We start from the raw sequence: 55,414 nt of genomic DNA on the forward strand, positions 1-55,414 counted from the left end.
CAGCCTCTTCCCGCCGAAGCGGCAGCGAACCGCAAGATGCTGCTTGCCGCAATGCGCGCCGCGGGCTTCCGCAACTATGCGCGCGAATGGTGGCATTTCACGCTCGCAAAAGAGCCTTTTCCAAAACAGCGTTTCGATTTTCCGGTCACCGCCAATTAGGCGTCCGGACTTGTCCTGACCCCGACCGCTTCTAATTAGGCCGGCTGACGAGGAGCCATGCGGCCGCCAACTGAGGAAGTTATTTCCTCATCCGGCGCAAGCTCGGCGAAAAATTGCTTCAAGGAGGTGAAAAAGGCAACATTCAATGCATCTAAATTCTATAAACTCGGTAGAGTTCGCAGCAGTTCAACGGAGGCGGAAATGACCAAACCTCATTTCAGGAAACTGCTCGGCGCGCTGGTCGCCACATCTGTCCAGTTCGGCACGCTCGGTTTCGCGTTCGCCGACACCACCATTTTGAATGTGTCCTACGATCCGACACGTGAACTCTATAAGGCCTATGACGAGGCCTTCGCCGCGCACTGGAAAGCTGAGACCGGCGAGACGGTCACCATCCAGCAGTCGCATGGCGGATCGGGCGCGCAGGCCCGCGCGGTCATTGATGGCCTCGACGCCGATGTCGTGACGCTGGCGCTCGAAGGCGACATCAACGCCATCGTCTCCAAGTCGAAGAAGATCAATCCCGACTGGCGCACGAAATTCGAAAACAATTCAGCGCCTTACACCTCGACCATCATCTTCCTGGTGCGCAAGGGCAACCCCAAGGGCATTCATGATTGGAGCGATCTGGTGAAGGACGGCGTGCAGGTGATCACGCCGAACCCCAAGACCTCCGGCGGCGCGCGCTGGAACTATCTCGCCGCCTGGGCCTATGCCAACGCTCATGACGGCAATGACGAGGCCAAGACCAAGGAATTCGTCGGCAAGCTCTATGCCAATGCGCCGGTGCTGGACAGCGGCGCCCGCGGCTCGACCGTTACCTTCGCGCAGAAGGGGCTAGGCGACGTCCTGATCGGCTGGGAAAACGACGCCTATCTGGCGCTCGACGAATTCGGCGCCGACAATTTCGACATCGTCTACCCGCCGACCTCGATCCTGGCTGAGCCGCCGGTCGCCGTCGTCGACGCCAATGTCGACGCCAAGGGCACGCGCAAGGTGGCTGAGGCTTACCTTTCCTATCTCTATTCGAAGGAAGGCCAGACCATTATCGCCAGGAACCATTATCGCCCGGCCAAGCCCGACCTCGTGCCGCCGGAAGACCTTGCCAAGCTGCCGGCGATCAAGCTGGTCACCATCGACGATCCTCAATTCGGCGGTTGGAAGAAGGCGCAGCCTTACCATTTCGGCGACGGTGGTATATTCGACCAGATCTACAAGCCGGCCCAGTGAAGGCCATGCCTTCGAAAGGCCGAGTGCAATCTGGTTGAGTTAAGAAGGGACGATCCTGAACAGTATGACCACAGCGCCCGCTCAAGCGGGGTGGCGGTTCAGACAGCCGAGTGTCATTCCGGGTTTCGGACTGACGCTCGGCTTCTCGCTTGCCTACCTCACGCTCATCATCCTCATCCCGCTCTCGGGGCTCATCTGGCGCTCGGCGGCGCTCGGCTGGGCCGATTTCTGGGCGCTTGCCACCGACCCGCGCACCGTCAGGGCCCTGCAGATCAGTTTCGGCACGGCTTTCATCGCCGCGGCGGTCAACGTCTTGTTCGGAACCCTCGTCGCCTGGGTGCTGGTCCGCTATCGTTTCCCCGGCCGCCGCGTCGTCGATGCCATGGTCGACCTGCCTTTCGCGCTGCCCACCGCGGTCGCCGGCATTGCGCTCACCACGCTCTATGCGCCCACCGGCTGGCTCGGCAAATTGCTGATGCCGCTCGGCATCAAGGTCGCCTACACGCCGCTCGGCATAGTCGTGGCGCTGGTCTTCATCGGGCTGCCTTTCGTCGTGCGCACCGTCCAGCCGATCATGGAAGAAATCGACAAGGAGGTCGAGGAAGCCGCCGCCACGCTCGGCGCCAGCCGCTTCCAGATCATCACCCGCGTGCTCCTGCCAGGGCTGGCGCCGGCCATCATCACCGGCTTCTCGCTCGCCTTCGCGCGCGGCGTCGGCGAGTACGGCTCGGTCATCTTCATCGCCGGCAACCTGCCCTACAAATCGGAGATCGCGCCGCTTTTGATCGTCATCCGCCTCGAGGAATACAACTACCCGGCCGCGACCGCGATCGCTGCAATCATGCTCGCATTGTCCTTTGCGATGCTCCTGGTCATCAACCTCGTGCAGACATGGAGCCGCAAGCGCTATGGCTGATCCCGAGATCAAATCCTATGAACCGCTGCACGAGAGCCGGTCGGCGGCGGTCACCGAGAGCGGTCCCGTCCGCGTCACGCTGACGATCGTCACGCTTGTGTTTCTCGGCGTCTTCCTGCTTTTGCCGCTGATCATCGTTTTCAAGGAGGCTTTCGCCAAGGGCGTCGGCGCCTATTTCGAATCCTTGAGCGATGCCGACACGCGCTCCGCCATCCGCCTGACCTTGCTGGTGGCGGCGATCTCGGTGCCGCTCAATCTCGTCTTCGGCCTTTCGGCCGCCTGGGCGATCGCCAAGTTCGAATTCAAGGGCAAGGCATTCCTGACCACGCTGATCGACCTGCCCTTCTCGGTCTCTCCAGTCATCTCCGGCCTGGTCTATGTGCTGCTCTTCGGCGCGCAGGGGCTGCTGGGCGCATGGCTGAAGGCGCATGGCATCCAGATCCTGTTCGCGGTGCCGGGCATCGTCCTGGCAACCGTCTTCGTCACCTTCCCCTTCGTCGCGCGCGAGCTCATCCCGCTGATGCAGGAGCAGGGCAACGGCGACGAGGAGGCGGCGCTCTCGCTCGGCGCCAGCGGCTGGCAGGCCTTCTGGTACGTGACGCTGCCCAACGTCAAATGGGGGCTGCTCTACGGCATGCTGCTGTGCAACGCGCGCGCCATGGGCGAGTTCGGCGCGGTCTCGGTGGTGTCGGGCCACATACGCGGCCTCACCAACACCATGCCGCTGCATGTCGAGATCCTCTATAACGAATACAATGCCGTCGGCGCCTTCGCGGTCGCTTCGCTGCTCGCCGGCCTGGCGCTGGTGACGCTGGTCTTGAAAACGCTGCTCGAGATGCGCTACGGCGCCGAGCTTGCCGCGACGCGCGGGCACTGACGAATAGCAGTCGCCCGAAGGCCTGGCGGTCTCGGGATAACGACGCATCAACGAATTGAGGGATTTGTATGGAAGTTCGCGTCGTCAACGTACGCAAGGAGTTCGAGCGGTTTCCGGCGCTCCACGACGTTTCGCTCGACATCAGGTCCGGCGAGCTCATCGCGCTGCTCGGACCATCTGGTTCCGGCAAGACGACGCTGCTTCGCCTGATCGCCGGCCTAGAGCGGCCGACCAAGGGCGCGATCTTCTTCGGCGACGAGGACGCTTCGCAGAAGTCGATCCAGGAACGCAACGTCGGTTTCGTCTTCCAGCATTACGCGCTGTTCCGTCACATGACGGTCGCCGACAATATCGGCTTCGGCCTGAAGGTCCGGCATAGGGCTGCCCGCCCTTCAGCGCAGGAAATCCGCCGCCGGGCGATGGAACTGCTCGACCTCGTCCAGTTGACCGGGCTGGAAAAGCGCTATCCCGCACAGCTCTCCGGCGGCCAGCGCCAGCGCGTGGCATTGGCTCGCGCCATGGCGATCGAGCCCAAGGTGCTTTTGCTCGACGAGCCGTTCGGCGCGCTCGATGCGCAGGTTCGCCGCGAGCTGCGCCGCTGGCTGCGCGAGATTCATGACCGCACCGGCCACACCACCGTCTTTGTCACGCATGACCAGGAAGAGGCGCTGGAGCTCGCCGATCGCGTCGTGGTCATGAGTCAGGGCCGCATCGAGCAGGTCGGCACCGCCGACGACATCTACGACACGCCGAACTCGCCCTTCGTCTACTCCTTCATCGGCGAGTCGAGCTCGCTGCCGGTCAAGGTCGAGAATGGTGAGGTGTGGATCGCCGACCGGCCGATCGGCCTGCAGGCGCCGCATGCGCCGTCCGGCGAGGCGGTGCTCCACTTCCGCCCGCACGACGTCGATCTGCTCGACGGCTGCAGCGGCTGCATCGCCGGCACGGTAGCCGCCAGCCGCCGCGTCGCCGGCACGCGACGCGTCGAGCTAGAGATCGGCGGCGAGCGCCAGCGCGTCGAGATCGAGCTGCCGGTCGACCATCCCGCCGCGCAGAAGAGCCGCGTCGCCTTCCGGCCGCGGCGCTGGAAGCTCTTTCCGGCGGCTTGATGCGAAGGCGCTGAGCCGGCCTTTTCACACTTTTCTGGATTTGCTCTATTCCAGCCAGTTCTCGACCTTCAGCTTCCTGATCCGGGTGAACTCGGCCATGTTGGCCGTCACCAGTGTCGTGCCTGACGCACAGGCGTGGGCAGCGATAAAGAGGTCGTTGCGGCCTATGGTCTGGCCCATGCCTTCCAGCTCGGCGCGGAGTGCGCCGTATTCGGCATCCACCGGCACATCGAGCGGGAGGACCGGAATTTCGGCCAGCAGTTCCTCGACCTTCCTGAGCAATTTGGCCGATCCCTTCTTGGCGCAGCCGTACCGCAGCTCCGAAGCGACAACGATGCTGGTGCAGACGGCAGCGTCCCCCTCGCGCGCGGCCGCAGCGGCGGCCTTGCCAGCGGGATTTTGGATCATGTCGCTTATGATGTTCGTGTCGAGCATGAACCGCATCAAAAGATGTCCTCGGGTTTGACGGGACTATCGTTGATCTCGGGAAAATCATCTTCTGGACCGAGCGGGGGTTCCTTTGCCCATTGACCGAGCAGCGCAGCGAGACCTGATTTACGCACCGGCTCAATGACTAGGCGATCACCTTCGCGGCTGATCAAGACCTTGTCCCCCGGGAGCTCGAACTCGACGGGGATCCGCACCGCTTGGCTGCGGTTGTTGCGGAACAGCTTTGCCTCCTTCGGCGGCGTCGTTGCGTGGCGACGTGAGGTCATGGCAGGCTCCCTTGTATATGTCAAATGTATATGCCATGACACCGAAATGCAAACCTTTTGCTTCCAAATCCGGCCCAAGCGCGATTCTAGCTGGAAAGAAATCCTAACAACTGACTGTTCCGGCGACGTCTTTTCTCGCCGCGACGCTGTCGAGCCGGCGTGCATATCTCGTCGCGCATCGGGACGACGGCTATCATCCAATTAGCATATTTTCCTCGGAGCCATTTTCATGAAGCGTCTATTGCTCGGCATCGCAACTGTCGCCGGTCTTGTCCTCGCGTCCTCCCAAGCGTGGTCGGCCGACAGGCTTTTGAACGCTTCCTATGACGTCGGCCGCGAGTTGTTCGCGGACATCAACAAAGCCTTCATCGCCAAGCACCCCGGCATCGCCATCGACCAGTCGCATGCTGGCACTTCGGCGCAGGCACGCGCCATCGCCGAGGGTCTTGCCGCCGATGTCGTCACCTTCAACCAGGTCACCGACGTCGACTTCCTGGTCAAGAAGGGCCTCCTCTCCGCCGACTGGCAGAAGGATTTTCCAGACAACGCCTCGCCCTTCTATTCGCTGCCGTCCTTCCTGGTGCGCGCCGGCAATCCCAAGCACATCAAGGATTGGAACGACCTGGTGCGCGACGACGTGCAGGTGATCTTCCCGAACCCGAAGACATCAGGCAATGCGCGCTATACCTATCTCGCCGCCACCGCCTACGCCAAGGAAGCCTTCAAGGGCGACGACGCCAAGGTGAAGGAGTTCATCACCAAGCTCTTCAACAACGTGCCGATCTTCGATACAGGCGGGCGCGCCGCCACAACCACCTTCGTCCAGCGCGAGATCGGCGACGTGCTGATTACCTTCGAGTCGGAGACGCGCGGCATCCGCAAGGAGTATGGCGACGACAAATTCGAGCAGGTCACGCCTTCGGTCAGCCTGCTGGCCGAGTTCCCGGTGGCGATCGTCGACAAAGTCGCCGACGAGCACGGCAGCCGCGATCTCGCCAAGACCTATCTCGACTTCCTCTACACGCCGGAAGGCCAGGATATTGCCGCTGGCAACGGCCTGCGGGTTCGCGACGCAAAGGTCGCCGCCAAATACAAGGCCGACTTCCCGGACGTCCGCCTGCTGACGGTCGAAGAGGTCTTTGGCGGCTGGGACAAGGTGCAGAAAGAGCATTTCGCCAGCGGCGGGCTGCTCGATCAAGCGTACGGCAGCCGCTGAACCGCCGCACAATCAGGAAGCGAAGCAGGCCGGCCTTGCCGGCTTTCTTCATGTCAGCCGGCCGCCAAGGTTCGGCAGGGGAAATCCCGACGCCCAACGTGAAAAACGTTACGAAGAATCAACGCGTTTATGCCTAAATTGCACCGGCAAATTGTTGGGCCAGGCGGCGTTCTACGGTCAAACTGTCATGATTTGCACACAAACAACCGCCAGATGCAGGCGCATTGGGGTTTGATGAACTGAATCGGGCATGCTGACCAAAAAAGGCAAATACGGCCTCAAGGCCCTCGTGCATCTTTCCAGCCTGCCGGCTGGCCAGCTTGCTTTCGTCAACGACATCGCGGTCGCCAACAACATTCCGAAGAAATTCCTGGACGCGATCCTAGGCGAGCTGCGCAATGCCGGTTTTGTCCAGAGCCGCAAGGGCAAGGAAGGCGGTTATCGTCTTGCCCGGCCCGCTTCCGAGATCAAGATCGGCCATGTCGTGCGCGTGCTCGACGGGCCGCTGGCGCCGATCCCTTGCGCCAGCCGCACGCAATATCAGCGCTGCGAGGATTGCGACGAGGCGACATGCCAGGTCCGCCATATGATGCTGGAAGTGCGCCAGGCGATCGCCGAAGTGCTCGACAACCGCAGCCTCGCCGCCATGCGCGACGCCGACAACGACGACTTTCCGGCCGAGCTCACTTCCCAGATCTAACCAATTCCAGGCCAGATCTAAGAAATTCCAGGCCAGATCTAGCAATTCCAGGAAAGCGTGCGGGGCAGGCCCGGCGGCTTCGCCGCTTCGCAATTGCGCGGTTAACGTTAAGCCGCCTGTCCTGCTTGGCGGCCTTGGTTGCCAGTCGGCTGCGGACCCAGTAAAGCGGCTGGAGGATGAAACAGGGCTCTGAACGCATGAGGCTGCCTTGGCTTGGCAATTCCCGCAAGGCCAGCCGGCAGCCATCGTCGAGTGACATCCATCGCACAGAGATCATCGCCGACGTGCCGGTGCCGGGGCGCAATGAGTCCGTTCGCTTCTTCAGCCGCAAGGTCGTCCGCCCGGGCAAATTGCGTCGCTTCTCCAACCGGGACCTGCGCGAGAGCCTGCTGTCCTTGTTCTATCTCGGCGTCGCGGCGATGCTGCCGGTCTCCTGGTGGGGGCCCGTCTGCGGCTGGGTGTCCCGGCTCAGGCGCAAGCGCCACTTTCGCAAGGAGTTTGCCCGTTACGACGTCGCGGTGAAGGCGGTGCTCGGCGATGCGGTCGACACACGAAGCATGTTCGAAGCACAATTGGCCGCCACTCACCGGCGACGGCTGATGCTGGCGGTGCATCTCGTTGCCGGCTGGCGCTGGTCGCCCGCCATCCGGCTGGAAGGCCTCGAAGGTTTGCAAGAGGCCGTGCGTAACGGGCGCGGCGCCATCGTATGGTGCGACCAGTTCACGGCGCAGACCATCATGGGCAAGCGCGCCCTCCATGAGGCCGGTATCGATGCCCATCAGGTGAGTGCGCAATTCCATGGCTTCTCGCCAAGCACGTTTGGCTTGCGCGTCGTCAACCGGCCGCTGGTCAAGGTCGAGAACCGCTTCCTGAAAAGCCGGATCGTCTTCGAGCGTACCGACGCCTATCAGGTCACCACGCGCATCCAAAAGGTTCTGAAAGGCAACGGCGTGGTGTTGATGACCAACACCGTCTACGCCGGCTCGGCCTTCACCGAAGCTGCCATGGGGGAGCGTGGCTGGACCCACCTCGCCTCGGCGCCGGCAAACTTCGCCGCACGCGCCGGCGCGGCGCTGTTTCACATGGCGACCATCGAGACGGTGCCCTTTCGCCGGTACCGGGTGATCATCAGCGAGTTGAGCGCAGCCCCGCAAGCGCCGGCGTCACCGGCAAAGGAAACCACTGCGAAGAATCTCACTGTTCAGGCGGGATATATCCTGTCGAAACGCGACCATATGCTGGAAACGCTCAAACTTTGTCCGGAGCAGATGATGACCTGGTCGAGTGCGGTGCGGCTGACCGAGCGGCCAGCCGAGACCGCGATCGGCAACGACGACGCGTGAATCGCCCCAAGCGTTCTAGCCGATGATCTCTTTCAATATCCCGGCAACGCTTCGCGTTCCGTCGATTGTCACCGCCCGTTCGTCCGCGGCAGGCTCTTCCAGCGTGGCGAACTGGCTGTCGACCAGGCTTGCTGGCATGAAATGGCCCTTGCGATTGGCAACCCGTTGCCAGGCGGTTTCGCGATCGATCTTCAGATACAGGAAGACGATGTCCGGGCAGAAGCGGCTCAGCCGGTCGCGGTAGCCGCGCTTGAGCGCCGAGCACGCGGCCACCGCTTTCCGGTCGCCGGCAACGGAGGTCGCGATACGCTCGCCTATTGCATCGAGCCAGCCCGCGCGCAGCGCATCGGTCAGCGGTTCGCCACTGGCCATGCGCGCCACGTTCTCTGGCGGATGCAGCCGGTCTCCTTCGATGAAGTCGGCGCCCAGCGTCTTGGCGAGCGCTTCGCCGAGGGCCGTCTTGCCGCAACCCGCAACGCCCATCACGACGATGGCCGGCGCCGTACGAAGATCGTTCATGCCAAGCTCCGGGATCTGCGGTCTTGTGCTCGCCTCACCCACGGCTTGCCGGCGCACGCCCGTAGAGCAGGAGCATGGCGACGATGACCGTGCCATAGATGATCTGTCGCCCGGCCTCCGGCATCTGCATGACCGAGAGGATCGACTGCAGGAGCGTGATCAGGATGACACCCGCCACCGTGCCGAGATAGGAGCCGCGTCCGCCGAGGATCGACGTGCCGCCCAGCACGACGGCGGCGATCGAGGGCAGCAGATAGGCATCGCCCATCGACTGCGCGGCCTTCGAGGCGTACCCGGCCAAAAGCACGCCGCCAAAGGCTGAAAGCCCGCCTGAAACCGCGAAGGCGACCATCACCACGCGGCGTGTGTCGATGCCCGAAAGATAGGCGGCGCGCTCCCGGTTGCCGATGCCGTAGACGGCGCGGCCGAAGCCGGTACGGGTCAGCGCAAAGACCATGGCCGCGCCGATCAGCGCCCAGATAATGACGGCGTTAGGCACCGCCGGAATGGCAAAGCCGGTCGCCAGATAGCGCATGGCCGGCGTTGCCGAATCCTGCGGCGAGAAGCCGCCCGTATAAACCACCATCAACCCTTGCGCGACGGCGTTGGTGGCCAGCGTGATGATCATCGAGGGAATGCGCAGGTAAGCGACGCCGATGCCGTTGACGATACCGATTGCCACGCCGCACAGGATGCCGAACGGGATGGCGAGCGCGACGCCAACAGGGCCGTAAGCTGCGGCCGCACTGGCCATCATGGCGCCCGTCGCCACCGACCACGGCACCGACAGGTCGATCTGGCCGAGCAGGATCACCAGCATCATGCCGGTGGCGATGACACCGAGGAACGACGCCACCTTGAGCTGCTGCAGCAGATACTCGGGCGACAGGAAGCTGCGCGAATAAAGGCTGCCGAGGAAAAGCAGCAGCAAGATGCAGGCGAAGGCGGTGACGACGGCCGGATCGGCGCGGCGGAGGAATTTGGGCATGCGGCCGGCTATGCCATTCATGGTCGTCTCGCTCACAGGAACCACTCCAGCCGGTTGCGGACCCTGAACAGGGCGAAGGCGCCGAGGCTGACCGCGATCAGCAGGATAACGCCCTGGAACAGCGGCTGCCAGAGCGGGTCGAGGTCGAAGACGAAGAGCAGGTCGCCGATGGTGCGGAAGGCAAGCGCGCCGAAGATCGCGCCAAGCGCGCTGCCCTTGCCGCCGAACAGCGAGACGCCGCCGAGCACCACGGCGGCGATCGAAAACAGCGTATAGGCGTTGCCGCTGGCATAGGCGGCGTCGCCCGTATAGGTGAAGAAGGTCAGGAACAGGCCACCGATCGCGGCAAGCAGCCCGGCAAGCGCGTAGGCGACGAATTTTCCGCGCCGGATCGGCACGCCCGACATGTAGGCGGCCGTCTCCGAGGAGCCGGCGGCGTAGGCCGCGCGGCCAAGCACCGAGCGGCTGAACGGCACCCACACGATCGCCACCACGACCACCAGCGCGACTAGGCTTGCCGGGACGACGCCGAACAGCCGCCCGGTGAGGGCGTCGGCAAGATCCTCATTGACCGAGCCGCCGGGAAACGGCCGCAGCAGCAGCGCGAGGCCGAAATAGACGGCGCCGGTGGCGATGGTGGCCACGATCGGCTGCAGCCGTCCATAGATGACGATGGCGCCGTTGATCGCGCCGCAGACGAGCCCGGTGCCGAGCACCGCGACGACGCCAAAGGCGGTCTCGAGGCCGGTGCCGATGACCAGCCAGGAAGCCAGGCAATTGGTCAGCGTGAAGATCATGCCGACCGAGAGGTCGATGCCGGCGGTGATCACCACAAGGGTCTGCGCCATGGCGACGAAGGCAAGCAGCACGCCCTTGTTGGCGGCCGTCTGCACGACGTTGGCGGTAAAGCCGGCCGGATGGTTCGCGCTGTAGATCGCGAACATGGCGACGAAGATACCGAGTGCGAGCAGCGTCCCGCGTTGTTCGGCCAGCCAGTATCGCCAATCCTTCACGCTATCATCCCCTTCATGCTCCCTCTCCGTGCATCGGACCGGCGGCCTCGCCGTGGATATTGAGTGCGCTGGCGATCAGCGCATGCTCGGTGATCTCGGCGCCGACCAGCTCGCGCTTTACCGCGCCGTCATAGAGCACCAGCACCCGGTCGCAGCACCCGATCAGCTCGTCATAGTCGGTCGAATAGAACAGGATCGCGGCCCCGGCGTCGGCGAGCTTGCGCATCAGTTGGTAGAGTTCCTGCTTGGTGCCGACATCGATGCCGCGTGTCGGGTCGTTGAGCAGCACGATGCGCGGCTGGCGCATCAGCCATTTGGCGATGACGACCTTTTGCTGGTTGCCGCCCGACAGCGCGCCGACCGGAATGTCGAGACCCGCGGTCTTGATCGCAAGCAGCTCCACCATGTCGTCGATCAGCCGCTGCTCGACCGCGCGGTCGATGACGCCGGCCTTGGACACCCTGTCGAGCGCCGCGAAGGAAAGATTCTCGCGCACCGTCATCGGCAGCATAAGTCCCTCGGTCTTGCGGTCCTCGGGGATGAGCGCCATGCCGATACGGTCGTCGCGCGCGGCTGAAGGACTGGCGATGGCCACCGCCTTGCCGTCGACCAGTATCTCGCCGGTAAGGCCGCGCAGCACGCCGAAGAAGGCAAGCAGCAACTCCCGCTGGCCCTGGCCATCGAGGCCGCCGAGGCCGACAACCTCGCCCGCCCCGACGGTGAGCGAGACATTGTCCAGCCGGTCGGTCCAGGACAGCTTGCGCGCCTCCAGCACCGGGACGGCGGCAGCGTGCCGCGGCGGCTTCGGCGGGAAGATATGGCTGTATTCGCGTCCGATCATCAACTCGACGACTTCGCTGTCGCTCTTCGAGCCGGCCGCGTAGCTGGCGACGTTGCGGCCGTTGCGGAAGACGGTGCACTGGTCGGCAAGCTCGGCGATCTCGTTCATCCGGTGCGAAATGTAGAGCAGCGCCAACCCCTCTTCCCGCAGCCGCCTCAGCACGCCGAAGATCTTGGCGACATCGGTCGCGGTCAGCGCCGAGGTCGCCTCGTCGAGGATCAGGATGCGCGGCTTGCGGGCCAGCGCCTTGGCGATCTCGACCATCTGCCGGCGCGACAGCGGCAGATCCTTGACCAGGGCCAGCGGATGGATGTCGGCCGCGCCGGCGCGAGCGAGCGCTTCTTCGGCGATACGGCGCTGCGCCTTGCGGTCGATCAGGCCGAAACGCTTCGGCGGATCGGAAATGACGATGTTGTCGGCGACGCTGAGTTCGGGGATCAGCGACAGTTCCTGGAAAATGCAGACGATGCCCGCCTGGTTGGCCGCCGCCGGCGAGGCGAAACTCACCTCGCTGCCGTCCAGCGTCATGCGGCCCTCGTCGGGCGCCACGACGCCCGCCATCACCTTGATCAATGTCGACTTGCCGGCGCCGTTTTCGCCGAGGATGGCATGGATGCTGCCCGCCGTGACGGACAGCTCCGCCTTTTCCAGCGCCCGCACGCCGCCATAGCGTTTGGATATGCCTTCCATGCGGAAGAGCGGAACCGCGCCGTCCATCTGCCCTCCGAGGCAATTTGCTGTCGATAGATGGCAAGCAGCCGGAGCCGCGGGAGATCCCCGCCGCTCCGGCCAGTCAGACTACTTGTTTTCCTTGGTCTGGCCCATGATTTCCTGCGCGGTGAAATTGATGCCGCAGGTCGGGAAGGAATTGCCGACGAAGAAATTGTCGGACTGGTCGGGGAAGTAGTCCTGGCCTTCCTTGAAGTTCGGGTCCTCGACGATTGCCAGCGGCAGTTTCACCGATTGCGGCACGACATTGCCCTCGAGCGCGGCAATCGCCGTCTTGATGGCGACCGCCACCTGGGCGGGGCCGGTGCCGGCCGAAGAGCACTTCAGCCCATCTGCCGCATGCGCCGCGCAGAACTTGCGGAAGCCGTTCTCGGTTTCGCCGCCGAACGGCACGAACGGATGCTTGGCGTCGATCATCGCCTGCACGATGCCGGTGTCGCCACCCTGTCCGGTGATACCGACGAACGGGCCGTTGGTGGCGATTGCGTCGGCGGTGACCTTCTGCGCTGTCGGATCATCCCATTTGCCGGCGACTTCGGTGACGTCCCACTTCTTGCCCGAAGCGGCCAGAACCTCATGGATGCCATTGTGGCGATCGGTGTCGACCGAGGTGCCGGCAACGCCGCGCACTTCAAGAATCTTGCCGCCATCGGGTATATGGCTGATCAGCCACTTGGCCCACAGTTCTCCGAGGCCCTTCTGATCGACATTGACGTTGATGGCATCCTTAGTGTCGAGGATGTTGTCGAAGGCGACAAGGATGACGCCGGCTTCCTTGGCGCGCTTGATCACCGGCCCGAAGGCGGTCGGGTTCTGCGCGTTGACGACGATCGCGTCAAAGCCTGAATCGATGAAATTGTTGATCGCGGAAATCTGCGCCGGCACGTCCTCGCCGGTCGACACCACCTTGAATTCCTTGAGCTTCTTGGCCACGTCGGGTTGCGCGGCATAGGCCTTGGCCGTCTGGATCATCTGGATGCGCCAAGTGTTGGCGATATAGCCGTTGGCGAGCGCGATGCGGTAGGGCCCCTCCTTCTTCGGAAATTTGAAGAATTGCGTGTCGGCCGACCAGGGCGCGAAGCAGTCGGGCTCGGCTGCCGGTCCCTTCACGATTTCGGGGTCGGCAATCGCCGACGAACTCAGCATGACGAATGCAGTGGCGGCAATGACGCCGCCAACGAGTGACTTGATCATCGATATTCCTCCCGGTTGCAGTTCTGCTTGTTCGTGAAGTCTTGGCGCTGTCCAGCCGGCAGCCTCTGCCAACCAAACGCGCTTGCAGGGCGGCCGCTTCGCCCCGATCCTCCTCTTCCCCCTCACCTTCCTGGCACTTCAGAAAACTAGCATATTATACATAATAAACAAGCATGAGCTGTCGCTTATGTATAATAAACAGACCTGAACGTTGCCGGATGTTGATTTTACAGACAAATGGTAGCGCTACCATGCGAGGCTGTAAAGCGCCGCCTTCGTCATTTCTCCGTGTTCTTCAGCGCGCGGTGCTCTCGCGCCGCATCAGTTCGAAACCGAGATCGACGATCCGCTGCCGCGGCGGGTTTCCGGCAATTGCCGCCAGGGCCATGGCGACGGCGCGGGTGCCGATTTCATAGCGGTGCGTACGCACGCTGGTGATCGAAGGAAACGAAACCTGCATCATGTCGAGATCGTTGAAGCCTACGATGCCGATCTGCTTCGGCACGTCGATCGAAGCACGATGGCATTCGAACAGGACGCCGAGCGCGATATCATCATTGTTGCAGAACACACCGTCGAGCGTCGGCATCTTGGCCAGCGCGTCGCGGAACAGCTCGCGCCCGAGCGTCACGCTTGACGGCACCGGCGTTGTGGTGATCAGCCGCGGATCGAACAGCCCGGCGGCGTCCATGGCGGCACGGTAGCCGGCCAGGCGCCGTTGCGAGCGCGGATCCATCCGCGCGCCGATGAAGCCGATCTTGCGATACCCGGCTTGCAGGAGATGCTCGGCGGCCGTCCTGCCGCCGTCGAAATGGGAAAAGCCGACCAGCATGTCGACCGGATCGGCGCCTGTCTCCATAATCTGCACCACCGGGCAGCCGGCATTCTCCAGCGATCGTCGCGCGCTCGGCGTCTGGTCGATCCCGGCCACGATCAGCGCCGCCGGGCGTTGCGATCCGAACAGCTGCAACAGCCGCTCTTCCTCGAGGCCGGAATAATGCGTGTTGCCGATCTGGATGCGAAACGGGCTGTCGGAAAGGCTGTCATAGATGCCGCGCACCACTTCGGCGAAGACGTTGTTGGTGAGCGAAGGCACCAGCACACCGAACACCTCGGCGCGCGCCGAGGCAAGCGCGCGTGCGTTCGGGTCAGGCACATAGCCGAGCTCGTCGACCGCCGCTTGTATCTGTCGGCGCAGGTCCTCCGAGACGCGGCCCGGCTCGCGCAAGGCGCGCGACACGGTGATCGCGCCAACGCCCGCCTTGCGCGCGACATCGGCAATGGTCGGGCGGCCGCCGCCACGCCGCGAGCGCGGCCTCGTCACGGCCCTGTCCTTTTTGCACGAAAGGCGCGCGGCGGCGAGTTGACGATCAACAGCTTAGCCACAGCAACCATATTTCGCAGCCCGTCCCATTCCGGTCTGGGTCGCGCAGGCCATGGCTATTGTCAAGCCGCTCCCCCTCGGTGGAGGCGACAGGCCCTCAGGCCAGCGCCTCGGCGGTCAGACCGCCCTAGCCTGATCGGCTGTAAGCGCCTGCTCTCGCGTGCCGGAGACTATGATCTCAAGGACCTCGTGCTCGTCGGTGTGCCTGACGTGACGGTCGCCGACATTCTCGCCGCGCTTGAGCACCATGACACGATCGCCTACAGCGAAAATGTCGACCAGCCGATGCGAGATGATGATCTGGGCGACGCCCTGCTTTTTCAGTTCCAGCATGGTCTCGAGGAGCCGCTCGGTCGCCATCACCGAGAGATTGGCGGTCGGTTCGTCGAGGATCACGACGCGTGGCTCGAACGAAATCGCGCGGGCAATCGCCACGGATTGCTGGCGGCCGCCCGACAGGCTCTCGACCTTCTGGAAAACGGAGTTCACGTCGACCTTGAGCCGCTTCAGCACGCTGTCGGCTTCCGCGTACATCTTGCGGCGATTGACAAAAAGGCCTTTGCGCGGCCAGCGGCCGAGAAAGATGTTCTGGCCGACATCCATGTTTCCGCAAAGAGCGAAATCCTGGTAGATCATCTCGATGCCGGCATCGCGGCTCTCATGCGGACTCTTGAAGTGCACGGGTTGGCCGGCGACGAGGATTTCGCCGGCGTCGCGCTGATAAGCGCCGGTCAGGATCTTCATGAGCGTCGACTTGCCGGCCGAGTTGTCGCCGACCAGCCCGAGGATCTCTCCGGGATAGAGCACCAGATCGACTTTCCGAAGCGCCTGAACGGCGCCGAAGGCTTTTTCGATGCCTCGCATTTCCACGATCGGTTGAGGCAACGCAGCATCAGGCATGAATGGTTTCCCGGGTTCGTGCGCGTCGCGCGAGGCGGGCTCGCAGGCGACCGAAGATGTTGGCCTGGCGCACCCAGATGTCGATCAGCACCGCGGCAATGAGGATGACGCCAATGAAGACGTTGATCCAATGCTGCGGCATGCTGAAGCCCTGGACATTGAGCTGCAGGAGCGCCCGAACGAGAGTGATCACGGCTGCACCGGCCAGAGAACCCAGCATGGTGCCGTAGCCGCCGAAGATCGACCCGCCGCCGATGATCACGGACGCGATGGCGTCGAGTTCGCGGAACTGGCCTGCAACGGGGTTGAAGCTTCGGAAATAGGCGACGTTGATAATCCCGGCCATCGTCGCGCAGAACGCCGCCAGCATGAGCGAGATGAAGCGCGCCCGGTTGGTGTTGATGCCGGCATAGGCGGCGGCGCGGATGTTGCCGCCGGTTGCATAGACCTTTTGCCCGAACGGCGTGTAGGCGAGCACGGTGCCGGCAATCAGGGCGACGAAGATCATCCAGACCGTCTGCACGCTGACCACCTCGGCCAGTGTTTTGAGGATGCCGTCCGGAAGCACGACGCCGAAATGAAGGAGGATGTCGTTCACCTTGCGGCCGAGCAAATTGTAGCCTTCCGGCCAGCCGGTAAGCTGCTGGCCGGCGACGAACCACGCCGCGAGGCCGCGGGCGATGTAAAACATGCCAAGTGTTGCGATGAAGGCCGGGAGTTTCAAGCCGACGGCGACGACGGCGTTGACGAGGCCGGCGAGCATTCCCGCAAGCAGGCCCATCGCGATAGCGGTGACGGGGTCGGCGCCCAGGACCTTCAGGAAATAGGCCGCCGCGCTGCCGGCGAGCGCCAGGACGGCTCCGACGGAGAGGTCGATATCGCCGGCTGCGATGACGTAGGTAAGCCCGACCGTGATTAGCGCCAACTCGGTATAGTTGAGCAGGATCGCGAAAGTGTTGGACAGGTTCCACCAATAATCCGGTCTGAGGAAAAGACCCGTAAGCCACAGCACCACGGTCAGGATGACGGCAAGCGCGTCGCGCCGGGCGAGGAACTTGCCGAACCCGGTCGCCGACAGCGCGATGTCCGTCGCCATTGCGCCTTTGGTCACCACGCCCTCGAGCGCGACGCCGCCGATCTCGAAGGCCGGCGGCGGCGGCCTGCCGCGCAGCCATGCCCAGAGGCGCGCCGCGACCTGGCGGCGGATGAGGTAAGGTTCAATCAGCACGGCTATGACGAGCAGCAGCCCTAGGAAGACCGGAACCGCGCCCACCGGCAGGGAGTAGACGGCGTTGACCGTCACCTCCTCCTCGCCGATCTTGATGGTGCGCGTGATCGGCAAGCCCTCGCGCAGCACCTTGTCGAGCAGCACGACCAGCGTGGCGCCGAGGCAGGACCCGGCGACGCGGCCGCGACCGCCGAGAATGGAAGCGCCGCCGATGATCACCGCGGCGATGACGGTCAGTTCGCCGCTGACGCCGTAAAGCGGGGTCACGCCCTTGTCCTGGGCGGCCGACAGAAGGCCTGCGACGGCGGCGCAGAGCGACGAGAGCAGATAGGCGCGGATGCGCACCCAGTTGGTCGGTATGCCGGCATAGACTGCAGCCTGCTCATTGCCGCCCGTCGCGAACGTCTCGTAGCCCCAGCGGGTGTTGGCGAGCACGTAGGCGCCGATTGCGGCAACGACCGCGAAGATCGCAATCTGGTTGTTGAAGCCGAAGAGGTTCGTCTCACCGAGATGGAAGAAGAGCGGAGTCTCCTTCGCTTTGGCTGGGTAGTAGATCGCCTGCCCTTGGGTCAGCGCGAGCACGAAGCCGCGGCCGATCAGCAGCGTGGTCAAGGTGGCGATGAACGCCGGCACTTTGAGGATGGTAACGAGCACGCCATTGACAAGCCCGATCAGCGCGCCAAGAAGGACGCAGACGATCACCGACGTGACGATGTCGAGATCGGCGAAGCTTGGCGCGAACAGCCTGGCAAAAACCACGGCCACCAGGCCGTAGATGGAGCCGACCGACAGGTCGAGATCCTTGTTGACGATGACGAACGTCATTCCGACGGCGATAATGGCCACCCGCGAGGTGTCGCGAAGCAGCGCATGGAACGCATCCGACGAGCCGAAGAAGGTCGGATTGACGACAGCGCCGCCGAGATAGATCAGCGCCAGCAAGACAAGCAATCCCATTTCCCAGCCGCCGATTAGCTGGGATGGAAGGCGGCGGGCGAGAGCTGCGGCGGACATACCGATAACAGGGCCGATAACAGGGTTCCGAAAGATAAGATGCGCGGGAGGATGTCACCCTCCCGCGACGGGTTCAGGATCGCCTCCTAAAGCGCGTCGCGTCACGCGACGCGCTTTGGGTTCTTGTTTCATGCATGTCGTTCTCCCAAAACCGCTGCGCACTTTTGGGCGACATGCATTGGTTCAATTCTCGAAGCGCTTGCCGACCTTTGCCACAGTTTCCGACGTCACGAGTTGGGCGCGCGTGTCGAGATTGGCGGCCGCGATACCGCGGTCGATCTGCAGATAGAGCTGCATGACCGGATAGAAGCCCTGCAAGAAGGGCTGCTGCCCGAGCGCGCCCGTCAGGTCGCCGCTCTTCAACGCATCCTGCTGGGCCGGACCGAGGTCGAACCCATAGGCGCAGATCTTCCCGGTTTTTCCGGTCTGGGCGACGGCCTTGGCGAGCGCCGGCGTGAACACGTTGTTACCGGCGAACGCTCCGACGACGTCACCGCGCGATTCGAACAGCGTCACGATGCCGTTCACCGGATCGTTCGGATTGGTGTCGATGCCGGTGTTCTCGGGACCTGCGTCGACCTTGAAGGCCTCGAGCTTGCCGGCGGCCTTCAGGCCTTTGACGATTGCGTTGAAGGCCGAGGTGACGCGATTGTTCACCTCGATGTTGCCCATTGCGGTCGATGACGGCAGGACGATCGAGCCCTTCTCGATCCCCTTGTCCGCCAGGCACTTGACGAGCGCCTCGCCGGCGATCGCCGCGGCGGAGGCGTCCTGGCCAGTGTGGCTGATGCTGCTGCGGTCGAGGATCGTGGCATCGAAGGAATTGGTCGTTGCTACCGGTATGCCCTTCGCCTCGGCGGCCTTGACGATGTCGTTATAGGCGCCGACCTGGGGCGTCGTCATGATCAGCCCGTCGATCGTCGGGTCCTGCACGATCTGATTCAGGATTTCGATCTCGCGGGCCGGGTCGTCGGTCGGAGATTCCGAGCCGAGCAGCAGTATCTTGGCGCCGATCAGATTGCCGGCGGCAGTCGCGCCGACATAGACCGGATCGAAGAAGCCGTTGCCGGCCGTGTGGGTCACGATCGCGAAGGTCAGGTGACCATCGGCCGAATGGAAATCCTTGGTGGTGGGGGCTTCCTTTGCGGCTTCCTCGAAGTTGTAGCCGCCGACTGCTTTCTCGACGCCGCCGGACTGCGCGAAGGCGGAGGGCACGCCGAGCAACAACGCCGCGGCTGATACCGCGAGCGGGAAAGTACGTCTCATGATTATCCTCCCTTGCATTCAACGGGCGGAAGCCGTTCGAGCGCATTATTCAGGGGATTTTCCGAGTGCTTCCTCCCACTCCGCAATATTCCGCCCAAAGCCTGTCCAAGTAAATAGCCTGCTGCATCCAGTGTTCGGGGGCGACGTCACGCGAAAAAGCGCGGAACGAATTCGGCCGCCCCCCACACAGCCCCTCTCCTTGCGCTGGTAGACCAGATTGCGATTGCGATGGCCAGGTTCAGGAGCCTGCTGCGAACCATTGCGGCCCCTCCAGCCTCGATGTATTTTAGCGATTTGTAATATGATGAAAAAGGCCTCTGACGCGACGATTTTTCTCTTGTCCTGTCTCGGCAGATTGCATGCTCTCTGACGGACCTTGAAATCGCAATTCATGTGGTCGCCCGGTAACACCGGTCAAGGGATTTGCCATGCTCCGGCTTTGCGGGTTCTTCGCGGCCTTCATCCTCGCGAGCTTCACGAGCTTCGACGATTCCGCCGGTCGAAAAGCCGCCTTCGTGCCCGGCAATTTCGCCAATCGGGAAATCCCGGCCAAGGGTGCCGAGGACATATCCGATAGGTTTCGGCTGCCCCGTTTCGACCTTCTCGCCGCGCGCAATCTCGCCAGGCGGCAATTCGAGGACCGATCCATCGAGGCGGCCACTGAGCAGGGGCATGTGCGTGCTCGCTTCGAACTCGGGTCGACGGCCGCGGTGGGAACGTCGTGGATGGCCATAGACGACAGGCGGCCGGCCGATGCCTTCCGCATGGCTGCGATAGACGAGAGGAATCCCAATGGCACGACGTCCCGGGGTCGCGCCCTGTTCAATGGCTACGGCGATATGCGGCGACTTTCCTGCAAAAGCGCATCTCAGACGATTACCGGCGATCAGCGGGACTTCCCGATTTCCGCATCCGTTAGTCTCGACCGATCTCTGAGCGCAAAAGATATTTCCGGAACTCTTGCCACCTCGTATCCCTGGATTATTTTGGACCATGCAACCATCCATTTGTCAAACCTTGGCGTGACAGCGAACTTCTTACGGTTCTGCAAGCTTGAATTTCGTCATGATTCGAAGATAGTTGTTGGCGATAGCGATTTGTTTCTACTGAGCAACCATATTGTTTCCGCGGGCGGAACGATTGCAGGTCTGGATTCCAATGCAACCGAGGATGCTGCTGCACCTGTTCCGGCAAGCGGCGTCGGCGCAAGCGGAACGCCTGGAAAAGCCGGCGCCTCATCCAGCTCGGTTCTGATTGCCGTTGTGATTCAACTCGACGGCTCTCTCGCAATAGAGCTCGATGGAGCACATGGGGGAGACGGGGGTGCAGGTGGGCCGGCGGCCGTGGGCGCAGATGCTGGCATCGGTGACTCTGATCCTTCGTTCGACTGTCGGCGCGACCTGGAGGAAAGCGGTTTTGCAGGCATGCAGGGGGGCACGGGTGGAAATGGCGGAGCGGGAGGCAATGCGGGCAGCCTGCAAGTCTTCCGACTTGAAGAAACCATATTTCCGACCGGTGCGATCGCGTATTCGGGACGGGGTGGCCCTGGGGGCACCGGCGGGCAAGGAGGTCAAGGCGCGGAAGCGGGTCCAGATGGTGCTCAGACGAAGTATTGCTACGGCGGCAATTCTACCTCAAAGCGACCGCCGGGTGCCAACGGGGCAAATGGTTTGTCGGGAATAGCTGGAATCGACGGAATTTATCGGAATTCAACAGTGGCTGAAGAAGATATCGTCAACTTCTTCTGATTTGCTTGAAGCTTGTCGAGGCGCGCCGCGTAACGCCCGCCCAAACTCGACGCGCTTGAGCATTCAGCCTTGCATTCCCATCGGCGTGGATCGCGCCCCCGACGCTGCGCCGCACACTTGCGGACATCAGGCCAGTACTTCCGCACCTCGCCTTGCCTTCCACATAAGGACCAAGACGGCGGAGAGATTGACCAGGTTCCAGGCGATGCCGTTGAGGAACGCAGCGGCGTAGGAGCCTGTGAGGTCGTAAATCCAGCCCGACATCCAGCCGCCGACCGCCATGCCGAAGATGGTCGCCATCAAGACGATGCCGACGCGCTGGCCGGCTTCCCTGGCCGGCATGTAGTCGCGCACGATGATCGCATAACAGGGCACGATGCCGCCTTGCGAGAGACCGAAGATGAGCGAGACGACATAGAGCGAGGCGAGCCCGTCGAAGGGGATATAGAAGAGCAGCGACACGCATTGCAGCGCCGAACCGATGAGCAACGTCTTCACCGCGCCGATGCGATCGGCGAGGAAACCCGACCCGATGCGGCTGACGACGCCCGCCGCCAGCATGATCGACAGCATGTCGGCGCCGCGCGCGACGCCATAGCCGAGATCCATGCAATAGGCGACGATATGCACCTGCGGCATCGACATTGCCATGCAGCAGCCGAAGCCGGCGACGACCAGCAACATTTGCAGCGCTGACGGCGACAATGAGATCGGCTGAACCGGCCGGCTGCCGGACGAGCCGGCGGCCTCGCGCGGCGCGCCGCGCCGCAGCATCAGCACCAGCGGCACCATTGTCACAAGACAGAACACACCGATCGCCGCGTAAACGAAACGCCAGCCTCCACCTCCCATGATGTAGGGAATCACGATCGGCCAGACCGCACCGGCCAGATAGCTGCCGGAGGCGGCGGCCGTCACGGCGACCCCGCGGCGGCGGTTGAACCAATGCGAAATATCCGCGATCAGCGGCCCGAAGATCGCCGAGGTGCCGAGGCCGATCAGCAGCCCCTGGGCAAGGGTGAAGCCGATGATCGACGTGGTGAGCGACGCGAGAAGAAAGCCCGCACTCAGCGCCGCCGCGGAGGCGAGTGCCGGTATCCAATAACCCATACGATCGATGGCGCGCCCGACCAGCACATTGCCGGCGGCAAAGCCCACCATGGTCGCGGTGTAAGGCACGGATGCTGCCGCCCGATCGATGCCGAACTCGGCCTGCACGGCGGGCAGAACCACGACCACAGCCCACATGCCGGCGCCGCCGATCGTCGCCAGCAGCAAGGAAATGCCGAGCCGCATCCATGCATAGAAGCTGTCGATGCCGGCGCCGTTTGCCGCGTTTCCTGGGACTGTCGTCACGGCGTTTCCTGTCCGCGATTTCTTCGAGATCGGGCGTTTGGGCGCACTATCGGCGCATTTCCTGAGCCGAGCAGCGCCACGACGCACAATTCCGTGGCTCCAGTGACCGGGAACCGGTCCTGCCGCCCCGAGTTGTGCCCATGAAAGGAGCTTCACCATGACCGCTAAAAAGAAATGGTCGGCTGAAGTGACCGAGCACAGCGACGCGCTGGATCTCGAGGAGCACGTCTTTGAATCCGACGACGCCAAGAAGATCGCCGCATCGCTGAAGCGTTCAGCCGAGCACAGCCATCGCCGCAAGGCGGAGCCGTTCCAATCCGCCATGTCGATGTTGAATTTCTATATCAACCGCGCCGGCAAGAACCTGCCCGACAAGCGCAAGAAGGTGCTGGAAAAAGCCAAGGACGAGCTGCGTGCTGCCTTCGGTCGCGAGAAGCAGGATTAGTGCTGCGACGACTGAGGTGCGGTTGGCCGGTCCCTGAAGGGCCTTAGCGCGACTGGATCACTTCATCGGTATTGGCCAGCAGCTTGCGGACCGCGTTGCGCGCCGCATCCGGCCTTTTCAGGCGGATGTTCCGTTCGATCGCTTCATGCAGCTTCTGGGCATGATGCAGATCGTCCAGCTCGCGGGTCGTGTAGGCGAAGAGGTGATCGAAGGCGGATTCGATCAGCACGCCCAGCGGCACCAGCAGGTCGTTGCCAGACGCCCTGAGGATGGCGAGGTGGAAGCGGGTGTCGGCGCGGGTGCGCTCCTGCAGGTTGGTGGCCTCGCCCATCTCGCGGCAGGCCTGGCTGATCTCGGCCATCTGCTCGTCGGTGCGCCGCATCGCCGCGAAGGCTGTCGCCTCCGGCTCGATGATATGACGGAACTCCTGTACCGTCTTCAGGAACACCTCGCGGTCCGGCGACGTCGCATACCAGGACAGCACGTCGCGATCGAGAAGGTTCCAGCGTTCCTTCGGTTCGACCCAGCTGCCGATCTTCGGCCGCGACGCCAGAAGACTCTTTGCCATCAGCATCTTGATCGCCTCGCGCACCGCGGAACGGCTGACATCGAAGGTCTCCGACCATTTTGCTTCGTTGGGCAGGATGGTGCCCGGCGGATAGTCGCCGCGCACGATCCGAAGTCCGATCTCGCTGGCTAAGGACGTGTGCACGCTGGCGCCCGGCATGCGTGGCGCATTGGCCCGGCGAATGCCTGCCGGACGCTCCGCGTCCGCCGTTTTTGTCGGTCTTTTTTCGTTGTTCGGCTTCGCGTCCCGCATATGGTCCAGAAAGTCCCGTTTTCAGAAGCTGTCAAGCACGGCAGGCCCGCTTTGCCGCAACGCGCGAGGATGTGCACAGCTCAACCGGCATTTTGCGTCACCTTCACGCCGTTTTGACGTATTTGCGCCAGCTGTGCTGCGGCCGGAAGCCGAGCACGTCGCGCGCCTTGCGGTTCGAAAGCAGCGTCTCATATTCGCCAAGCTCGGCCTTGACCGGCACGCCCGGATAAAAGCGTTTCAAGAGCTCCGCCGTCGGCAGATCCGATGAGGTATCGTCGTTGGCCGCGTTGAACACCTGGTAGCCCAAACCATCCTTCTCGATGGCCCGCAAGGTGATTTGGCCGAGATCGCGCGCGTCGATGTAGCTCCAGGCGATGCGCTTGCGGAAGCCGGGATCGGCGAACCATTTCGGGAACAGCGAGTATTCGTGGGGTTCGATGACGTTGCCGATGCGCAGCGCATAGATATCGAAGCCGCTGCGCAGCGCGAAAGCGCGCGCGGTCTTCTCGTTGACGATCTTCGACAGCGCGTAGCTGTCCATTGGGTCGACGTCATAATCCTCGTCGAGCGGAAAATGCGTGGGATTGCGCGGCTCGTTGGCGAAAACCAAGCCGTAGGTCGTCTCCGACGAGGCGATGACGACCTTGCGGATGCCGAGCTTCACCGCCGCCTCGATGACATTGTAGGTGCCCATCGCATTGATGCGGAACACTTCGTTGTCGGGCGTGATCATAATGCGCGGGATCGCCGCGAAATGCACCACGGCGTCGACCGGCTGCGCCCGCAGGGACGGGTCGAACTCATGCAGGCCCATATAGCTCGACAGGGCGTTGAACACCTGCCCGCTGTCGGTGATATCGGTGATCAGGGTGCGCACCTTCGGATTGTCGAGCGGCTTGGTGTCGATGTTGAGCACCTGGCAGCCATGCTCGACCAGATACTGAACGACGTGCCGGCCGGCCTTGCCGCTGCCGCCGGTGAACATGATCCGTTTCGTCATTTTGCTCTCCACAATTCTCGGCAATTATGTGTATTGTCAGACAATATGGTATTCCGCAATCGCTCGCTAGCGCGATCCGCGGGAACCTTGCTCGCTGCGCCGGCGCCCATCGCCACGAAAGACAGGAATTGACGACATGACCACCACCGCTGCCCGCGAAAACATAGGTTTCATCGGCCTCGGCCTGATGGGGCACGGCATCGCGAAGAACATCGTCGAGAAAGGCTATCCGCTGACCTTCCTAGGCCGCCGGAACCGCAAGCCAGCGGACGACCTGTTGGGCCGCGGCGCCAAGGAAGCTGCCACGTCCAAGGAGGTGGCGGCAGCGTCCGACATCGTCTTCATCTGCGTCACCGGCTCGCGCGAGGTGGAGGCGATCATTCGCGGCCCCGGCGGGCTGAAGGAGGGTCTGAAGAAAGGTTCGGTCGTCGTCGATTGCTCGACATCCGATCCGGTCTCGACCGTGGCTTTGGCCGCCGAACTCAAGGCGCTTGGCGTCGACTATGTCGATTCACCTCTCAGCCGCACTCCGAAGGAGGCCTGGGAAGGCACGCTCGACGCGATGGTCGGCGCGCCGGACGCGGTGTTCGCCAGGCTGAGGCCGGTGATCGAGACCTGGGCCGGCCGCATCGTCCACATCGGCGACACCGGCGACGGCCACCGCATGAAGCTCCTCAACAACTTCATCTCGCTAGGCTATGCCGCGATCTATTCGGAAGCGCTGGCCCTGGCCGAAAAGGTCGGCATCTCGCCGCCGCGCTTCGACAGCGTCATCCGCAACGGCCGCATGGATTGCGGCTTCTACCAGACCTTCATGCGCTGGACGCTGGAGGGCGACCGCGACGCGCATAAGTTCACCATCGCCAATGCCTTCAAGGACCTGACCTATCTGGAATCGATGGCCGGTGCCGCCGGCATCGCCAACCCGCTGGGCAACGCCACCAAGAATTCCTTTGCGACCGCTTTCGCCACCGGTCCCGCCGAGCAGTATGTGCCGATGCTTGCCACCCATATCGGCAAGCTCAACGGCGTCGACCTGATGCCTTCGAAGGACGGCGTGAAGCAGAAGATTTGAGAGCGGGAGGCGCACTGCCGCTGTTCGATCGCGGAAGCCGGCGCCAAAAGAATTAGGGGCGCCTCGCGGCGCCCCTTTTCACGTTGCTTCTGAACGCAGCCGACGCCTATTTCTGGATGCAGGTGTCGGCCGTTTCCTTGGTGCATTCATCGAGGCCGGTGAAGACCGGATCGTCGACCTTCTTGCCGCCGATGAGGTCGAGCATCACCGAAGGCGCCTTGTAGCCCATCTCGAACGGCCGCTGGCCGACGAGCGCGGTCACCAGGCCCTCCTTGGCGATCGCCACCTCGTCGCCGATCGTGTCAGCGGCGCCGATGACGAACTCGTTCTTTCCGATCTTGTCGGCCATAGGCTTGAACAGGTCGCGATAGGGCTGCGGGGCGCCGAACAACGGCCAGCCGCCCATGATGCCGAAGGCGTCGAGCTTCGGATTGGCGGCGAGGATGTCGGTCATCGCCTGCACGCCCTTGGCGCCGTCGTCATTGGTGAACACCGGGCACCCGGGAGCTTCGGTCCAGCCGCCTTCGCCGGCGAGCGCCGCGAGGCCTTCCTTGCCCGACAGCGCGTCGCGCATGCCTTGCGCGCGGCGCAGGATGTTGTCGGCGGCCGGATTGCCCTCGATGGTGCAGATCGTGCCGCCATTCGGCTTGGCCTTCTTGATGTATTCGCCGATTTTCTTGCCCATCAGGTAGTTGTCGGTGCCGAGATAGGTCTTGCGAAGGGCTGCGTCTTCCTTGGCAAGGTCGGCGTCGACGGTCATGATCGGGATCGACGGGTTGGCGCTCTTGATCGTCTGCGCGATCAGCGGCGCGTTCGAGGGCGAGATCGCCATCGCCGCCGTGTCGGGCTTGCTCAGCATGTCCTGCACGATCTGCGCTTCGCCGGCTTCGTCCGAGGTCGATGCCGGGCCGGTGTAGAAGCATTCGTATTCCGAGCTGGCGTTTTCCTTGTTCCACTTCTCGCAGCCCTGATGGATGGCTTCGAAGAACGGGTTGTCGAGACCTTTCACCACAATGACGAGCTGTTTCTTGGCCAAAGCCGGCCCGGCGCCCAACGCCATGGCGGCGACGGCGGCAAGCAAAAGTGTTTTCCTCATATCAGTCCTCCCTTGAAAACAGACGGACACCGCGTGCCCGCCACACCGATCAGACCGGATGCACAAGAGCCATGACGAGCATCTCGTAATGTTCGCGTCCTGGCCGGGCTGATAAGCATTTGCCGATCCGTTTGCCCCATACTGGCGCAGCCGGATCCTTGATCATCAAATCATTTGCCCGCCCTCCGCCGGATAGCCGGGCGCGGAGCAAATTCTTCCTCCGAGGCTTAGCTAATATCGGCTTCTCGCCAGCGTCAATTCTTATTTGTCCTACAAAACGGATTTTTTGTCGAGTCTCGAAATTAATCGTCTGACAATTGATTGACGCCTCGTCTGCATTTGCCTAAATGCATGGATCGCGCGTTCGGGAGGAAATGGACGGGCGAGACGCAAGCGGCGCCGGCGAGGTTGACGGACAGCCGCGCCGATGAATGGGGAGGCTTAAAACTGGTGCCGGTTCTCGAACTCGCCAATATCTCGAAGCATTTCGGCGCCATTCAGGCAGTCAACGATGTCTCGTTTTCGCTGGAGGCCGGCGAGGTCGTCGGCCTGATGGGCGACAACGGCGCCGGCAAGTCGACGCTGGTGAAGATGATCGCCGGCAATTTCCACCCGAGCCACGGCACCATGCGGTTGGACGGCAGCGAGCTTGTCCTGCACAAGCCGGCGGATGCGCGCCAGCATGGCATCGAGATCGTCCACCAGGACCTCGCGCTCTGCAACAATTTGACGGCCGCGGCAAACGTCTATCTCGGCCGCGAGCTGCGCCGCGGCTTCGGTCCGTTTCGCATTCTCGACTATGGCGCGATGTACAAGCGCGCCGGCCAGCTCTTTGCCGAGTTGAAATCCGAGACGCGGCCGCGCGACCTCGTCAAGCAGATGTCGGGCGGCCAGCGCCAGGCGGTGGCGATTGCCCGCACCATGCTGTCGCAGGCCAAGATCGTGCTGATGGACGAGCCGACGGCGGCAATTTCGGTCAGGCAGGTCGCCGAAGTGCTCAACTTGATCCGCCATCTGCGCGACCAGGGCATCGCGGTGGTGCTGATAAGCCACCGCATGCCCGACGTGTTCGACGTCGCCGATCGGGTCATCGTGATGCGCCGCGGCCGGAAAGTGGCAGACAAGAAGATCGCGTCGAGCTCGCCCGAGGAAGTCACCGGGCTGATCACCGGCGCCATCGAACAGGTGGCATGATGGCGCGGAGCCTCGGCGCCCACGCCTTTCAGGAAAGGTCGATAATGGCAGTCACCCTTGACCAGACGATCGCGCAGAAGCAGCACACCTTCCTGTCGCGGCTCTTTTCCAACCAGACCTTCTGGGTGGTGATCGCGGTCATCCTCGCCTGCCTGTTCCTGTCTTTCGCCACCGATTCCTTCGCCACGTCGAAGAACATCTTCAACATCACCCGTAACGTCACCTTCGTCGCCATCATCGCGCTCGGCATGACCTTCGTCATCATCACCGGCGGCATCGACCTCTCGGTCGGCTCGGTGCTGTGCCTTTGCTCGATGATATTGGCGGTCACAATGCATGCCGGCTATTCGATCGAAATCGGCATTCTGGCATCGATCGCGACCGCGCTTGCCGTCGGCGCGTTCAATGGCGTGCTGATCGCCTATCTCGGCTTCCCGCCTTTCGTGGTGACGCTCGGCGTGCTCTCGGTCGCGCGCAGCCTCGCCATGGTCGCTTCCAACAACACCGTGGTCTTCCAGTTCGGGCCGGACCACCAGAAGCTTCTGTCGCTGGGCGGCGGCGCCTGGCTGTTCGGCATCGCCAATCCGGTGCTCTACATGATCGTCCTGGCGCTGATCACGGGCTTCACCCTGCGCTGGACCAAGTTCGGTCGCCACATCTTCGCCATCGGCGGCAATGAGCACGCGGCGACGCTGACCGGCGTTCCCGTCAAGCAGATCAAGGTCGCCGTCTACATGATCTCCGCACTTTCCGCGGGGCTTGCTGGCATCATCCAGACCGGCTGGCTCGGCGCCGTCACCACCAATCTCGGCACCGGCATGGAGCTGCAGGTCATCGCCGCCACCGTCATCGGCGGCGCCAATCTCGCCGGCGGCGTCGGCACCGCGCTCGGCGCCATCGTCGGCGCCGCGCTGATCGAGGTGATCCGCAACAGCCTCGGCCTGCTCGGCATCAACGCCTTCTGGCAAGGCACGTTCATCGGCGGCGCGATCATCCTGGCGGTGCTGTTCGACCGCATCCGCAACTTCCGCCGCAGCGACTGACGCTCCTATCGCTCAGTCTGAAAATCCGCCCGGGCGGGCGATGCGAAGCGCCTATCTTTCCCCCACGCCTTGACGCGGGCCGGGGCACAACCGCACTATTCCCGGGCAGGCGAAGGGAGGCCAGTCGCCTGCGGGAGGAATTGTACCCATGACGGACGCGATCAGGCTCTATTGGGGCCGGTTCGGACATGTCTCCGTGCTGAACGTCGCCAACGACTTCGTCACCCATGCCCATGGCGAGGCACATCTCATCATCTGGCTGGAAGGCACGGCCGGCGAAATGACGATCGGCCGCGAGACGGTGCGGCTCGGACCCGCTACAGCAGCCGGTATCAACTCGTTCCAGCCGCACAGTCACGCGCTTTCGCATGACGGCAGGCCCGGCCTGTTCCTCGCCTTCTACATCGATCCCGACTGGGCGCGCCGGCGCCGCGACCTGCCCTCCTCGGCGCCGTTGTTTAGGCAGGCGGCGATCACGCTGGAGCCGTGGCTGCACCAGGCGGCGGCGAACCTGCTCGACCATCTGACCGACAACGAAAGCATCGACGACGTCGCCAACTACGAGATCGAGCGTTTCATCGACTCCGTGCTCGACGCCGCCGATGCCTCCGCGCCCCTGGCGGCGTGTGCGCGGATCAACACGATGCTCGATTTCCGGGTCCGCAAGGCGATCCAATTGATGAAGGCCAATGTCTGCGAGCGCATATGCTTCGACGACGTCGCTCGTTCGGTCGGCCTGTCCCGGCCGCATTTCTTCGCGCTCTTCAAGGAACAGACCAATCTGACGCCGAACGTCTATTGGAACACGCTGCGCATGGAGGAAGCCGTACGCCAGTTGCAGTGGTCGGAGGCACCGCTGATCTCGGTCGCCTGCAATCTCGGCTTCACCACCCAAGGCAATTTCTCGCGCTTCTTCCGCGATCATGTCGGCGTGCCGCCGACGCTCTATCGCGAAGCGGCGAGAGCCATGTCCTGAACCGTTGCGGGTTCATCCGTCGCCGCCGCTTTTTCCGACTGGTTGATACGCGCTCGAGACGCATTGATAAGCGCCGACGCGTCAGAGGCGCTAACTTTCCCCGATCATTGCGAGGGAAGAAGTCTATGGCGAAAGTCACCATTTCCAGCGTCATCGACGCGCCGGTCGAGCAGGTTTGGGCGCGCATTCGCGACTTCAACGGCTTGCCGAGCTGGCACCCGCGCATGGTCGAAAGCCATATCGAGGACGGCAAGAACGCAGCCACGATCGGCTGCGTGCGTAACTTCAAACTGGTCAGCGGCGCGCGGCTGCGCGAACAACTGCTCGACTTCTCCGACGAAAATTTCCTGGTCAGCTACTCGATCCTTGAAACGCCGCAGCCGCTCACCAACCACAAGGCGACGCTGCAATTGCGGCGCGTGACCGACGGCAACCGCACCTATGCCGAATGGAGCGCGAGCTTCGACGCCGCGCCCGAGGAAGCCGACAAGCTGGCCGAGGGCATGGGCGCCAATGTCTTCCAGGGCGGCTTCAACGCCCTGAAAGCCCACTTCGCCGGCCAGAGCTGACGGGAGCGCACCATGTCGCTCGCGCTGCAGACCTTCTCGACCGTGAAAGACGCCAGTGCAGCCTTGCAGGCCGCCGGCGCTCGCTATCTCGGCGGCGGCACGCTGGTGGTGCGCGCCGCCAATGAAGGCGACGTCTCCCTCTCCAGCCTTGTCCGCGTCACCGATCCCAGCCTCTCGCGGATCGCGGTTTCCGGCGGCAAGGCCAGACTCGGCGCGTCCGTCACCATGGCAGCGGTCGCGCGCCATCCCGAACTCAACGCACTTTCGCCGGCCGCGCGGGCCGTCGGCGGGCCGGCGATCCGTAACATGGCGACCGTCGGCGGCAATTTGTTCGCGCCTGCCCCTTACGGCGACTTCACCGTGGCGTTGCTGGCGCTCGACGCCATCGTCGTCACCGAAGACGGCGAAATGCCGATCGAGACTTTCTTGACTGGCCGTAATGCCAGCCGCGCCGTGGTCACCGCCGTCGCCTTTCCCTTGCCCGCGGCAGAAAGCTTCCGCTTCCGAAAGGTCTCGCGGGTCAAGCCAAAGGGCGTCTCGGTGCTGAGCATCGCCGCGCTCCTGCAGCGCACGTCCGATGGCGTGGTGACTTCGGCGCGGATCGCGTTTGGCTGCATGGCCGACCGCCCGATGCGGGCCAAGGCGGCGGAGAAGGCGCTGCTTGGCTGCAAGCTGACGTCCAAGGAGATCGCGCCCGCGCTGGCCGCCGCGGGCGCCGGAACGTCGCCGATCACCGATCCGATCGCCAGCGCCTGGTATCGCGCCGAGGTCCTGCCGGTCCATCTCGGTCGGCTGCTTGTTGGTTGATCCGATCGTTGGGGGACGCGCGTCTGTCCGGCCAGTCCGGGCAGGCGCGCACGGGGAGGTAAAATGGCGAAGGTTCCGGTTCAGTTCACACTCAACGGCTCGGAGAAAGCCGAGTTCGTCGAAAGCGGCACGACGCTGCTCAACGCGCTGCGTGACAAGATCGGCGACACTTCGCCGAAAGGCGGCTGCCACCAGGGCACCTGCGGCGCCTGCTCCGTCATCATCGACGGCGAATTGAGGCTTTCCTGCCTCACGCTCGCTGAAACCTGCGGCGGCGCCAATATCAAAACCACCGCCGGCCTCGCCGAAGGCGGCGTGCTGCATCCGCTGCAGCGCGCCTTCCTCGATGGCTTCGCCACGCAGTGCGGCTTCTGCACGCCAGGCATGATCATGGCGGCGAAAGTGCTGCTCGACCGCACGCCGAACCCCAGCCGCGAGGACGTCGTCGAGGCGCTGTCAGGCAACGTCTGCCGCTGCACCGGCTACGAGCCGATTATCCAGGCGGTGCTGAGCGCCGCGCGCGCCAATTCGCAGAACGTCGCCTGAGGGACCGAGCCATGGAACTGCGCAAGGATTACTTCGCCGATGTCCGCACGGACGGCCTCAACGAGATCGGCCAGCCCAGGCCGCGGCTCGATTCCCCTGGACATGTCACCGGCAAGACCGCCTATTTCGCCGACCGTAATTTTCCCGGCATGCTGCATCTGAAGATGGTGCGCAGTCCGCACCATCACGCCCGCATCCGCTCGATCGACACATCCGAAGCGGAAAAGCATCCAGGCGTCGTCAAGGTGCTGACCGCCAGGGACGTGCCGCACAATGTCTACACCATCCTGATCCTGATCCAGATCGGACCTGAAGACGAGACCGTGCTGGCCGACGGCAAGGTGCGCTGGAAGGGCGAGGCCGTGGTTGCGGTGCTGGCCGAAACCGAGCGCGCCGCGCAGGAGGCCGCCGCCAAGGTCAAGGTCGACTATGAGGTGCTGCCGGCCGTCTTCGACATGGAGGAAGCGCTGAAGCCCGGCGCGCCACTGGTCAATGAATATCACGGGCAGAACTATTATCTCTACGACAGCGGCGAGTGCCGCAAAGTGCGCTTCGGCGATGTCGAGGCAGGCTTTGCCCAGGCCGACCACATTCTCGAACAGAGCTACCAGTCCTCGCCGATCGAGCACGCGCCGACCGAGACGACGGGCTGCGTCGTGGCGCCCGAGGGCAACGACCGCTTCACCTGCTACACCAACACGCAGGCGATGTTCTTCACCCTCGACAACGCCTCGATCATTCTGCAGATGCAGGGCTCGAAGCTGCACTTCGTCGGCGGCACGGTCGGCGGCGGGTTCGGCGGCAAGGTCGATGTCATCGTCGAGCCGATCGCCATCCTCGCCGCCAAGCTGACCGGACGCCCGGTCTGTTTTATCTACAGCCGCGAGGAGGAGATGCAGATTTCGTCACCCCGCGCGGCCGAGAAAGTCGTCATCAAGGACGGCGTCATGAAGGACGGCCGCATCGTCGCACGCAAGGTGACGGGCTACACCGATGCCGGCGCCTATTCGCGCCACTCGCCCTATGGCGCGCAGAAAGGTGCCGCACATTATCCCGGCCCTTACACGATCCCGAATGTCTGGATCGACACCTATTGCGTCTATACCAACCGCACCCCTTCGTCGGCGATGCGCGGCTTTGGCGTCACCATCGGCGACTTCGCGCTCGAGGTGCAGATGGACAAGCTGGCGCGGCTGATCGGCATGGACCCGCTCGAACTCCGCTTCATCAACGCCTATCGCGACGGCGACATGAAGGCGCATCGCCAGCCGACCGAGGGTGCTGCGCTGATCGAATGCATGCAGGAAGCCTCGCGCGCCGCCAACTGGCCGGTGGCGGAAAAATACATGGCGATGTCCTCCTACCGGAAAGGAGCCTGAGATGGCGATCCGGCGTGGGCGCGGCGTCGCTGCGATCAACTATCCGACGGGCATGAACCTCGGCGGCGACCCGACCCAGGCGCTGGTGCATTCGACGCCGACCGGCAATTTCATGGTGACTCTCTCCAGCGTCGATCTGGGCCAGGGCATGAAGCAGATCATGGCACAGATCTGCGCCGAGACGATCGGCGTGCCGACCGACCGCGTTATCGTCGACACCGCCGACACCGACACCGGCCCGCATTGCATGGGTACCTTCGCCTCGCGCGGCACGCACCGCGCCGGCAACGCCGTCATCCAGGCGGCCAAGGAAGCCCGCCAGGTGATGCTGGAAGTGGCCGCCGAGGAGCTGGAGGTGAACGCATCCGACCTCGAGACCGATGGCCAGGGCAACATACGGGTGAAGGGCGCGCCGCAAAAATCGATCTCGATCTTCGATGTCGCGCTATCCGCGCATTTCAAGCGCGGCCGCTCGATTTCCGGCCGCGGCATGTTCTTGATCCCGCGCTCCTATCCTGAGAAAGAGACCGGCGCGATGAAGCCCTCCACCTGCTACGCCCATGCCTGTACGGTAGCCGAAGTCGAGGTCGACGACGAGACCGGCGAGGTGACGGTGCTCAACGTCAAGAACGTCTTCGAGATCGGCCGCGCGCTCAACCCGAAAATGGTCGAGCAGCAGCTGGTCGGCGGCTCCTGGATGGGCATCAGCCACGCGCTCTACGAGACGACCGAGCCGTACTATCCGAACCGTGACCATGGCGGCACCGATTTCAACCAGTATCTGATGCCAGGCCCCGGCGATTTGGCCGAGACCGAAATCATCGTCTTGGAGCGCCCGTCCTCCGACGGGCCGTTCGGGGCCAAGGGTCCGGGCGAGATGTGCGCCAACCCGCAGATACCGGCGGTTGCCAATGCCGTCTTCGACGCTGTCGGCGTGCGCATCGACACGCTGCCGATCACGCCCGAACGCATCCTGCGCGCGTTGAAGGCGCAGGCCGCAGGCTGAGCGGATGATGACGCGCGCAGACGCAGCAGAGATCGCGGCTTCCCCGGAAGCGGTAGCCGCGCTTCTCGCCGCTTCGCGCTACCTGGCCGACGACAGCCTCGCCACCGTGATCTTCCTGGCGATCCGGTTGGGCAAGCCGCTGCTGCTGGAAGGCGCGCCTGGCGTCGGCAAGACCGAAGCCGCGAAGGCGATCGCCGAACTGCTTGGCCGCGAACTCGTGCGCCTGCAATGCTATGAAGGTATCGACGCCGGGCATGCGCTCTACGAGTGGAACTACCAGCGCCAGTTGCTCGCCATCCGCCACGCTGGCGAGCACGAGATCGACATCTATGACGACCGCTTCCTGATCGCCCGGCCGCTGCTGCAGGTGCTGCGCGCGCCTGAGCAACGCGTGCTTCTGGTCGACGAGATCGACCGCTCCGACCATGAATTCGAAGCGCTGCTGCTCGAATTCCTCTCCGACTTCCAGATCAGCATTCCGGAACGCGGCACCATCCGCGCCGAGACACAGCCCATCGTCATCCTGACCTCCAACCGCACGCGCGAGCTTGCCGAAGCGCTGCGCCGGCGCTGCGTCTATCACTGGATCGGCTATCCCGACGCCCAGCGCGAGGCTGAGATCATCATGCTGCGCTCAGGTCACGTTGCCGAGGCGACGGCGCGCGCCGTGGCGATTGCTGTGCAGGAGATCCGCGCGAGGCCTCTGGCCAAGCCGCCAGGCATCGCCGAGGCGGTCGAATGGGCCAATGCCGCGACCATCCTCGAAAAAGGCGGCAGCCCATGGCCGGAAGCCTTCCGCCGCGCCATCGGCGTGCTGATCAAGGACGAGGAGGACCTGGCTGCCATCGCGCCGGAGCTCGGGAGGATTGTCGAGGAGGCACTGGCGTGATGGGCGACCTCAACGATCCCTTCTCCCCGTTCACGGGGAGAAGGTGCCCCGAAGGGGCGGATGAGGGGCAGCGCCATACTGGGCAAAAGTCGGCGCCGCCCCTCACCTGCCTGCCGGCATCCTCTCCCCGTCAACGGGGAGAGGAAAGCCTCCCCCGCGCCGCCGCGCCCTTTCTCGGCTTTGCCCGTTTGCTTCGCGATCACGCCTTCCCCATCGCACCGGAACAGGTGGCCGGCTTCATGCAGGCTGCGACCCTGCTTGGGCCGCGTTCTATGAATGATATCCGCGAGGCAGCGCTCGCGACGCTGGCACCTTCGCCCGACCGCCGCGCCGAATTCGAAACGCATTTTCGCTTCTTCTTCTACGGCGACGCCAAACCTTCCATGGAAGGCGATAACGACGACGAAACCCGCGTCAAGGACGATCGCGGCGCGCGCGAGAAAGAGAACCAGATCGCCCGCCAGGAGAAAGGCGGCGAGCTGTCCTCCGCGCTCGAACAGCTGAGCAGCCGCGATTTCCGGCGCGATCCCGATGGCCTTGGGCTGTTCCGCCGCAGGCTCGCCTCCGCCCTGCCCGCGCGCCGTTCCTTCCGCACCACCCGCACCCGCTCGCGCGGCACGCTCGACCTGCGCCGCTCGCTCAGCGAAATCGTCAGCGCCGATGGCGACATCCCCTCGCCGCTGCTGCGCCGCCGGCAGAGCGTATCGCGAAAACTGCTCCTGCTGATCGATGTCTCGGGCTCGATGAAACTGCACACGGCCGACTATCTCAAGCTTGCCCACACCGCCGTGCAAGGTGCGGATCGCGCGGAAATCTTCACCTTCGGCACGCGGCTCACTCGCATCACCTCGGCACTGCGCATTCGCGACCGCAATCAGGCGCTGGCCCGTGCGGCAGCCCTGGTCGACGACTGGGACGGCGGCACCCGTATGGGCCCGACATTGCTCGCCTTCCTTTCGGTGCCGCGTTTTTCCGCCTTTGCGCGCGGCGCCTGCGTCGTCATCCTGTCCGACGGCCTGGAACGCGGCAGCCATGCCGAACTGGAGATCGCGATGCGGCGCCTCAGCGCCCGCGCCTTCCGGCTGTCGCTGGCGACGCCGCTCGCCGGCGATCCGCGCTTTCAACCAGGGACGGCAGCACTCCGCGCCATCCTGCCCGTGCTCGACGACCTGGTCGACGGCTCGTCGCTGGAGAGCCTCACCGATTTCATCCTGACGCTCGCCCGTCCCGCTCCGGCGGCGGCAGCCATCTGGAAAAGGGTATCGTGATGCAGAAAGTCATCGACGCGCATTTCCACATCTGGCGCCAGAAGGATCAGCCCTGGCTCGTCGGGCCGATGGTGCCGCGCATCTTCGGCCCTTACGAGCCGATCCGCCGCGACTACCCGATCACGGAATTCCTCGAAGACCAGAAAGGCTCCGGCGTCGAGAAGGCCGTCTATGTCCAGACCAACTGGGCCAAGGAGGACTTTGAGAAGGAAGTCGCGTTCCTGCAAAAGACTGCGGATGAAACCGGCTGGCCGCATGCCATCGTCGGCTATGCCGACATGACGGTCGACGACGTCCGCCCGCAGATCGACCGCTTGATGAAATACAAACTGCTGCGCGGCGTGCGCATGCAGTTGCACTGGCATGAAACACCAGCCTTCCGCTTCGCATCCTCGGCCGACCAGGTGATCGACCCAAAGGTGCGGAAAAACGCGGCGCGGCTGAAGGACTATGGCCTCTCCTTCGACCTGCAGCTCTTTCCCGCGCAGATGAAGGATGGGCTCACGCTGGTCGGCGAAAACCCTGAAACCAATTTCATCCTCACCCATGCCGGCATGCTGACCGGCATGGAGCCGGAAACAACAAGGGCGTGGAAGGCCGGTCTGCGCACGCTGGCAGTGGCGCCCAATTTCTACGCCAAGCTCTCAGGCCTCGGCACGTTCGTGCACCGCAACGACCCGGAGCTCATCGCCTATATCATCGACAATGCGATCGAAATCCTCGGCAGCGACCATCTGATGTTCGGCTCGAACTTCCCGATCGAGAAGCTGTGGACCAGTCATGCTGAATTGATCAAGGCGCACAGGGCGGCGGTGGCAAAGCATGGCCCTAAGGCCGAGGCGGATATCTTCTGGAACACGGCGGAGAAGGTTTACCGGCCGGTGTAGCACGACTGCCCCTTCTCCCCCTGTGGGAGAAGGGAAACCCTGCGCCTCACTTCACCTCGAACTGCGGATCGAGCGGAATCTGCATCGCCGTGACCAGGTGATTGGTCTGCCCCGCCAGCCCAATGATCGACACCAGCTCGCCATGCTGCGCATCGGTCATGCCCTTGGCGCGCGCTGCCGCCGTGTGCGAGTGGACGCAGTAGGAGCAGCCATTGGCGGTCGAGACAGCGATGTAGATCATCTCCTTGGTCAGCGGATCGATGGCGCTGTCGGCGACCATCACGGCCTTGAGCTGTTCCCACACCCGCTTCAGCGAGACCGGGTCGTTGGCAAGCCCGCGCCAGAAATTGTTGACGAAGTCGGATTTGCGCGTCGCGCGGATGTCGTCGAACACGGCCTTGACCGCGGGGATCTTTTCGACCTCGGCGTCGCTCAGCAGTTTTGTGGTGGCCATGGCGTTTCCTTTCGTTTGAATCGTTGGTCGAGGTCGTTGAATCAAGCGTTGCGCGCAAACGGCTAACCTATTTGTCTAATTCAGTTTTTTAGCTCGAGATAACACACTGCCGCGGAGCTTGGCCGAAGCACTTCAGCGTCGTCATTCTAGGGCGGAGCAAGGAGCGTAGCGACGCGCGCAGACCCGAGGATGACGAAGCACAGGGCGCCTCGGCTAATCTCCATGGTGTTCGACCCAATGGGTACGATCATCCACTCTTTTCCCCGCCCCTAATGCACTGCCGCGTACATGATTTTCTCCTCCGTCGCCTCCGCCGGCGAGAACTCCTCGACGATGCGGCCCTGGCGGCAGACGAGGATGCGATCGGAAAGGTTCATGATCTCCGGCAGTTAGGACGAGATGACCACGACGGCGAGACCCTCGTCGGCCAGCCGGTTGATGATCTGGTGGATTTCGGCGATGGCGCCGACATCGACGCCGCGAGACCTGCCAGGCCGATCGCGAGAAAGTGCCAGTCCGGAGCTTATCCAACAAACTTCCGCGCGGGCCGATCGCCTGTTATGGATAGACGCCGGGTAGCCGAGGAACACGCATGAAGCCCATCTATATCGACTACCTCAATGCTCTCGACATCGAGGCGCTGGCCATGACCGACGCCGAGATCATTGGCGCCGTCGAAGCCGGGCTCGTCGCGCAGGGCAACGGCCGCACGGTGATCGAGCCGCGTGTCCATCTCGAACCCGACCCGTCCTTCCACGGCCATTTCAATGTGCTGCGTGGCTATGTGGCGCCGCTCGATGCGGCCGGCGTCAAGATCGTCGGCGACTATGTCGACAATTACATGCACGGCCTGCCATCGGAATTCGGCATCCTCAATCTTTTCGATCCGCGCACCGGCACGCCGCGCGCCATCCTCGACGCCACCGTCATCACCGACATGCGCACCGGCGCCGTGACCGCAATCGGCGCCAGGCATCTGGCGAAGAGGTCATCGAAGGTGCTCGGCCATATCGGCGCGCGCGGCACGGCCTATTGGAACGTGCGGTTGCTCGACCACCTGTTCGACTTCGACGAAATCCGCGTCCATTCTCGCCGGCCGGAAAGCCGCGACGGCTTTGCCGCGAAACTTTCGGCCGATCTCGGCAAGAAAGTCATCGCCGTCGCCGACTGGAAAAGCTGCGTCGATGGCGCCGATATCGTCGTCGAGGCCTCTCGCCTCAACGAGCCGCAGCCTCTGCTCAAGACTGAATGGATCAAGCCCGGCGCGCTGGTGGTCCCCTATGGCACGATGAGCGCCGTGGAGCTGTCGCTGACAGACATCATGTCCAAAATCGTCGTCGACGACTGGGGCCAGTGCAAGGGCGGCAAGTTCGGCTCGCTGCGCGCCCATGTCGAGACCGGACGTCTGAGCGAGACGACGCTTCATGCCGAGCTCGGCCAGATCGCCGCCGGTCGGAAGGCGGGACGCGAAAGCGACGACGAGACGATCCTGTTCTGGCATCGCGGCCTCTCGCTTTCCGATATCGCGCTCGGCAAGGCCATGCTCGCCAAAGCCGGCGAAACCGGCATCGGCCAGAGGCTGCGCTTCGCATGAGCCCCCTCGTTCTCACCGGCGCCGGCGTCAGCATCGAGGATGTTGCTGCCGCCGCGCGCAACGCCTGCAAGGTCGAAGTTACGCCCGCCGTCCTCGAGCGGCTCGCCAAGGCGCGCCAGGTGCTCGACGCCGCCGCGGCCGGCGGCCAGCAGATCTATGGGCTGAACACCGGGCTGGGTGCCAATCTCGCCACGACAGTCGAAGGCGACGCGAGCGCCTTCCAGCGCCAATCGATCGAAGGCCGCAGCGCCGCCGTCGGCGAGGCTCTGCCCATGCCGACCGTGCGAGCGGCAATGTTTGCCCGCGCAGCGATGCTCGCTTCTGGCGGGTCGGGCCTGTCGCCGCGCGTGTTCACGGCGCTTGTCGAGGCGCTCAATGCCGGCGTCCATCCGGTGATGCCTTCGCTGGGCTCGATCGGCGCCGGCGATCTTCTGCTGATGACGGCGATTGCGCGCGTGCTGATCGGCGAAGGCGAAGCTGAATACCAGGGCCGCCGCATGCCTGCCGCCAAGGCGCTGATGATGGCGCGGCTCGCGCCCGTCAGCCTCGCGCCGAAGGACGGTCTGTCGCTGATCAACGCCTCGGCGATTTCCACCGGGACCGGGGCGCTGGCGCTGGCCGATGCGCTCTCGTCGCTCGAACAACAGCAACAGGCCGGCGCGCTGACGATGGAAGGCATCGGCGCCAATCGCACTATCCTCGATCCGCGCCAGCATCAGGCACGCCCAGGCGCCTGCCAGCAGCGGGCGGCAAAGGCGCTGCGCGACATGTTGGCGCGCGATGAGGCGCCGACGCCGACCACCATCCAGGATCCGCTGTCGATCCGCTGCATGCCCTCGATCCACGGCGCGCTCATCCAGGCGATCGACCATGCCAGGCTTGCCACCGAGATCGAGCTCAACGCCGCCGCGGACAACCCGCTGGTGCTTGCCGAGGATGCGCTGGTCATGTCGACCGGCAATTTTCACACCGCCTCGCTGGCGCTCGCCTTCGAAACGCTTGGCCTGGCGATCGCGCAATGCGCGGCGGCATCAGCCGCCCGCTTCGTCCAGCTCAGCGGTTCGACCCGCCATGGCCTGCCGAAATACCTGTCGCCGGTCGGCGGCGCCTCCGCCGGCTTCGTCCCGCTGCAGAAGACGGTGATGGCGATCCTGGCCGCGATCCGCCACAAGGCCAATCCGGTGATGCTCGATTTCCTGCCTGTATCCGAAGGCGTCGAGGATCACGCCACGCAGACGCCGCTCGCCATCGCCAAATGCGCCGAGATGATCGTGCTGTGGCGGCGGGTGGTCGCGTTCGAGCTGATGGCGGCGGCGCAGGCCGTCGATCTGCGCGAGGGCATAACGCTCGCACCGGCCACCGGCGCAATCCACGCGGCCGTGCGTTCGCATGTGGCGACACTCAAGGAAGACCGACCGCTCGGCATCGACGCCGAAGCGCTTTACGCCGCCCTCGTCAGCGGAATTTGGCAAGGTCCGCCGGCCACAGGCTGAAGCTTTTCGGCTCTTGGTTCAGGACCTTGCGTCTACCTTCTTCATGAAGAGGGCGAGCTCATTCGGGTCCATCCGCACGACATGTCTGTCTTCCGGATAGGCACCGCTGTTGACGTCGGCGACGTATTCGGAAAAGGCTGCGATGCGCTCAGCCTGCAGCCGGTCGTACTCGGCGGCGAAGTTGCGGTAGACTTTCGAGTGGCGCGGCATGTGCCCGCGATTGGTGCCGAGAATATCTTCGGCAAACAGATATTGCGCGTCGCAGTCGCTGCCCGCGCCCATCGACAGCATGATCAGCGACGTGCGCTCTGAGATGGCCTTCGCCACCTCAATCGGGACGACCTCGATCTCGGCGCCGATGGCGCCGGCGGCTTCCAGTTGCTTGACCGCCTCGAACACCTGCATGGCCGTATCGGCGGTCTTGCCGACCGCCTTGAAGCCGCCGGTCCAGGTGGCGCGAGACGGAATGAGCCCGACATGGCCGATGACCGGAATGGCATCGTCGGCCATGCGCTTGATCGTGGCATAGCCGGCGCTGCAATAGACGGCGTCGGCGCCTGCCTTGTAGAGCCGGAACGACCAGCGCACGAAATCGTCGGCCGTGCCGATCTCGAAGAAGTTGTCGCCCGGCATGGTGAAGAGGCTGGGCGCGGCGTCACGATATTGCGGATTGAGCACCAGCTCCGGCGGTACCGAGACGATGTCGATACCGGCCCGCTCGGCGGCCTCGGCCTCTTCCAGCGTCAGCACGCGCAGCATGGTCAATTGCCGCTTGCCCTTCATGGCGCGCAGATCAGCAACGGTCGGTCTCTTTCGGCTCATCGATACATCCTTGTCTGTTGGCTTTCAGCCGATCTCGACCATCACCTTACCGGCCTCGACCTTGACCGGGTAGGTCTTGAGATTGACGCAGACCGGCGCGCCCTTCGCCTCGCCCGTCTTGTAGTTGAAGCGGCCGTTGTGCTTAGGGCACTCGATGATGTCGTCCATCACCAACCCGTCGGCGAGATGCGCCTTTTCATGCGTGCAGAACCCGTCGGTGGCGTAGAATTCGTCGTCCGGCGAGCGGTAGATCGCAAAGCTGCGGCCGCCATGGTCGAAGCGGATCACGTCCTCCTCGTCCACGTCGTCCACCGCGCATGCCTCGACCCATTCCGCCATCGTCTTCTCCGGCCATTATCTCTCTGGATTGATCCGCGATGCCTATTCGGCGGCCGCGGCAGTTATGTCCAGCTCGTGGAACTCGCCGCGATAGGGCTTGGCCGTCGGCGGCAATTCGCGCTTGAGATAGTAATCCTCGTATTTCAGTTGCCTGAGCAGCACCGGCCAGACCTCGCGATAAGCGTGCCACATCGATGGGTTCGGCTCCGGCAGATCGTGCTTGATCAACTCATGCAGCTTCGGCAGCGCGTGGTACGGCACCATCGGGAACATGTGGTGCTCCACATGGTAATTCATGTTCCAGTAGATGAACCGGCTGATCGGATTCATGTAGACGGTGCGCGTATTGAGCCGGTGGTCGGTGACGTTGTCGGCCAGCCCGATATGCTGCAGCAGGCCGGTCAAGACCATGTGCCAGGTGCCGTAGAGGCGCGGCAGGCCGATCAGCACCAGCGGTATCCACCACTTGAGCGCGATCGCGACGGCGATCGTCGCGGCATACACAACCATATGCCAGCGCGCCGCGATCACCGCTTTATGCTGCTCAATCTCCGGGATGTAGCTCTTCTCGTCGTCCGACAATTTGCCAAAAGCCTGGCGCACCAGTGTCGGCAGCGAATAGCGGAAGTCGAGGATGCCGGTGAAGGCGAGTGCCGCTTTGAGCAGATCCGGCGGCCGCATCACCGCAATCTCGGCGTCGCGGCCGACGATGATGGTGTCGGTGTGATGGCGGGCATGGCTCCAGCGCCACTGCACCGGATTGCGCATCAGCATGAACGAAGCGATGTGATAGACGACGTCGCTCATCCAGCGCGTGCGGAACGCCGTGCCGTGGCCGCATTCATGCCAGCGCGAGTCGCTCGACGAACCATAGAGCACGCCATAGACGAACAGGAACGGTACGACCCACCACGTTCCCCAGAACCAGATGATGCCGGCGGCCGAGCCCAGGATCGCGGCGATCCAGATGATGGTGTCGCGGATCGCCGGCCCGTCCGAACGCTGCATCAGCACCTTCATGGTCTTGCGCGCCACGTCGGTGTGATACCACTCGGCCGACGCGAGCCCGGTCTCGATCGCTCGCCGCGTGCTTTCGCCGACAAGGCTGTAATCGCGCTTTTTTGCCATCGTCACATTGGCCTCCAATCTTCACGCAGCGCTGGCGATCCGGTCCGCCGGCCGGAGAGCTTGCTATGGACAATTGTCGCGCTCATGCCCTGCCCGCCAGTTTTGGGAAGTTCCCGGAGGGCTGAGGATAATCCTGCTCGGGCTGGCGGGCGATGGCCGCGATCCTGCGTTCGGCGCCGGCGATAGCATCCTGGCCGTCGAGGACGCGAAACACCGCGTCATAGGCCCGGGCTTCGCCATGCTCCAGCCAGATCATCTCGCCGCGCTCGCGCGCGGCAAGGTTGCCCAACACATGGTGGGTCGACGGCTCGATGCCGAGCGCATACTGGCCAGCCTGGAAATTCTGCCACTCGTAACAACAAGGCAACTGGTCCTTGCGAGTGACGACCTCGAAGCCGAGGCCGAGGCGGTCGTTGACGACGGCCACCGACACCTCGCCCCCGGCGTCAGCGGCAAGCTCATGCTGCCAGACCTGTTCGCTGAACCCGAACTTTGGCTTCGGAATGGTGCGGTAGCCGACCTTCTGCGCTTCGTAGCGCTCGCCCGCATGCGCCGCCCACACCACGTCGCGGATCGGCGCGAGATAGCGAGAGCCTTCGTCGAGCAGGGGATGCCCGACATTGACGTGGTAGAAATACATATGCGGCGTGCGGTGGAAGCCGTGGTTGACGACACGGTCGGAAACCCGGATCTCGCCGCCGCCGACATCGGCCTCGATGCGGCGGATAAGGTGCAGGTCCTCGCCGAACACGCTCGCCTGCTGGACGATGCCTTCCGCCCACAGCGCGCAGCGATCGCCGTCCCAGCTTTCGCCATAGCCGGTGAGCCGCGCAGGGATGGTGCCGACGCGCCCATGCAGCGAATGCGTTACCGTCTTGCGGCCCGGATAATTGTAGTTTTCGGCCGGCACCTCGTCGCGGCCGAGAATGTGGTCGAGCCCGCAGGTTACGAGCAGGCCGGAGAAGGAGCGCCCCCAGGCAAACCCGTCCTCGCCTTCGTAGTCGTGCAGCCCGGGATGGCGGAAGCCGCTCGGCGAATGCCAACCGATCGCCTGGCCCTTGTACTCGCAATCGGCGATGTCGAGCGCCCGGTCGACGAGCGCGGTAAAGCGCAGGCCCGAACCGGTGCGGAATTCGAGCATGCGGATGCCGCGCTCGACGCCGTCGCCGAGCGTCATCAGCCGCACGCCGGCGAATTGCGACAGCATGCCGGAGCGTTCGGCGACCTGCCGGCGTGAAAGCGTCTGGCCGTAGAGCTTCACCATGCCGTCACTGCGCCCTTTTCATCAAGGCCGACACATCGGCGCCGGTTATCAGGCTTTCCACCGTCAGAAGGTCGGTGTCGGCGACCGTCTGCTCGGCGACGATCTCGCCGCGCCGCATGACGATGATGCGGTCGGCGACCTCGAACACATGGTGGATATTGTGGGTGATCAAGAGCACCGAATGTCCTGCCTCGCGCATTTCCTTGACGAAGCGCAGCACGCCGTGGGTTTCCTCGACGCCGAGATTGTTGGTCGGCTCGTCGAGGATGATCACCTTGGCGGCGAACTGCATGGCGCGCGAGATCGCGATCGACTGGCGCTCGCCGCCGGACAACGTGCTGACCAATGCGTCGGCGTCGAGCTTCTTCGAGATGCCGACGCGCTTCAGCAGCGCCGACGCCGCATCGCGCAGCTTGGCGAGATCGATCGGCGCGAAGACGCCGAGCCATTTGAGATTGACGGGCTCACGACCGAGGAAAAGATTGCGCGCGATGCTGAGGTCGGGCGCGAGCGAGGTGTCCTGGTGGATGGTCTCGATGCCGAGGTCCATCGCCTCGCGGGTCGAGCGGATCGAGACCTTCTCGCCCCGCACATAGATATCGCCGCGATCGATCGGGAAGACGCCGGAGATCGCCTTGATCAGCGTCGACTTGCCGGCGCCGTTGTCGCCGAGCAGCGCCACCACGTCGCCCTCCTTGAGCGTCAGCGAGGCGTTCTTCAGCGCGCGCACGCTGCCGAAGGATTTTTGCAGATTCTGCAGCCGGAGCACTTCCTGCATCGTCTTCAGCTCCTTGCGGCGTTTTTCTGCAGCAGCGCGTGCAGGATCAGCATGGCGAGGATGATGACGCCGACGAAGATGTTGTAGGCGAGCCCAGGCACGCCGACGAGCACGATGCCGTTGCGGATCGCGCGCAGCATCAGCGCGCCGACGATGGTGCCGAGGATGGTGCCGCGGCCGCCGGTGAGCGCCGTGCCGCCGACCACCACCATGGCGATTACCTCGAGCTCATAGCCGGTTCCCGCCACCGGCGAGGCCGCCGAAATGCGGAAGGCGCTGATCATGCCGGCGAGCCCGGCAAGCACCGAGGTCAGAATGAACAGCCAGATCTTGACCGCATCGGCCGGCACCCCGCGCGCCACCGCCGCGTTGCGGTTGGAACCGATGGCGCTGATCCAGTTGCCGAGCTTGGCGTAGCGCAGCACATAGACCGCGAGCAGCGACAGGCCGACGAACCACCAGAGCGAGGTGTAGAAACGGAACGCGCCGATGTTGAAGCTGCCGGCGAGCAGCGTGACCAAGAAGCCCGGCTGGTCCCAGGACTTCAGCGGAAAGCCCTGCGTGATGTAGAGCGCCGCGCCGCGCACGACCAAAAGCATCGACAGCGTCACCAGGAAGGACGAGATGCCGATCTTGGTGACGATCACGCCGTTGATCGCGCCGATCGCGATGCACAGCAAAAGCCCGGCAAGCAGCGCCACGCCGATATCGACGCCGGCGTTCTGCACCGGGAGCATCACCACCACCGGGGCGAGCGCGAACACCGCGCCGACCGAGAGGTCGAATTCACCAGCGGTCAGAAGCAGCGTCATGCCGAGCGCGATGATGCCGAGCTCCGGCAGGAACGCCATCATGTTGGAGATGTTGAGCGGCGACAGGAAATTGCCGTCGGCGACCGCGAACACCACCAGAAGCACGACGAGGATGACGAAGGAGGAGAATTGCGGTGAGCGCATCAGGCTCGATCGGCCTTTTGTGCGCCCTGCGTCGTCCTCCGCGGTGATTGCTCCGACTTGCTGAACCATGACTTGCTGAACCATGCTGCTTGGCTGACGCCCGCCGCGCGCGCGGCGGGCGTCAGGTCTTCACTTTTTGTCGTAGAGCTTCAGGATCGGTTCGACGCTGGACGCGTCGTAGAGGCCGAATGTGTGGATGTCGTAGCCGATCGGCTCGCCCGAAGCCGCGAGTCCGAGCAGCGCGACCGGCATGAACCCTTGCGCCGAAGGATACTGCCAGGCGGCGGCGTTGACGAACCCGTCCTTGACCGCCTGGGCCGTCTCCTTGGAATTGCCCCAGCCGACGACCGGGATCTTGCCGGCCGGGATGCCGGCGCCGTCGAATACCCGCTTGACGCTGGCCGCCACGGAGTCGCCCAGCGCGATGATCGCCGGCGGATTGTTGGCCACCATATAGTCGGTCATCTTGGCGATGATGCCGGCCGGATCGGTGCCGCAGTCGACCACGTCATATTTGACGCCGAGCGGATCGAAGACGCCGGCGATGCCTTCCGTCTCGAGCTGCTGGTAGCTGGCGCCGGGAACCTCGACCGGCAGAAACACCTTGTCGCCCTGCTTCACCATCTTGTGGTCGACGAGATACTTCGCCCAGGTGGCGCCGGCTTCCTTGAGGTCGGCGCCAACATAGGCCTCGCGTCCGGTCGCCGGATCGTCGGTGTTGAAGAACACGATCGGGATGCCGGCCGCCTTGGCAGCCTTCACCTCCTCGGTCCAGAGACCCGGCTGCGCCGAGGTGGTGGCGATGCCGTCGGGCTTGGCGGCGAGCGCCGAGTTGAAGGCCTCTTTCTGCGCCGCCATGTCGCCGCCGCTGAAGGAGACCTTGCAGGTGACCTTGAGCTGGTCGCAGGCCTTGGTGGCGCCGGCATTCCAGTCGATCCAGAACGCATCGGACGGACCGCCATGCGACAAAAGGTAGAACGTCTTCTGGCCGTCGGCGGCCTGCGCCGCAGAGCTGAACGCGACACCGGCGAATACGATCGCCGCGGCGGCCAGCTTCAATCCAAACTTCAACATCTCGTTTCCTCCACTCCGTATCTTTGCGAATGCAGGCGCCGCTCCAAAACAGGCGGCGCCTTGCGGTGTCAGAGGCCGTTGGCGCGGAACTTTCCGTCGAGGAACGTCTTGGCGCGCGGCACGTCCTCTTCCGACAGATGCTCGATGATGACCGGGATGTTCGGGTGCTTCTCGGCCAGACGCTTGAGGTAGAGGTCATAGTTCAGCGAGCCGAGGCCCGGCGCCGGCAACTCGATCTCGCCGACACCGCGGAAGGTGTGGCTTTCCATCGCGTCGGCGTCGCCGATATCGGCATGCTTCTCGGACTTGTCGTCGCCCGAGCGCTTGACGTCCTTGGCGTGGGCTATTCTGATCTTGTCGGTCAGCGTGTCGAAGACCTGGTTGAGGATCTGGTCCATCCGGTCGATGTTGTGGGTCTCGAAATAGTTGGTCGGGTCCATCAGCAGGCCGAGGCCGGGATGGTCGACCTGCGCGAACATCTTCACCGTCTCCTCGACCGAGCCGACGACGTTATTGACATAAGTCTCGAGCAGGAAGACCGCGCCATGGTCGTAAGCCGTCTGGGCGAGGTCGGCGATCACCTTGCGGCACTCCTCGAAACCTTCCTCGGTCTTGTTCTTGGGATGGTGCACCCAGTCGGACTCGGTGTTGTAGGTGCCGGTCTCCGAGATCACGTAAGGCGAGCCGAAATGGCGCGCATTGCGGATGATCTCCTTCAGATAGCCGACGCGCTTTTCGCGCTCCGCCTTGTCGGGATGGATGATGTTCGTGTAGCCCGACACGCAGCAGATCGGCAGGTTGTGGTCGCGGAAGGTGTCGCGCACCTTCTTGGCCTTGTCCTTGGTGATCTGGCCCGCCGAAAGGTCGATGTCCTTGAAATGCAGGTCGAGCTGCACCGTGTTGAAACCAAGGCCGCGGATCTTCTGTGCCGTCTCTTCGAGGCCGTACGGGAAATAGCCCGTGAAAATACCTGCCTGCATCATGATGTGAATTCCTCCCTGTAAGCGATTCAGTTTCCAGTGATTTCAGTTGATCGGGTTGTTTCAGGTGATCGGGATTTCGGAGAGCTTGACCGTCCGGCCCGCTGCCATCGAGCGATAGCCTGCCTCCACCAGCGCCATCGTCTTGACGTTGTCGGCGACGGAGAGCGCCGGCGGCGCGCCCGTCTTCACGGCGTGCTGGAGCTGCTCCATCACGCCGATGAAGGCATGCGGGAACCACATGGTTTCCCAGCTTGGGCTCACCCATTCGCCGCCGGTGGTCTCGGCCGAGGCATAAGTCAGCGTCGAGGCCGCACCGGTCGGCCAACCGATCGTTCCCTTGGCGACGCCCTTGGTGCCGTCGACGCGCCAGTTGATGTGCTGATCGTCCTTGTAGCCTTCCTGGCGCGGGCCGGACCAAACGTCCTCCAGCGACACGGCAAGCACGCCGGACGGGAAGCGCAGCGTCGACACGGTGATGCCGTCGGAATGATCGAAGCGCGTCCGCGGGTCCTTGCGCGTCAGGGTCGTGATCTCGTCGGGATCGCCGAACAGGAAGCGCAAGACGTCGAGATGGTGCACACTCATATTGGCGAGCGTCAGCCGGTCGTAGTCTTCGAGGAAGGTCTGCCAGTGCGGGATGGCGTGCATGTCGATCTGCGCGAAGACGATGTCGCCGAGCTCGCCAGCGTCGATGATCTGCTTCAAGACGCGCATCGACTGGTCGTAGCGCATGTTCTGGTTGACCGAGAGGATCTTGCCGGCTTTCGCGGCCTCGTCGCGCAGCTTGACGGCTTCCTCGACCGACAGCGCCAACGGCTTCTGCGCCAGGATCGCCTTGATATGCTTCTGCTTCAGCGCGTGGCGGATCAGCGCCGGCTGCTGGTCCGGCGGGAAGGCGAGATCGATGATCTCGACGTTCGGATCCTCGATCAGCCGTTCCGGCGTGTCGTGCACGGTCGGAATGCCCCAGCGGGTCGCGACCTTCTGAGCATTCGCCTTGGTGCGCGAGGCGATCGCCACCACCGGAAAGCCGGCTTCCTTGTAGGCCGCCAGATGGCACTCGGCCATGATCATGCCTGCCCCGACGCAGCCGATCTTGTAATCCCTGGTGCGAACCTTGACGTCCGGCTCGAAGCCTTTGCTTGCCATCTCTTCCTCCCGAAATTCAGTGCTTGCGGCCGCCGTCACAGCGCGGCTCCATCCTGGCCGAAATAATGGACGCGGGCCGGCTCGCAGGATATTGCCACCATCGCGTCCGGCTTGATGTCGGGCTGGCCGCGCAGCAATGCCCGCAGCCGCGCCTGCCCGGCGGCTAAAGTCACGACGGTGTAGCCGCCGAGCGGCTCGACCTCGAACACCCGCGCCGGGCGGCCCTTGCCCCCATCCGCCATCTCGCTGTCAATCCAGGGCTTGACCTTGACGTCTTCCGGCCGCAGCCCGATCTCGACCGCCTCGGCCGGCGCCTTGGCATCGGCAATGCGGATTGCCCCTTCAGCAGCCTCGATCCCGCTTGCGCCGCGCACCGACGGCAGGATGTTCATTATCGGCGAGCCGAGCATGCGCGCCACATAGGCGCTTGCCGGCCGGTCGTAGATTTCCGCCGGCGCGCCGACCTGCCTGATCCGGCCGTTTTCCAGGATCGCCATGCGGTCGGCGACCGACATCGCCTCCTCCTGGTCATGCGTGACATAGATCAGCGTCTTGCCGAGCTCGCGCTGGATCCGTTTCAGCTCGACGCGCGTCTCCTCGCGCAGCCGCGCATCGAGCGCCGAGATCGGATCGTCCATCAGATAGGCTGCCGGGTCGCGCACCAGGGCGCGCGCGATCGCCACCCGCTGCCGCTCGCCGCCCGAAAGCTGCGCCGGCGGCTTGTGCAGGATGCGACCGATGTGAAGTTTTTGAGCGACATCGGCCAGCCGCTTCTCGATCTCGGCTTCGCCGACCTTCCGCTCGACCAGCGGGAAGCGGACATTGTCGCGCGCGCTCATATGCGGGAACAAAGCCAGGTTCTGGAACACCATGGCGACGTTGCGCTCAGCCGGCGAGACGCCGTTGACCGGCTTGCCGCCGATCTGGATCTCGCCTTGATCCGGCACTTCCAATCCCAGCACCAGGCGCAGGATCGTCGACTTGCCGGACAGCGGCGGCCCGAAGAAGCAAAAGAACTCGTTGTCGTCGACGGTAAAGGAAGCATCGTCGACGGCAAGCGTTGCGCCGTAGCGCTTGGTGACATTGCGGAAAACGATATCGGCCATGGTTCAGCCCGCCTTCACTGCGAGGCCGGTGGCGGCGTCGAAGACGCGCACCGACGAAGCCGGCGGCGCCACGACCGCCGTCTGCCCGATCGACAGCCCGACATCGTTCTCGAACACCGCCTTCACCGCGCTCTCGCCTTCGCCGAGATGGACGATGGTGCGCGCGCCGATCCGCTCCACGAAAGTCACCGGCATCGACAGCCCGCGCTCGGCGAGCCCCACCTGCTCGGGCCGGAAACCGTAGAGCACGTCGCCGCGCACCGCTCTCACGGCCGAAGCGAGCTCGTCCGGCAACGGCGGCGTGACGCCGAGCGGTCCCAGATCGATCACCAGCCCGCGATCGCTTGCCGCCGGCTTGCCCTTGATGAGGTTCATGCCCGGCGCGCCGATGAAGCGGGCGACGAAGACATTGGCCGGATTGTTGTAGACCTCGAGCGGCGTGCCGACCTGCTGCAGCACACCGTGATCCATCACCGCGATGCGGTCGGCCATGGTCATGGCTTCGAGCTGGTCGTGGGTGACATAGACCATCGTCTGCCTGAACTGGCGCTGCAGCTGCTTGAGCTCGGTGCGCATCACTGCCCGGAACGCCGCGTCGACATTGGACAGCGGCTCGTCGAGCAGGAAGATCGCCGGCTCCATGATCGCCGAGCGGCCGATCGCCACGCGTTGCAGGATGTTGACCGAAAGCCTGTCCGCCTTGCGGTCGAGCAATGGCGAAAGCTGCAGCATCTCGGCGATGGCGCCGACGCGGCGGTCGATCTCGGCCTTGCCGGCGCCGCGCATGCTCGGCCCGTAGGCGAGGTTCTGCCGCACCGACATATGGGTGAAGATGGCATAGTTCTGAAAGACGAAGCCGACGCCGCGCCGCCCCATCGGCACGCCGGCCATGTCACGCTCGCCGAACAGGATCTTGCCGCTGGTCGGCTCCTCCATGCCGGCGATCATGTTCATCGTCGTCGACTTGCCGCAGCCGGAAGGCCCGAGCAGCGCCATGAACTCGCCGTCTGGTATCTCGAGGTCCATCGTCTTCAGCGCGGTGAAATCGCCGAATTTCTTGACAAGATTCCGCAGATGGATCGCGCTCATCTCACGCCCCCTGCCTGGCCGCGGCCAGGCGCTTCATGGCGTAGACCGCGACGATCGAGAGTACGATCAGGATGGCTAAAGCGATGGCCGCCACATAGCCCCAGATCAGGTCCTGCGTGGTGACCTTGTAGATGTAGACGGAGATCGTCTCGGTGGCGACGCCCGGGCCGCCACCGGTCATGATGTAGAGCGTGTCGAAGATCTTGAAGTTCTCGATCACCCGGATCGCCAGCGCGATGATGATGATCGTCTTCATCTTCGGCAGCACGATGGTGGTGAAGCGCTGCCAGGCATTGGCGCCGAGCAGCGTCGCCGCCTTCATCTGGTCTTCCGGAACTCCGACAAGGCCGGCGAGCAGGATCAGGAACATCAGCGGCGTCCACTGCCAGATATCGGCGATCATGACGGCGATCAGCGCCAGGGTCGGATCGGAGAGCCAGGCGATGGTCACGGGACCGCCGACGACCCGCGACAGGATGTCGTTCACCGGCCCTCCCGACTGGAACAGCATGAAGAACATGTAGCCGGCGACCGCGGGCACGACCATCATCGGCATCAAGAGGATCGAATAGAAGATGCGCTTGCCGGGGAAATCGTCGGCGAACAGCGTTGCCAGCGCCAACCCAAGCAGGAACTCCGCTGGCACGCAGACGAGCATGACGACCGCCGTGCGCTGCAGGGCGCTCCAGAAGCGGGTGTCGGCGGCAAGGTCGGTGTAGTTGGCGAAGCTGTTCCACATCTCCCAGGCGTTCCACCAGCCAATGCCCGAGAGCGGCGACCAGTCAGTGACGCTGATATAGAGCTGCATCAAAAGCGGGAAGGCCGAGATGAACAGCACCAGGACCTGCGCCGGCAGGGTCAGCCGGAAACCCAGCCGCGCGCCCTCGTCCCGCTGGGCCGGCTTGGCGCGCGCGGTGCCCATCTTGTCCTCCGAAATCGTCGCGGTCACCGCGCTCATTGCTTGAGCGCTCCGAAGGTCAGCCCGCGCACCAGATGACGCTGGATGGCGATGCCCATGATGACCGGTGGCACCGCCGCGATCAGTCCGAGCGCCGCCTTGGCGCCGTAGAGCTGCCCGGTCATCGAGGACGACAGCGACGCCATATAGACGGGGATCGTCACCCACTCGCGCGTCGTCAGCAGCAGCGCGATCAGATAATCCGACCAGTTGAGGATGAAGACGAATAGCGCGGCGCTCGCCAGCGGCGCGCGCATCATCGGCAGCGTGATGCGGGTGAAGACGCGCAACCGCGAGCATCCCTCGACGAGTGCGGCCTCCTCGATCTCGCGCGGCATGTCGTCGAAGAAGGTCTTCATCAGCCAGAAGGCGAAGGGCAACGTGACGATGCCGTAGATCAGCGCCAGCCCCCACCACGTGTCATTGAGATTGAGGAATGCCCACATGATCATCACGGGGATCATGACGGCCATTGGCGGAAACAGCCTGAGCTGGATCAGCGCCAGCGGCAGGTTCTGGCCGGAGCCGAAGCGCGACAGGCCGTAGGCCGCGGCCGTGCCCGCCGACATGGCTATCGCGGTCCCGAACACCGCCGACAGCAGTGACGACAGGATCGGCTTCAGCGCCGTGTGATCGAGCGCGACGATCAGGTCGTTGGTGGAGTGGCCGAAGACGAACTGGAAGTTGGCAAGCGTCGGATGCTTCGGCCACCAGGTGAGGTCGGCGCCGGTCGCCGACCACTCGCCGATCGGCTTGAAGGCCATCGACACCATCCACAGGATCGGCACCAGCGTCACCGCCATCGCCGCGAGGATCGCGGCGTAGCGGAATATCTCGAAGGGGACGGAACGCTTCATCTGGCTGCTTTGCTGGTGGCGTTGCTGGCGAAGGGGAGGAGCAGCGCCCCTCCCCTCCTGTTCTGATCCAGGGAGGCGGATCAGCTGATCGGATCGAGAACGGTGGGCCAGGCCTCCTTGTTGGTCTTGATGGCTTCGAGCAATTTTTCCTCGCCGGTGCGGCGGGCGATTTTCTTCCACTCGCGCTCGGTGTCGGCCATGGCCTGCTCAGGCGTCTTGGCCTTGGTCAGCGAGGCCATGAGGTTCTCGTCGAGCGCGTTGTGGAAGGCGGTGGCGCCGGGATAGTTGATGGTCGGCACCGTGCGCGCCACCGTCTCGCGCACCACGTCCATGTGGTAGGCGTGATAGGTCTGGCGGACCAGCGGATCGGAGAAGTCCGAGAGCCGGAACGGATCGAGATAGCCGCCGGGATTGGCGCTCATCCAGGCATAGATGCGGGCGGAGCCGAGCCACTGCAGCAGAAGGTAGGCGGCCTCTGGATTCTTCGACTGCGACGACACCATGCCGGTCAGCGAGAACCACAGCACGGAGCGGCTGATCAGCTTGCCGTCGATCTCGCGTCCCGGCGGCAGCATCGAGCCGATCTTGCCGGTGACGGCGGAATCCTTGTTGCCGGCATTGTCGAGGAATTTCGGGAGGTTGGAGAAGGCGCAGGTCATCGCCGCCCCGCCCTTGGCGAAATTGCCATACTGTTCCGGCCAGCCCCACGAGATCGCGTCCGGCGAATGATGCGCCAAGGAATCCACGTATTCCTTCGTCGCCGCGATGCCATGCTCGGAATTGATCAGCGGCTTGCCGTCGTCGCCGAACAGGAACTGGTTGGGCGAGGCCATCGAGACATAGCGCTGGTACCAGTTGGTATAGCCCCAGCCCTGGTTGCGCAGGTCGGTCGAGCCGAACAGGCCCTTATCCGGCCGCTGGAAGAAGGCCCCGACCTCGCCGTGCTGCTTCCAGGTCTTCGGCGGCGCCAGGTCGTAGCCGTATTTGTCCTTGAAGGCCTTCTGCTCGGCGGCGTCGCCGAACAGGTCGGTGCGGTAGACCCAGGTTTGGAAATCGCCGTCCAGCGACACGCCATAGGTCGAGCCGCGATACTGGTTGAGCAGCGACACGCCCTTGGCGCCGTTCACATAACCCTGCTTCGGGTCGTCCCATTCCGGTCCGTGCTTGGCGACGAAGTCGTCGAGCTTGGCGATGCCGCCGGTCTCGGCAAGGTCGCCGAGCCGGTTCCACTCGGTCGAATAGATGTCGTAGGCCCCACCCTTGGTGGAGATGTCCTGCATCGTCTTGGTGAATTCCTGACCGTTCGGCAGGCCGACGATTTCGATCGGGATGCCGGTTTCCTTCTCCCACAGGTCCTTGATCGACGGCGCGCCGGCCGGGAAAGGCTTGGTCAGTTGGCCGATCGAGCCGTCGGACAGGCCAAGCACGATCTTTGCCGGCGCCTTGCCCGCCGCCTTCAAGGCCTTCGCCGCCTCGACGGCGCGCCCTTCCGGCGTGTCGGGGCCGTACTGATAGTGTTCCGCGCCGTCGAAGCCGGTCGGCCCGCCGATCATGCCGGGCGCCAGGGCATCCGCCGCGAAAGCGCGGCCGGGACGAATGAACTGCGGTGCAATACCAGTCGCGGCGACGAACACCGCCGCCTTTCCTCCGGACGCCAGAAGGCGGCGCCGCGAGACGCGGATCAAATCAGTCATTGGAACTCCTCCCTCAAGGGCCTGTTCCTCCATGGCCCTTATGAGGGATATTGACGGAACCACGTCGAGCCTGTCAACATCATAAATAGTCAAAACACATCATAGGATCGCAAATGAGGGAGAGAATGCAGTTCATCGAGCTTGCCATGTCGCACCCATTGCTTGGATTTGAGGGGCTTTTTCATCAATCCGGCCGGCATTGCCGAGCCTTCGCAGCCTTATGTAACGCG

The 55,414-nt window shown here is 63.8% G+C and carries 56 protein-coding genes and 1 pseudogene (2 of these 57 running past the window's edge); 25 read left to right on the forward strand and 32 right to left on the reverse strand.

The annotated features are described in order from the left end of the window. The 5 genes from F3H96_RS08050 to F3H96_RS08070 all read left to right on the forward strand — a co-directional run. Positions 1–159 carry the 3' end of a M15 family metallopeptidase gene (locus F3H96_RS08050; RefSeq protein ID WP_244619936.1) on the forward strand. Its footprint begins 549 nt before the window's first position, so 159 of the gene's 708 nt are visible here — the last part of the coding sequence; its start codon lies off the left edge, out of view; the stop codon is at positions 157–159. Positions 160–360: 201 nt separating this feature from the next. Continuing rightward, positions 361–1,389, forward strand: coding sequence for a sulfate ABC transporter substrate-binding protein (locus F3H96_RS08055; protein WP_149791412.1), 1,029 nt, complete (start codon positions 361–363; stop codon positions 1,387–1,389). Positions 1,390–1,453: 64 nt separating this feature from the next. Then, positions 1,454–2,305 (forward strand): sulfate ABC transporter permease subunit CysT, encoded by an 852-nt coding sequence (gene cysT / locus F3H96_RS08060; protein ID WP_149791413.1) that lies wholly within the window; start codon positions 1,454–1,456, stop codon positions 2,303–2,305. Continuing rightward, complete coding sequence (gene cysW, locus F3H96_RS08065) at positions 2,298–3,182, forward strand: sulfate ABC transporter permease subunit CysW (protein WP_149791414.1); 885 nt, start codon at positions 2,298–2,300, stop codon at positions 3,180–3,182. The genes cysT and cysW overlap by 8 nt, the downstream gene beginning before the upstream one ends. A 68-nt stretch (positions 3,183–3,250) precedes the next feature. After that, positions 3,251–4,291, forward strand: a complete 1,041-nt coding sequence (locus tag F3H96_RS08070) for a sulfate/molybdate ABC transporter ATP-binding protein (protein ID WP_149791415.1) — start codon at positions 3,251–3,253, stop codon at positions 4,289–4,291. A gap of 45 nt (positions 4,292–4,336) precedes the next feature. Here F3H96_RS08070 and F3H96_RS08075 read toward each other — a convergent pair whose 3' ends face one another. Together F3H96_RS08075 and F3H96_RS08080 are read right to left on the reverse strand one after the other, a co-directional pair. Further along, on the reverse strand, positions 4,337–4,735 hold the full coding sequence (locus F3H96_RS08075) for a type II toxin-antitoxin system VapC family toxin (protein WP_149791416.1): 399 nt from the start codon (positions 4,733–4,735) through the stop codon (positions 4,337–4,339). Continuing rightward, complete coding sequence (locus F3H96_RS08080; protein WP_149791417.1) at positions 4,735–5,007, reverse strand: antitoxin; 273 nt, start codon at positions 5,005–5,007, stop codon at positions 4,735–4,737. The genes F3H96_RS08075 and F3H96_RS08080 overlap by 1 nt, the downstream gene beginning before the upstream one ends. 229 nt (positions 5,008–5,236) lie before the next feature. On the opposite strand from F3H96_RS08080, the gene F3H96_RS08085 reads away from it, so the two are divergent. The 3 genes from F3H96_RS08085 (at position 5,237) to F3H96_RS08095 (ending at position 8,266) form a co-directional block, all read left to right on the forward strand. Next, positions 5,237–6,223 carry a sulfate ABC transporter substrate-binding protein gene (locus F3H96_RS08085; RefSeq protein WP_149791418.1) on the forward strand — a complete coding sequence of 329 codons (987 nt, stop codon included), beginning with the start codon at positions 5,237–5,239 and terminating at the stop codon, positions 6,221–6,223. A 250-nt stretch (positions 6,224–6,473) separates the two neighbouring features. Continuing rightward, entirely contained in the window at positions 6,474–6,923 is a 450-nt protein-coding gene (locus F3H96_RS08090; RefSeq protein ID WP_027167615.1) for an Rrf2 family transcriptional regulator, read from the forward strand. 197 nt (positions 6,924–7,120) lie between these two features. Continuing rightward, positions 7,121–8,266, forward strand: a complete 1,146-nt coding sequence (locus tag F3H96_RS08095; protein ID WP_149791419.1) for a hypothetical protein — start codon at positions 7,121–7,123, stop codon at positions 8,264–8,266. Between the two features lie 15 nt (positions 8,267–8,281). Here the strand turns inward: F3H96_RS08095 and F3H96_RS08100 are convergent, their stop codons facing one another. From F3H96_RS08100 to F3H96_RS08145, 10 genes are all read right to left on the reverse strand, one after another. Next, entirely contained in the window at positions 8,282–8,785 is a 504-nt protein-coding gene (locus F3H96_RS08100) for a gluconokinase (protein ID WP_244619937.1), read from the reverse strand. Between the two features lie 34 nt (positions 8,786–8,819). Further along, a complete protein-coding gene (locus tag F3H96_RS08105; RefSeq protein WP_149791420.1) occupies positions 8,820–9,809 on the reverse strand; it encodes an ABC transporter permease in 990 nt (329 codons plus the stop codon). After that, positions 9,806–10,786 (reverse strand): ABC transporter permease, encoded by a 981-nt coding sequence (locus F3H96_RS08110; RefSeq protein ID WP_149791421.1) that lies wholly within the window; start codon positions 10,784–10,786, stop codon positions 9,806–9,808. The genes F3H96_RS08105 and F3H96_RS08110 overlap by 4 nt, the downstream gene beginning before the upstream one ends. Before the next feature lie 13 nt (positions 10,787–10,799). Then, positions 10,800–12,344: a sugar ABC transporter ATP-binding protein gene (locus F3H96_RS08115; RefSeq protein WP_149791422.1), complete on the reverse strand. Its 1,545-nt coding sequence runs from the start codon at positions 12,342–12,344 to the stop codon at positions 10,800–10,802. 81 nt (positions 12,345–12,425) lie between these two features. Next, positions 12,426–13,550, reverse strand: coding sequence for a sugar ABC transporter substrate-binding protein (locus tag F3H96_RS08120; RefSeq protein WP_149791423.1), 1,125 nt, complete (start codon positions 13,548–13,550; stop codon positions 12,426–12,428). A 295-nt stretch (positions 13,551–13,845) separates the two neighbouring features. Then, a complete protein-coding gene (locus F3H96_RS08125) occupies positions 13,846–14,874 on the reverse strand; it encodes a LacI family DNA-binding transcriptional regulator (RefSeq protein ID WP_149791424.1) in 1,029 nt (342 codons plus the stop codon). A 177-nt stretch (positions 14,875–15,051) separates the two neighbouring features. Continuing rightward, positions 15,052–15,834 carry an ATP-binding cassette domain-containing protein gene (locus F3H96_RS08130; RefSeq protein ID WP_149791425.1) on the reverse strand — a complete coding sequence of 261 codons (783 nt, stop codon included), beginning with the start codon at positions 15,832–15,834 and terminating at the stop codon, positions 15,052–15,054. Next, entirely contained in the window at positions 15,827–18,076 is a 2,250-nt protein-coding gene (locus tag F3H96_RS08135; RefSeq protein ID WP_149791426.1) for an ABC transporter permease, read from the reverse strand. Before F3H96_RS08135 ends, F3H96_RS08130 begins: the two co-directional genes overlap by 8 nt. A gap of 183 nt (positions 18,077–18,259) precedes the next feature. Then, positions 18,260–19,342: a substrate-binding domain-containing protein gene (locus F3H96_RS08140; RefSeq protein WP_149791427.1), complete on the reverse strand. Its 1,083-nt coding sequence runs from the start codon at positions 19,340–19,342 to the stop codon at positions 18,260–18,262. 389 nt (positions 19,343–19,731) lie between these two features. Further along, positions 19,732–20,016 carry a hypothetical protein gene (locus F3H96_RS08145; RefSeq protein WP_149791428.1) on the reverse strand — a complete coding sequence of 95 codons (285 nt, stop codon included), beginning with the start codon at positions 20,014–20,016 and terminating at the stop codon, positions 19,732–19,734. Between the two features lie 51 nt (positions 20,017–20,067). Between F3H96_RS08145 and F3H96_RS08150 the strand changes: the two genes are divergently transcribed. Beyond that, positions 20,068–21,090 (forward strand): hypothetical protein, encoded by a 1,023-nt coding sequence (locus F3H96_RS08150; RefSeq protein WP_149791429.1) that lies wholly within the window; start codon positions 20,068–20,070, stop codon positions 21,088–21,090. Positions 21,091–21,216: 126 nt separating this feature from the next. Here F3H96_RS08150 and F3H96_RS08155 read toward each other — a convergent pair whose 3' ends face one another. Beyond that, positions 21,217–22,386, reverse strand: coding sequence for an MFS transporter (locus tag F3H96_RS08155; RefSeq protein ID WP_149791563.1), 1,170 nt, complete (start codon positions 22,384–22,386; stop codon positions 21,217–21,219). A gap of 217 nt (positions 22,387–22,603) precedes the next feature. Here F3H96_RS08155 and F3H96_RS08160 point away from each other — a divergent pair, with 217 nt between their 5' ends. Further along, a complete protein-coding gene (locus tag F3H96_RS08160; RefSeq protein WP_149791430.1) occupies positions 22,604–22,891 on the forward strand; it encodes a DUF3175 domain-containing protein in 288 nt (95 codons plus the stop codon). 43 nt (positions 22,892–22,934) lie between these two features. Here the strand turns inward: F3H96_RS08160 and F3H96_RS08165 are convergent, their stop codons facing one another. Next, positions 22,935–23,711 (reverse strand): FadR/GntR family transcriptional regulator, encoded by a 777-nt coding sequence (locus F3H96_RS08165; protein ID WP_149791431.1) that lies wholly within the window; start codon positions 23,709–23,711, stop codon positions 22,935–22,937. Between the two features lie 103 nt (positions 23,712–23,814). Then, complete coding sequence (locus F3H96_RS08170; protein ID WP_149791432.1) at positions 23,815–24,711, reverse strand: NAD(P)-dependent oxidoreductase; 897 nt, start codon at positions 24,709–24,711, stop codon at positions 23,815–23,817. A 136-nt stretch (positions 24,712–24,847) separates the two neighbouring features. On the opposite strand from F3H96_RS08170, the gene F3H96_RS08175 reads away from it, so the two are divergent. Beyond that, positions 24,848–25,786, forward strand: a complete 939-nt coding sequence (locus tag F3H96_RS08175) for an NAD(P)-dependent oxidoreductase (protein ID WP_149791433.1) — start codon at positions 24,848–24,850, stop codon at positions 25,784–25,786. A 106-nt stretch (positions 25,787–25,892) separates the two neighbouring features. On the opposite strand, the gene F3H96_RS08180 is transcribed toward F3H96_RS08175, so the two are convergent. Continuing rightward, positions 25,893–26,882, reverse strand: a complete 990-nt coding sequence (locus tag F3H96_RS08180; RefSeq protein ID WP_149791434.1) for a sugar-binding protein — start codon at positions 26,880–26,882, stop codon at positions 25,893–25,895. A gap of 450 nt (positions 26,883–27,332) precedes the next feature. Between F3H96_RS08180 and F3H96_RS08185 the strand changes: the two genes are divergently transcribed. The 11 genes from F3H96_RS08185 (at position 27,333) to F3H96_RS08235 (ending at position 37,446) form a co-directional block, all read left to right on the forward strand. Beyond that, complete coding sequence (locus tag F3H96_RS08185) at positions 27,333–28,076, forward strand: ATP-binding cassette domain-containing protein (RefSeq protein ID WP_149791435.1); 744 nt, start codon at positions 27,333–27,335, stop codon at positions 28,074–28,076. A 44-nt stretch (positions 28,077–28,120) separates the two neighbouring features. Further along, complete coding sequence (locus F3H96_RS08190) at positions 28,121–29,119, forward strand: ABC transporter permease (RefSeq protein WP_149791436.1); 999 nt, start codon at positions 28,121–28,123, stop codon at positions 29,117–29,119. A 148-nt stretch (positions 29,120–29,267) separates the two neighbouring features. Then, positions 29,268–30,095: an AraC family transcriptional regulator gene (locus F3H96_RS08195; RefSeq protein ID WP_149791437.1), complete on the forward strand. Its 828-nt coding sequence runs from the start codon at positions 29,268–29,270 to the stop codon at positions 30,093–30,095. A 125-nt stretch (positions 30,096–30,220) separates the two neighbouring features. Then, a complete protein-coding gene (locus F3H96_RS08200; protein ID WP_149791438.1) occupies positions 30,221–30,664 on the forward strand; it encodes an SRPBCC family protein in 444 nt (147 codons plus the stop codon). Between the two features lie 12 nt (positions 30,665–30,676). After that, positions 30,677–31,471, forward strand: a complete 795-nt coding sequence (locus F3H96_RS08205; protein WP_149791439.1) for an FAD binding domain-containing protein — start codon at positions 30,677–30,679, stop codon at positions 31,469–31,471. 63 nt (positions 31,472–31,534) lie between these two features. After that, positions 31,535–32,017, forward strand: a complete 483-nt coding sequence (locus tag F3H96_RS08210; protein ID WP_149791440.1) for a (2Fe-2S)-binding protein — start codon at positions 31,535–31,537, stop codon at positions 32,015–32,017. An 11-nt stretch (positions 32,018–32,028) separates the two neighbouring features. Further along, positions 32,029–33,396, forward strand: coding sequence for a xanthine dehydrogenase family protein molybdopterin-binding subunit (locus F3H96_RS31490; protein WP_149791441.1), 1,368 nt, complete (start codon positions 32,029–32,031; stop codon positions 33,394–33,396). Position 33,397: 1 nt separating this feature from the next. After that, a complete protein-coding gene (locus F3H96_RS31495; protein ID WP_149791442.1) occupies positions 33,398–34,402 on the forward strand; it encodes a molybdopterin cofactor-binding domain-containing protein in 1,005 nt (334 codons plus the stop codon). A 4-nt stretch (positions 34,403–34,406) separates the two neighbouring features. Next, positions 34,407–35,291 carry a MoxR family ATPase gene (locus tag F3H96_RS08225; protein WP_188131320.1) on the forward strand — a complete coding sequence of 295 codons (885 nt, stop codon included), beginning with the start codon at positions 34,407–34,409 and terminating at the stop codon, positions 35,289–35,291. After that, on the forward strand, positions 35,288–36,559 hold the full coding sequence (locus F3H96_RS08230) for a VWA domain-containing protein (protein ID WP_348530050.1): 1,272 nt from the start codon (positions 35,288–35,290) through the stop codon (positions 36,557–36,559). The genes F3H96_RS08225 and F3H96_RS08230 overlap by 4 nt, the downstream gene beginning before the upstream one ends. Beyond that, positions 36,559–37,446, forward strand: a complete 888-nt coding sequence (locus F3H96_RS08235; protein WP_188131321.1) for an amidohydrolase — start codon at positions 36,559–36,561, stop codon at positions 37,444–37,446. Before F3H96_RS08230 ends, F3H96_RS08235 begins: the two co-directional genes overlap by 1 nt. 46 nt (positions 37,447–37,492) lie before the next feature. Here F3H96_RS08235 and F3H96_RS08240 read toward each other — a convergent pair whose 3' ends face one another. Together F3H96_RS08240 and F3H96_RS08245 are read right to left on the reverse strand one after the other, a co-directional pair. After that, positions 37,493–37,900 (reverse strand): carboxymuconolactone decarboxylase family protein, encoded by a 408-nt coding sequence (locus F3H96_RS08240; RefSeq protein ID WP_149791445.1) that lies wholly within the window; start codon positions 37,898–37,900, stop codon positions 37,493–37,495. Positions 37,901–38,169: 269 nt separating this feature from the next. Beyond that, positions 38,170–38,385, reverse strand: a pseudogene (locus tag F3H96_RS08245) (sugar ABC transporter ATP-binding protein); the annotation flags it as partial. 107 nt (positions 38,386–38,492) lie between these two features. Here F3H96_RS08245 and F3H96_RS08250 point away from each other — a divergent pair. Then, positions 38,493–39,494 (forward strand): ornithine cyclodeaminase family protein, encoded by a 1,002-nt coding sequence (locus tag F3H96_RS08250; RefSeq protein ID WP_149791446.1) that lies wholly within the window; start codon positions 38,493–38,495, stop codon positions 39,492–39,494. Beyond that, a complete protein-coding gene (gene hutH, locus F3H96_RS08255) occupies positions 39,491–40,987 on the forward strand; it encodes a histidine ammonia-lyase (RefSeq protein WP_149791447.1) in 1,497 nt (498 codons plus the stop codon). Before F3H96_RS08250 ends, hutH begins: the two co-directional genes overlap by 4 nt. Before the next feature lie 18 nt (positions 40,988–41,005). On the opposite strand, the gene F3H96_RS08260 is transcribed toward hutH, so the two are convergent. The 14 genes from F3H96_RS08260 to F3H96_RS08325 all read right to left on the reverse strand — a co-directional run bounded on the left by F3H96_RS08260 (position 41,006) and on the right by F3H96_RS08325 (position 55,184). Continuing rightward, complete coding sequence (locus tag F3H96_RS08260; protein ID WP_149791448.1) at positions 41,006–41,809, reverse strand: 3-methyl-2-oxobutanoate hydroxymethyltransferase; 804 nt, start codon at positions 41,807–41,809, stop codon at positions 41,006–41,008. Positions 41,810–41,833: 24 nt separating this feature from the next. Then, the gene (locus F3H96_RS08265) at positions 41,834–42,148 is read right to left on the reverse strand and encodes a MocE family 2Fe-2S type ferredoxin (RefSeq protein ID WP_149791449.1); all 315 of its coding nucleotides are present in this window, start codon (positions 42,146–42,148) and stop codon (positions 41,834–41,836) included. Positions 42,149–42,190: 42 nt separating this feature from the next. After that, positions 42,191–43,276 carry a fatty acid desaturase family protein gene (locus tag F3H96_RS08270; protein WP_149791565.1) on the reverse strand — a complete coding sequence of 362 codons (1,086 nt, stop codon included), beginning with the start codon at positions 43,274–43,276 and terminating at the stop codon, positions 42,191–42,193. Between the two features lie 82 nt (positions 43,277–43,358). Further along, the gene (locus F3H96_RS08275; protein ID WP_149791450.1) at positions 43,359–44,540 is read right to left on the reverse strand and encodes an aldose 1-epimerase family protein; all 1,182 of its coding nucleotides are present in this window, start codon (positions 44,538–44,540) and stop codon (positions 43,359–43,361) included. Positions 44,541–44,544: 4 nt separating this feature from the next. Further along, positions 44,545–45,318, reverse strand: coding sequence for an ATP-binding cassette domain-containing protein (locus F3H96_RS08280; RefSeq protein WP_149791451.1), 774 nt, complete (start codon positions 45,316–45,318; stop codon positions 44,545–44,547). A 5-nt stretch (positions 45,319–45,323) separates the two neighbouring features. Next, positions 45,324–46,343: an ABC transporter permease gene (locus tag F3H96_RS08285; protein ID WP_188131322.1), complete on the reverse strand. Its 1,020-nt coding sequence runs from the start codon at positions 46,341–46,343 to the stop codon at positions 45,324–45,326. A 60-nt stretch (positions 46,344–46,403) separates the two neighbouring features. Then, positions 46,404–47,348 (reverse strand): substrate-binding domain-containing protein, encoded by a 945-nt coding sequence (locus F3H96_RS08290; protein WP_149791453.1) that lies wholly within the window; start codon positions 47,346–47,348, stop codon positions 46,404–46,406. 68 nt (positions 47,349–47,416) lie between these two features. Then, entirely contained in the window at positions 47,417–48,331 is a 915-nt protein-coding gene (locus tag F3H96_RS08295; RefSeq protein WP_149791454.1) for a sugar phosphate isomerase/epimerase, read from the reverse strand. Between the two features lie 60 nt (positions 48,332–48,391). Continuing rightward, positions 48,392–49,480 (reverse strand): Gfo/Idh/MocA family oxidoreductase, encoded by a 1,089-nt coding sequence (locus F3H96_RS08300; protein ID WP_149791455.1) that lies wholly within the window; start codon positions 49,478–49,480, stop codon positions 48,392–48,394. Between the two features lie 35 nt (positions 49,481–49,515). Further along, positions 49,516–50,586, reverse strand: coding sequence for an ABC transporter ATP-binding protein (locus tag F3H96_RS08305; RefSeq protein ID WP_149791456.1), 1,071 nt, complete (start codon positions 50,584–50,586; stop codon positions 49,516–49,518). A 3-nt stretch (positions 50,587–50,589) separates the two neighbouring features. Continuing rightward, entirely contained in the window at positions 50,590–51,675 is a 1,086-nt protein-coding gene (locus F3H96_RS08310) for an ABC transporter ATP-binding protein (protein WP_149791457.1), read from the reverse strand. 1 nt (position 51,676) lies between these two features. After that, complete coding sequence (locus F3H96_RS08315) at positions 51,677–52,633, reverse strand: sugar ABC transporter permease (RefSeq protein WP_149791458.1); 957 nt, start codon at positions 52,631–52,633, stop codon at positions 51,677–51,679. Beyond that, a complete protein-coding gene (locus F3H96_RS08320; protein ID WP_149791459.1) occupies positions 52,630–53,490 on the reverse strand; it encodes a carbohydrate ABC transporter permease in 861 nt (286 codons plus the stop codon). The genes F3H96_RS08315 and F3H96_RS08320 overlap by 4 nt, the downstream gene beginning before the upstream one ends. Before the next feature lie 80 nt (positions 53,491–53,570). Continuing rightward, positions 53,571–55,184, reverse strand: coding sequence for an extracellular solute-binding protein (locus tag F3H96_RS08325; protein WP_149791460.1), 1,614 nt, complete (start codon positions 55,182–55,184; stop codon positions 53,571–53,573). Positions 55,185–55,309: 125 nt separating this feature from the next. Between F3H96_RS08325 and F3H96_RS30425 the strand changes: the two genes are divergently transcribed. After that, a protein-coding gene (locus tag F3H96_RS30425; protein WP_188131323.1) for a hypothetical protein crosses the window boundary here: on the forward strand, positions 55,310–55,414 show its 5' portion. The gene runs 63 nt beyond the window's last position; 105 of the gene's 168 nt are visible here — the first part of the coding sequence; the start codon lies at positions 55,310–55,312; the stop codon falls past the right edge of the window.

Origin of the sequence: Mesorhizobium sp. NFR06, from assembly GCF_900115245.1 — a bacterium.
GTDB lineage: Bacteria > Pseudomonadota > Alphaproteobacteria > Rhizobiales > Rhizobiaceae > Mesorhizobium.

What these genes read in the sequence shown, in the direction of transcription:
- F3H96_RS08070 (WP_149791415.1), top strand. Translation starts at nt 3,251, where the DNA reads ATGGAAGTTCGCGTCGTCAACGTACGCAAGGAGTTCGAGCGGTTTCCG.
- F3H96_RS08310 (WP_149791457.1), bottom strand. Translation starts at nt 51,675, where the DNA reads ATGAGCGCGATCCATCTGCGGAATCTTGTCAAGAAATTCGGCGATTTC.
- hutH (WP_149791447.1), top strand. Translation starts at nt 39,491, where the DNA reads ATGAGCCCCCTCGTTCTCACCGGCGCCGGCGTCAGCATCGAGGATGTT.
- F3H96_RS08265 (WP_149791449.1), bottom strand. Translation starts at nt 42,148, where the DNA reads ATGGCGGAATGGGTCGAGGCATGCGCGGTGGACGACGTGGACGAGGAG.
- F3H96_RS08280 (WP_149791451.1), bottom strand. Translation starts at nt 45,318, where the DNA reads ATGCAGGAAGTGCTCCGGCTGCAGAATCTGCAAAAATCCTTCGGCAGC.
- F3H96_RS08140 (WP_149791427.1), bottom strand. Translation starts at nt 19,342, where the DNA reads ATGAGACGTACTTTCCCGCTCGCGGTATCAGCCGCGGCGTTGTTGCTC.
- F3H96_RS08305 (WP_149791456.1), bottom strand. Translation starts at nt 50,586, where the DNA reads ATGGCCGATATCGTTTTCCGCAATGTCACCAAGCGCTACGGCGCAACG.
- F3H96_RS08200 (WP_149791438.1), top strand. Translation starts at nt 30,221, where the DNA reads ATGGCGAAAGTCACCATTTCCAGCGTCATCGACGCGCCGGTCGAGCAG.
- F3H96_RS08320 (WP_149791459.1), bottom strand. Translation starts at nt 53,490, where the DNA reads ATGAAGCGTTCCGTCCCCTTCGAGATATTCCGCTACGCCGCGATCCTC.
- F3H96_RS08240 (WP_149791445.1), bottom strand. Translation starts at nt 37,900, where the DNA reads ATGGCCACCACAAAACTGCTGAGCGACGCCGAGGTCGAAAAGATCCCC.
- F3H96_RS08225 (WP_188131320.1), top strand. Translation starts at nt 34,407, where the DNA reads ATGATGACGCGCGCAGACGCAGCAGAGATCGCGGCTTCCCCGGAAGCG.
- F3H96_RS31490 (WP_149791441.1), top strand. Translation starts at nt 32,029, where the DNA reads ATGGAACTGCGCAAGGATTACTTCGCCGATGTCCGCACGGACGGCCTC.
- F3H96_RS08170 (WP_149791432.1), bottom strand. Translation starts at nt 24,711, where the DNA reads ATGACGAAACGGATCATGTTCACCGGCGGCAGCGGCAAGGCCGGCCGG.
- F3H96_RS08085 (WP_149791418.1), top strand. Translation starts at nt 5,237, where the DNA reads ATGAAGCGTCTATTGCTCGGCATCGCAACTGTCGCCGGTCTTGTCCTC.
- F3H96_RS08160 (WP_149791430.1), top strand. Translation starts at nt 22,604, where the DNA reads ATGACCGCTAAAAAGAAATGGTCGGCTGAAGTGACCGAGCACAGCGAC.
- F3H96_RS08235 (WP_188131321.1), top strand. Translation starts at nt 36,559, where the DNA reads ATGCAGAAAGTCATCGACGCGCATTTCCACATCTGGCGCCAGAAGGAT.
- F3H96_RS08285 (WP_188131322.1), bottom strand. Translation starts at nt 46,343, where the DNA reads ATGGTTCAGCAAGTCGGAGCAATCACCGCGGAGGACGACGCAGGGCGC.
- F3H96_RS08295 (WP_149791454.1), bottom strand. Translation starts at nt 48,331, where the DNA reads ATGATGCAGGCAGGTATTTTCACGGGCTATTTCCCGTACGGCCTCGAA.
- F3H96_RS08315 (WP_149791458.1), bottom strand. Translation starts at nt 52,633, where the DNA reads ATGAGCGCGGTGACCGCGACGATTTCGGAGGACAAGATGGGCACCGCG.
- cysT (WP_149791413.1), top strand. Translation starts at nt 1,454, where the DNA reads ATGACCACAGCGCCCGCTCAAGCGGGGTGGCGGTTCAGACAGCCGAGT.
- F3H96_RS08115 (WP_149791422.1), bottom strand. Translation starts at nt 12,344, where the DNA reads ATGGACGGCGCGGTTCCGCTCTTCCGCATGGAAGGCATATCCAAACGC.
- F3H96_RS08300 (WP_149791455.1), bottom strand. Translation starts at nt 49,480, where the DNA reads ATGGCAAGCAAAGGCTTCGAGCCGGACGTCAAGGTTCGCACCAGGGAT.
- F3H96_RS08250 (WP_149791446.1), top strand. Translation starts at nt 38,493, where the DNA reads ATGAAGCCCATCTATATCGACTACCTCAATGCTCTCGACATCGAGGCG.
- F3H96_RS08100 (WP_244619937.1), bottom strand. Translation starts at nt 8,785, where the DNA reads ATGAACGATCTTCGTACGGCGCCGGCCATCGTCGTGATGGGCGTTGCG.
- F3H96_RS08145 (WP_149791428.1), bottom strand. Translation starts at nt 20,016, where the DNA reads ATGCCCCTGCTCAGTGGCCGCCTCGATGGATCGGTCCTCGAATTGCCG.
- F3H96_RS08120 (WP_149791423.1), bottom strand. Translation starts at nt 13,550, where the DNA reads ATGATCAAGTCACTCGTTGGCGGCGTCATTGCCGCCACTGCATTCGTC.
- F3H96_RS08155 (WP_149791563.1), bottom strand. Translation starts at nt 22,386, where the DNA reads ATGCGGCTCGGCATTTCCTTGCTGCTGGCGACGATCGGCGGCGCCGGC.
- F3H96_RS08165 (WP_149791431.1), bottom strand. Translation starts at nt 23,711, where the DNA reads ATGCGGGACGCGAAGCCGAACAACGAAAAAAGACCGACAAAAACGGCG.
- F3H96_RS08325 (WP_149791460.1), bottom strand. Translation starts at nt 55,184, where the DNA reads ATGACTGATTTGATCCGCGTCTCGCGGCGCCGCCTTCTGGCGTCCGGA.
- F3H96_RS08135 (WP_149791426.1), bottom strand. Translation starts at nt 18,076, where the DNA reads ATGTCCGCCGCAGCTCTCGCCCGCCGCCTTCCATCCCAGCTAATCGGC.
- F3H96_RS08180 (WP_149791434.1), bottom strand. Translation starts at nt 26,882, where the DNA reads ATGAGGAAAACACTTTTGCTTGCCGCCGTCGCCGCCATGGCGTTGGGC.
- F3H96_RS08055 (WP_149791412.1), top strand. Translation starts at nt 361, where the DNA reads ATGACCAAACCTCATTTCAGGAAACTGCTCGGCGCGCTGGTCGCCACA.
- F3H96_RS08210 (WP_149791440.1), top strand. Translation starts at nt 31,535, where the DNA reads ATGGCGAAGGTTCCGGTTCAGTTCACACTCAACGGCTCGGAGAAAGCC.
- F3H96_RS08095 (WP_149791419.1), top strand. Translation starts at nt 7,121, where the DNA reads ATGAGGCTGCCTTGGCTTGGCAATTCCCGCAAGGCCAGCCGGCAGCCA.
- F3H96_RS08080 (WP_149791417.1), bottom strand. Translation starts at nt 5,007, where the DNA reads ATGACCTCACGTCGCCACGCAACGACGCCGCCGAAGGAGGCAAAGCTG.
- cysW (WP_149791414.1), top strand. Translation starts at nt 2,298, where the DNA reads ATGGCTGATCCCGAGATCAAATCCTATGAACCGCTGCACGAGAGCCGG.
- F3H96_RS08130 (WP_149791425.1), bottom strand. Translation starts at nt 15,834, where the DNA reads ATGCCTGATGCTGCGTTGCCTCAACCGATCGTGGAAATGCGAGGCATC.
- F3H96_RS08150 (WP_149791429.1), top strand. Translation starts at nt 20,068, where the DNA reads ATGGCCATAGACGACAGGCGGCCGGCCGATGCCTTCCGCATGGCTGCG.
- F3H96_RS08290 (WP_149791453.1), bottom strand. Translation starts at nt 47,348, where the DNA reads ATGTTGAAGTTTGGATTGAAGCTGGCCGCCGCGGCGATCGTATTCGCC.
- F3H96_RS08275 (WP_149791450.1), bottom strand. Translation starts at nt 44,540, where the DNA reads ATGGTGAAGCTCTACGGCCAGACGCTTTCACGCCGGCAGGTCGCCGAA.
- F3H96_RS08205 (WP_149791439.1), top strand. Translation starts at nt 30,677, where the DNA reads ATGTCGCTCGCGCTGCAGACCTTCTCGACCGTGAAAGACGCCAGTGCA.
- F3H96_RS08195 (WP_149791437.1), top strand. Translation starts at nt 29,268, where the DNA reads ATGACGGACGCGATCAGGCTCTATTGGGGCCGGTTCGGACATGTCTCC.
- F3H96_RS08260 (WP_149791448.1), bottom strand. Translation starts at nt 41,809, where the DNA reads ATGAGCCGAAAGAGACCGACCGTTGCTGATCTGCGCGCCATGAAGGGC.
- F3H96_RS08270 (WP_149791565.1), bottom strand. Translation starts at nt 43,276, where the DNA reads ATGGCAAAAAAGCGCGATTACAGCCTTGTCGGCGAAAGCACGCGGCGA.
- F3H96_RS08090 (WP_027167615.1), top strand. Translation starts at nt 6,474, where the DNA reads ATGCTGACCAAAAAAGGCAAATACGGCCTCAAGGCCCTCGTGCATCTT.
- F3H96_RS08075 (WP_149791416.1), bottom strand. Translation starts at nt 4,735, where the DNA reads ATGCGGTTCATGCTCGACACGAACATCATAAGCGACATGATCCAAAAT.
- F3H96_RS08190 (WP_149791436.1), top strand. Translation starts at nt 28,121, where the DNA reads ATGGCAGTCACCCTTGACCAGACGATCGCGCAGAAGCAGCACACCTTC.
- F3H96_RS08175 (WP_149791433.1), top strand. Translation starts at nt 24,848, where the DNA reads ATGACCACCACCGCTGCCCGCGAAAACATAGGTTTCATCGGCCTCGGC.
- F3H96_RS31495 (WP_149791442.1), top strand. Translation starts at nt 33,398, where the DNA reads ATGGCGATCCGGCGTGGGCGCGGCGTCGCTGCGATCAACTATCCGACG.